Annotated in this window: 56 protein-coding genes and 1 pseudogene (2 of these 57 cut by a window edge); 40 read left to right on the plus strand and 17 right to left on the minus strand. The window is 51.1% G+C overall.

What is annotated here, in order from left to right; genetic code table 11:
- The 7 genes from B3Z23_RS17500 to araC form a co-directional block, all read left to right on the plus strand.
- On the plus strand, positions 1-352 hold the 3' end of the coding sequence (locus B3Z23_RS17500; RefSeq protein WP_294912500.1) for a sugar ABC transporter ATP-binding protein. It extends 1169 nt beyond the left edge of the window; only the last 352 of its 1521 coding nucleotides appear in the window; its start codon lies beyond the left edge, outside the window; it ends in the stop codon at positions 350-352.
- Positions 345-1358 (plus strand): galactofuranose ABC transporter, ATP-binding protein YtfT, encoded by a 1014-nt coding sequence (gene ytfT, locus B3Z23_RS17505; RefSeq protein WP_294912501.1) that lies wholly within the window; start codon positions 345-347, stop codon positions 1356-1358. Before B3Z23_RS17500 ends, ytfT begins: the two co-directional genes overlap by 8 nt.
- A complete protein-coding gene (gene yjfF, locus B3Z23_RS17510) occupies positions 1358-2341 on the plus strand; it encodes a galactofuranose ABC transporter, permease protein YjfF (protein WP_294912502.1) in 984 nt (327 codons plus the stop codon). Before ytfT ends, yjfF begins: the two co-directional genes overlap by 1 nt.
- A 387-nt stretch (positions 2342-2728) precedes the next feature.
- Positions 2729-3712 (plus strand): arabinose ABC transporter substrate-binding protein, encoded by a 984-nt coding sequence (locus tag B3Z23_RS17515; RefSeq protein WP_294912504.1) that lies wholly within the window; start codon positions 2729-2731, stop codon positions 3710-3712.
- A gap of 79 nt (positions 3713-3791) precedes the next feature.
- Positions 3792-5315, plus strand: coding sequence for an L-arabinose ABC transporter ATP-binding protein AraG (gene araG, locus B3Z23_RS17520; protein ID WP_294912506.1), 1524 nt, complete (start codon positions 3792-3794; stop codon positions 5313-5315).
- A 15-nt stretch (positions 5316-5330) separates the two neighbouring features.
- Complete coding sequence (gene araH / locus B3Z23_RS17525; protein ID WP_294912507.1) at positions 5331-6317, plus strand: L-arabinose ABC transporter permease AraH; 987 nt, start codon at positions 5331-5333, stop codon at positions 6315-6317.
- Positions 6318-6384: 67 nt separating this feature from the next.
- Positions 6385-7278, plus strand: coding sequence for an arabinose operon transcriptional regulator AraC (araC, locus tag B3Z23_RS17530; RefSeq protein ID WP_294912601.1), 894 nt, complete (start codon positions 6385-6387; stop codon positions 7276-7278).
- Positions 7279-7314: 36 nt separating this feature from the next.
- On the opposite strand, the gene copC is transcribed toward araC, so the two are convergent.
- The 8 genes from copC to frmR form a co-directional block, all read right to left on the minus strand.
- Positions 7315-7689 carry a copper homeostasis periplasmic binding protein CopC gene (copC, locus tag B3Z23_RS17535; RefSeq protein WP_294912509.1) on the minus strand — a complete coding sequence of 125 codons (375 nt, stop codon included), beginning with the start codon at positions 7687-7689 and terminating at the stop codon, positions 7315-7317.
- Positions 7690-7991: 302 nt separating this feature from the next.
- Positions 7992-8423 (minus strand): DUF2946 domain-containing protein, encoded by a 432-nt coding sequence (locus B3Z23_RS17540; RefSeq protein WP_294912510.1) that lies wholly within the window; start codon positions 8421-8423, stop codon positions 7992-7994.
- A 208-nt stretch (positions 8424-8631) separates the two neighbouring features.
- Positions 8632-9921, minus strand: a complete 1290-nt coding sequence (locus B3Z23_RS17545) for a TonB-dependent receptor (protein WP_294912511.1) — start codon at positions 9919-9921, stop codon at positions 8632-8634.
- A gap of 72 nt (positions 9922-9993) precedes the next feature.
- Entirely contained in the window at positions 9994-11376 is a 1383-nt protein-coding gene (locus B3Z23_RS17550; RefSeq protein WP_294912512.1) for an 8-oxoguanine deaminase, read from the minus strand.
- On the minus strand, positions 11369-12772 hold the full coding sequence (locus B3Z23_RS17555; RefSeq protein ID WP_294912514.1) for a uracil-xanthine permease family protein: 1404 nt from the start codon (positions 12770-12772) through the stop codon (positions 11369-11371). Before B3Z23_RS17555 ends, B3Z23_RS17550 begins: the two co-directional genes overlap by 8 nt.
- Positions 12773-13295: 523 nt before the next feature.
- Positions 13296-13439 carry a cupin domain-containing protein gene (locus tag B3Z23_RS17560; protein WP_294912516.1) on the minus strand — a complete coding sequence of 48 codons (144 nt, stop codon included), beginning with the start codon at positions 13437-13439 and terminating at the stop codon, positions 13296-13298.
- A gap of 118 nt (positions 13440-13557) precedes the next feature.
- On the minus strand, positions 13558-14667 hold the full coding sequence (locus B3Z23_RS17565; protein WP_294912518.1) for an S-(hydroxymethyl)glutathione dehydrogenase/class III alcohol dehydrogenase: 1110 nt from the start codon (positions 14665-14667) through the stop codon (positions 13558-13560).
- 32 nt (positions 14668-14699) lie between these two features.
- Positions 14700-14975 carry a formaldehyde-responsive transcriptional repressor FrmR gene (gene frmR, locus B3Z23_RS17570; RefSeq protein ID WP_294912520.1) on the minus strand — a complete coding sequence of 92 codons (276 nt, stop codon included), beginning with the start codon at positions 14973-14975 and terminating at the stop codon, positions 14700-14702.
- 577 nt (positions 14976-15552) lie between these two features.
- Between frmR and B3Z23_RS17575 the strand changes: the two genes are divergently transcribed.
- Genes B3Z23_RS17575 through B3Z23_RS17595 form a run of 5 tightly spaced genes read left to right on the plus strand, consistent with a single transcriptional unit; the run spans position 15553 to position 19524 of the window.
- Positions 15553-16542 (plus strand): LLM class flavin-dependent oxidoreductase, encoded by a 990-nt coding sequence (locus tag B3Z23_RS17575; RefSeq protein ID WP_294912522.1) that lies wholly within the window; start codon positions 15553-15555, stop codon positions 16540-16542.
- A gap of 14 nt (positions 16543-16556) precedes the next feature.
- Entirely contained in the window at positions 16557-17294 is a 738-nt protein-coding gene (locus tag B3Z23_RS17580) for an amino acid ABC transporter ATP-binding protein (protein ID WP_414716508.1), read from the plus strand.
- Complete coding sequence (locus tag B3Z23_RS17585; RefSeq protein WP_294912525.1) at positions 17251-17970, plus strand: ABC transporter permease subunit; 720 nt, start codon at positions 17251-17253, stop codon at positions 17968-17970. Before B3Z23_RS17580 ends, B3Z23_RS17585 begins: the two co-directional genes overlap by 44 nt.
- 1 nt (position 17971) lies before the next feature.
- On the plus strand, positions 17972-18667 hold the full coding sequence (locus tag B3Z23_RS17590; protein ID WP_294912527.1) for an ABC transporter permease subunit: 696 nt from the start codon (positions 17972-17974) through the stop codon (positions 18665-18667).
- 17 nt (positions 18668-18684) lie between these two features.
- On the plus strand, positions 18685-19524 hold the full coding sequence (locus tag B3Z23_RS17595; protein ID WP_294912529.1) for a transporter substrate-binding domain-containing protein: 840 nt from the start codon (positions 18685-18687) through the stop codon (positions 19522-19524).
- A 47-nt stretch (positions 19525-19571) separates the two neighbouring features.
- Here B3Z23_RS17595 and B3Z23_RS17600 read toward each other — a convergent pair whose 3' ends face one another.
- Both B3Z23_RS17600 and B3Z23_RS17605 read right to left on the minus strand, forming a co-directional pair.
- Positions 19572-19838: a hypothetical protein gene (locus tag B3Z23_RS17600; RefSeq protein ID WP_294912531.1), complete on the minus strand. Its 267-nt coding sequence runs from the start codon at positions 19836-19838 to the stop codon at positions 19572-19574.
- Between the two features lie 248 nt (positions 19839-20086).
- Positions 20087-21265: an aminotransferase class I/II-fold pyridoxal phosphate-dependent enzyme gene (locus tag B3Z23_RS17605; protein ID WP_294912533.1), complete on the minus strand. Its 1179-nt coding sequence runs from the start codon at positions 21263-21265 to the stop codon at positions 20087-20089.
- Positions 21266-21504: 239 nt separating this feature from the next.
- Between B3Z23_RS17605 and B3Z23_RS17610 the strand changes: the two genes are divergently transcribed.
- The 9 genes from B3Z23_RS17610 to B3Z23_RS17650 all read left to right on the plus strand — a co-directional run bounded on the left by B3Z23_RS17610 (position 21505) and on the right by B3Z23_RS17650 (position 30905).
- On the plus strand, positions 21505-22317 hold the full coding sequence (locus B3Z23_RS17610) for a MetQ/NlpA family ABC transporter substrate-binding protein (protein ID WP_294912535.1): 813 nt from the start codon (positions 21505-21507) through the stop codon (positions 22315-22317).
- A gap of 8 nt (positions 22318-22325) precedes the next feature.
- The gene (locus B3Z23_RS17615; RefSeq protein ID WP_294912603.1) at positions 22326-23339 is read left to right on the plus strand and encodes a methionine ABC transporter ATP-binding protein; all 1014 of its coding nucleotides are present in this window, start codon (positions 22326-22328) and stop codon (positions 23337-23339) included.
- Positions 23332-24000, plus strand: a complete 669-nt coding sequence (locus tag B3Z23_RS17620) for a methionine ABC transporter permease (protein WP_294912537.1) — start codon at positions 23332-23334, stop codon at positions 23998-24000. Before B3Z23_RS17615 ends, B3Z23_RS17620 begins: the two co-directional genes overlap by 8 nt.
- A 37-nt stretch (positions 24001-24037) precedes the next feature.
- On the plus strand, positions 24038-26374 hold the full coding sequence (locus tag B3Z23_RS17625; RefSeq protein ID WP_294912539.1) for a molybdopterin-dependent oxidoreductase: 2337 nt from the start codon (positions 24038-24040) through the stop codon (positions 26372-26374).
- 142 nt (positions 26375-26516) lie between these two features.
- The gene (locus tag B3Z23_RS17630) at positions 26517-27533 is read left to right on the plus strand and encodes an isopenicillin N synthase family dioxygenase (protein WP_294912541.1); all 1017 of its coding nucleotides are present in this window, start codon (positions 26517-26519) and stop codon (positions 27531-27533) included.
- 33 nt (positions 27534-27566) lie between these two features.
- The gene (locus tag B3Z23_RS17635) at positions 27567-28364 is read left to right on the plus strand and encodes a MetQ/NlpA family ABC transporter substrate-binding protein (RefSeq protein ID WP_414716510.1); all 798 of its coding nucleotides are present in this window, start codon (positions 27567-27569) and stop codon (positions 28362-28364) included.
- Positions 28361-29149 (plus strand): methionine ABC transporter ATP-binding protein, encoded by a 789-nt coding sequence (locus tag B3Z23_RS17640; protein WP_294912544.1) that lies wholly within the window; start codon positions 28361-28363, stop codon positions 29147-29149. Before B3Z23_RS17635 ends, B3Z23_RS17640 begins: the two co-directional genes overlap by 4 nt.
- Positions 29137-29805, plus strand: a complete 669-nt coding sequence (locus B3Z23_RS17645; RefSeq protein ID WP_294912546.1) for a methionine ABC transporter permease — start codon at positions 29137-29139, stop codon at positions 29803-29805. The genes B3Z23_RS17640 and B3Z23_RS17645 overlap by 13 nt, the downstream gene beginning before the upstream one ends.
- A gap of 17 nt (positions 29806-29822) precedes the next feature.
- Positions 29823-30905 (plus strand): iron-containing alcohol dehydrogenase family protein, encoded by a 1083-nt coding sequence (locus B3Z23_RS17650; protein WP_294912547.1) that lies wholly within the window; start codon positions 29823-29825, stop codon positions 30903-30905.
- A gap of 55 nt (positions 30906-30960) precedes the next feature.
- Here the strand turns inward: B3Z23_RS17650 and B3Z23_RS17655 are convergent, their stop codons facing one another.
- Entirely contained in the window at positions 30961-31872 is a 912-nt protein-coding gene (locus B3Z23_RS17655; protein ID WP_294912549.1) for a LysR family transcriptional regulator, read from the minus strand.
- Positions 31873-31996: 124 nt separating this feature from the next.
- Here B3Z23_RS17655 and B3Z23_RS17660 point away from each other — a divergent pair, with 124 nt between their 5' ends.
- Together B3Z23_RS17660 and B3Z23_RS17665 are read left to right on the plus strand one after the other, a co-directional pair.
- On the plus strand, positions 31997-32770 hold the full coding sequence (locus B3Z23_RS17660; RefSeq protein WP_294912551.1) for an SDR family oxidoreductase: 774 nt from the start codon (positions 31997-31999) through the stop codon (positions 32768-32770).
- A 157-nt stretch (positions 32771-32927) separates the two neighbouring features.
- The gene (locus B3Z23_RS17665; RefSeq protein ID WP_294912553.1) at positions 32928-34115 is read left to right on the plus strand and encodes a low temperature requirement protein A; all 1188 of its coding nucleotides are present in this window, start codon (positions 32928-32930) and stop codon (positions 34113-34115) included.
- Positions 34116-34194: 79 nt separating this feature from the next.
- Here the strand turns inward: B3Z23_RS17665 and B3Z23_RS17670 are convergent, their stop codons facing one another.
- Complete coding sequence (locus tag B3Z23_RS17670) at positions 34195-35565, minus strand: MFS transporter (RefSeq protein WP_294912555.1); 1371 nt, start codon at positions 35563-35565, stop codon at positions 34195-34197.
- Between the two features lie 99 nt (positions 35566-35664).
- Here B3Z23_RS17670 and B3Z23_RS17675 point away from each other — a divergent pair, with 99 nt between their 5' ends.
- From B3Z23_RS17675 to B3Z23_RS17725, 11 genes are all read left to right on the plus strand, one after another.
- On the plus strand, positions 35665-36525 hold the full coding sequence (locus B3Z23_RS17675; RefSeq protein ID WP_294912557.1) for a LysR family transcriptional regulator: 861 nt from the start codon (positions 35665-35667) through the stop codon (positions 36523-36525).
- Between the two features lie 178 nt (positions 36526-36703).
- Positions 36704-37180 carry a cold-shock protein gene (locus B3Z23_RS17680; RefSeq protein WP_294912559.1) on the plus strand — a complete coding sequence of 159 codons (477 nt, stop codon included), beginning with the start codon at positions 36704-36706 and terminating at the stop codon, positions 37178-37180.
- 499 nt (positions 37181-37679) lie between these two features.
- Positions 37680-38390: a GntR family transcriptional regulator gene (locus B3Z23_RS17685; protein WP_294912561.1), complete on the plus strand. Its 711-nt coding sequence runs from the start codon at positions 37680-37682 to the stop codon at positions 38388-38390.
- Positions 38390-39157: an ABC transporter ATP-binding protein gene (locus B3Z23_RS17690; protein WP_294912563.1), complete on the plus strand. Its 768-nt coding sequence runs from the start codon at positions 38390-38392 to the stop codon at positions 39155-39157. Before B3Z23_RS17685 ends, B3Z23_RS17690 begins: the two co-directional genes overlap by 1 nt.
- Before the next feature lies 1 nt (position 39158).
- Complete coding sequence (locus B3Z23_RS17695) at positions 39159-39932, plus strand: ABC transporter permease (RefSeq protein ID WP_294912565.1); 774 nt, start codon at positions 39159-39161, stop codon at positions 39930-39932.
- A 4-nt stretch (positions 39933-39936) separates the two neighbouring features.
- A complete protein-coding gene (locus tag B3Z23_RS17700) occupies positions 39937-40920 on the plus strand; it encodes an ABC transporter substrate-binding protein (RefSeq protein WP_294912567.1) in 984 nt (327 codons plus the stop codon).
- Positions 40921-40933: 13 nt separating this feature from the next.
- Positions 40934-41950 carry a quinone oxidoreductase family protein gene (locus B3Z23_RS17705; protein WP_294912569.1) on the plus strand — a complete coding sequence of 339 codons (1017 nt, stop codon included), beginning with the start codon at positions 40934-40936 and terminating at the stop codon, positions 41948-41950.
- Positions 41951-42009: 59 nt separating this feature from the next.
- Positions 42010-42426 (plus strand): PaaI family thioesterase, encoded by a 417-nt coding sequence (locus B3Z23_RS17710; protein WP_294912570.1) that lies wholly within the window; start codon positions 42010-42012, stop codon positions 42424-42426.
- Positions 42427-42435: 9 nt separating this feature from the next.
- Positions 42436-43221, plus strand: coding sequence for a VOC family protein (locus tag B3Z23_RS17715; protein ID WP_294912572.1), 786 nt, complete (start codon positions 42436-42438; stop codon positions 43219-43221).
- The gene (locus tag B3Z23_RS17720; protein ID WP_294912574.1) at positions 43218-44735 is read left to right on the plus strand and encodes a class I adenylate-forming enzyme family protein; all 1518 of its coding nucleotides are present in this window, start codon (positions 43218-43220) and stop codon (positions 44733-44735) included. The genes B3Z23_RS17715 and B3Z23_RS17720 overlap by 4 nt, the downstream gene beginning before the upstream one ends.
- Before the next feature lie 29 nt (positions 44736-44764).
- The gene (locus B3Z23_RS17725; RefSeq protein WP_294912576.1) at positions 44765-46387 is read left to right on the plus strand and encodes a gamma-glutamyltransferase family protein; all 1623 of its coding nucleotides are present in this window, start codon (positions 44765-44767) and stop codon (positions 46385-46387) included.
- Between the two features lie 124 nt (positions 46388-46511).
- Here B3Z23_RS17725 and B3Z23_RS17730 read toward each other — a convergent pair.
- Positions 46512-47416: pseudogene (locus B3Z23_RS17730) on the minus strand (DMT family transporter).
- Between the two features lie 147 nt (positions 47417-47563).
- Here B3Z23_RS17730 and gcvA point away from each other — a divergent pair.
- The 3 genes from gcvA (at position 47564) to B3Z23_RS17745 (ending at position 51270) form a co-directional block, all read left to right on the plus strand.
- Complete coding sequence (gene gcvA / locus B3Z23_RS17735) at positions 47564-48508, plus strand: transcriptional regulator GcvA (RefSeq protein ID WP_294912577.1); 945 nt, start codon at positions 47564-47566, stop codon at positions 48506-48508.
- A 127-nt stretch (positions 48509-48635) separates the two neighbouring features.
- Positions 48636-50492, plus strand: a complete 1857-nt coding sequence (locus B3Z23_RS17740; protein ID WP_294912579.1) for an FUSC family protein — start codon at positions 48636-48638, stop codon at positions 50490-50492.
- 58 nt (positions 50493-50550) lie between these two features.
- Positions 50551-51270, plus strand: coding sequence for a transporter substrate-binding domain-containing protein (locus B3Z23_RS17745; RefSeq protein WP_294912581.1), 720 nt, complete (start codon positions 50551-50553; stop codon positions 51268-51270).
- 515 nt (positions 51271-51785) lie between these two features.
- Here B3Z23_RS17745 and B3Z23_RS17750 read toward each other — a convergent pair.
- From B3Z23_RS17750 to pxpB, 3 genes are read right to left on the minus strand one after another with little or no spacing between them, the layout of a single operon-like run.
- Positions 51786-52709 carry a dihydrodipicolinate synthase family protein gene (locus B3Z23_RS17750; RefSeq protein ID WP_294912583.1) on the minus strand — a complete coding sequence of 308 codons (924 nt, stop codon included), beginning with the start codon at positions 52707-52709 and terminating at the stop codon, positions 51786-51788.
- Between the two features lie 13 nt (positions 52710-52722).
- A complete protein-coding gene (locus B3Z23_RS17755; RefSeq protein ID WP_294912585.1) occupies positions 52723-53688 on the minus strand; it encodes a biotin-dependent carboxyltransferase family protein in 966 nt (321 codons plus the stop codon).
- The gene (gene pxpB / locus B3Z23_RS17760; RefSeq protein ID WP_294912586.1) at positions 53685-54416 is read right to left on the minus strand and encodes a 5-oxoprolinase subunit PxpB; all 732 of its coding nucleotides are present in this window, start codon (positions 54414-54416) and stop codon (positions 53685-53687) included. Before pxpB ends, B3Z23_RS17755 begins: the two co-directional genes overlap by 4 nt.
- Before the next feature lie 145 nt (positions 54417-54561).
- Here pxpB and B3Z23_RS17765 point away from each other — a divergent pair, with 145 nt between their 5' ends.
- Entirely contained in the window at positions 54562-55341 is a 780-nt protein-coding gene (locus B3Z23_RS17765; RefSeq protein ID WP_294912588.1) for a LamB/YcsF family protein, read from the plus strand.
- 4 nt (positions 55342-55345) lie between these two features.
- On the opposite strand, the gene B3Z23_RS17770 is transcribed toward B3Z23_RS17765, so the two are convergent.
- A complete protein-coding gene (locus B3Z23_RS17770; protein WP_294912589.1) occupies positions 55346-56311 on the minus strand; it encodes a hydroxyacid dehydrogenase in 966 nt (321 codons plus the stop codon).
- Between the two features lie 252 nt (positions 56312-56563).
- Between B3Z23_RS17770 and B3Z23_RS17775 the strand changes: the two genes are divergently transcribed.
- Together B3Z23_RS17775 and B3Z23_RS17780 are read left to right on the plus strand one after the other, a co-directional pair.
- Entirely contained in the window at positions 56564-57346 is a 783-nt protein-coding gene (locus B3Z23_RS17775; RefSeq protein ID WP_294912604.1) for an amino acid ABC transporter ATP-binding protein, read from the plus strand.
- A protein-coding gene (locus tag B3Z23_RS17780) for an amino acid ABC transporter permease (protein WP_294912590.1) crosses the window boundary here: on the plus strand, positions 57343-57671 show its 5' portion. The gene runs 328 nt beyond the window's last position; the window shows 329 of its 657 coding nt (coding positions 1-329); it begins with the start codon at positions 57343-57345; its stop codon lies beyond the right edge, outside the window. The genes B3Z23_RS17775 and B3Z23_RS17780 overlap by 4 nt, the downstream gene beginning before the upstream one ends.

Below are 57671 nucleotides of genomic sequence, written 5' to 3' on the forward strand. Positions count from 1 at the left end.
GATCCGTACCCCGGATGCTGAACAGCCGGTAGAGCTACTGTCCGGGGGTAATCAACAAAAAGTCTTGTTGTCGCGCTGGCTGGTGACCCGCCCGCAGTTTCTTATTCTCGACGAACCAACCCGCGGTATTGATATTGGCGCCCATGCGGAAATCATCCGGCTGATTGAATCGCTGTGTGCCGACGGGCTGGCACTACTGGTGATCTCGTCCGAGCTGGAGGAGTTGGTGGGCTATGCCGACAGAGTGATTATTTTGCGTGATCACCGACAGGTGGCTGAGATCCCACTGGAACGGCTGTCGGTAGGGACGATCATGACCGCGATTGCCGACGGAGGAGGTCAGAATGGCTGAAATTCCTGAAACCGTAGTAGTGGCGGAGAAACATAAACGGCGCTGGCCGCCGGGGATTCCGCAAATTCTCGCCCTGATACTGGTGCTGATTATTGACAGCCTGGTGTCGGATAATTTCTTTTCAGTACAGATTCGTGATGGCCGGTTATTTGGCAGCCCGATCGATATTCTGAACCGGGCCGCTCCGGTCGCTATTCTGTCTCTGGGAATGACGCTGGTGATCGCCACCGGAGGAATCGATCTGTCGGTCGGAGCGGTGATGGCTATCTCCGGGGCAAGCGCCGTCAGCATGATGGTGGCGGGCCACTCACTGCCGGTGGTGGTGGGTGTCGCGTTACTCAGTGGTGTCGTTTGCGGCCTGTGGAATGGCATCCTGGTGGCGGTTCTTAAAATACAACCTTTCGTGGCGACACTGATCCTGATGGTGGCCGGGCGGGGAATTGCTCAGTTGATCACCCAGGGGCAAATCGTCACCTTTGATAATCCATCGCTGGCCTGGCTGGGATCTGGCGCCCTGGCGGGATTACCTGTGCCTGTGTGGATCACTTTATTTATCGCCCTGCTGACAGGGCTGCTGGTGCGTAAAACCGCGCTGGGTTTATTTCTTGAAGCTACAGGGATCAATCTGCGCGCAGCCCGTAATGCCGGGGTGAATGGTGCGGTGATAGTGATTGTCGCTTATGTGATTAGCGGGCTTTGTGCCGCGGTGGCCGGGATTCTGGTCGCCGCAGATATCCGTGCAGCAGATGCGAACAATGCCGGGCTGTGGCTGGAGCTGGATGCCATCCTGGCGGTGGTGATTGGCGGCACGGCACTGGCTGGCGGACGATTTAATCTGTTTCTGTCACTGGTCGGGGCGCTGATTATCCAGGCGATGAACACCGGGATTTTGCTGTCAGGATTCCAGCCGGAACTGAATCAGGTGGTAAAAGCCCTGGTGGTGATGGCGGTGCTGCTGCTGCAGTCTCCGCGGTTTCTGGCGCTGTTTACCCGGAGAGAACGCTGATGATTAAACGCTATTTACCTTTAATGATCACGCTGGTGGTCTTTGTCGCTGGCTATCTGTTTTGTCTGAGCCAGTATCCGGCGTTCGCGACGACCAGAGTGATTTGTAATATCCTGACCGATAATGCGTTTCTCGGGATTATTGCGGTGGGGATGACCTTTGTGATCCTCTCCGGCGGTATCGATCTGTCGGTAGGGGCAGTGATCGCCTTTACCGGGGTGTTTATCGCGCGGATGATCACTCAGTACCATATGGATCCATGGCTGGCATTTGCGATTATTCTGGTGGCTGGCGCGGCCTTCGGAGCAATGATGGGCTGGCTGATTGATGCCCTGAAGATCCCTCCGTTTATCATTACGCTGGCCGGGATGTTTCTGCTGCGTGGTTGTAGTTATTTGATCTCTGAAAACTCAATCCCGATTGACGATCCGCTGTATACCACCTTGTCCTCACTAAGCTGGAAGATTCCGGGAGGTGGGCGCCTCAGCCTGCTGGCGGTGATTATGCTGGTGGTGGTCGCTGGCGGGATCCTGCTGGCTCACCGCAGTCGCTTTGGTAACCAGGTCTACGCCATCGGCGGAAACCTGACCTCTGCCCGGCTGATGGGAGTATCGGTCCGGGCGACCACGCTGAAGGTCTATATGCTGTCAACCACCCTGTCAGTGTTGGCCGGAATTGTCTTCTCAGTATATACCTCTGCCGGCTATGCACTGGCGGGTGTCGGGGTTGAGCTGGATTCGATAGCCTCAGTGGTGATCGGTGGAACCTTACTGTCAGGCGGGGTAGGCACTGTGCTGGGGACTCTGTTTGGCGTACTGATTCAGGGCCTGATCCAGACATGGATTAATTTTGACGGCACGCTGAGCTCCTGGTGGACCAAAATTGCTATCGGAATTCTGTTGTTTGTGTTTATCAGTTTGCAGCGCCTGCTGACTTACTGGTGGAGCCGACAGAAAAATGCGCCGGTCCGTCGGTTAAGCTGATGGCTTATAACACAAGGCTGTTGATGACACCGTGGCAAGGGATTGCCCACTGAACCGGTAAAAAACAGCTATGCATAGCGATTAAGTGTTCTTTCCCTTTCCTCCGGGAATGGCCATAACTTCTGTGAAATATGGCTTTATTCCCTTTTTTATCCGATAAATGACCGAAATTGTGATCGACCTCAAATGTTATATAAAGGTTAATTTAGCTGAATGTATGGATAAATTCACTGTCATTGAGTGATGTGATTTTGCTCTCCCTTTCCTGAAGTAAACAACGATACAACTAACCCTGATTTTACCGGGGGGAGTGACCATTCGGCCAGGCGTAACTGCTGAAGTCCATTGTTCTGCCACCCGACATCGTGACCATTGCCGGAGAGAATGATGCGTAAATATACCCAACTGTTAGCTGCGTTTGGCCTGGCTGCCCTGATGTCCCATTCAGCATTGGCAGATACCCTGAAACTTGGATTTCTGGTCAAGCAACCGGAAGAACCCTGGTTCCAGACCGAATGGGCGTTTGCCGATAAAGCCGGCAAAGATATGGGGTTTAATGTCATAAAGATTGCGGTTCCTGACGGAGAAAAGACGCTGAATGCCATTGACAGCCTGGCGGCCAGCGGTGCCAAAGGCTTTGTTATCTGTACCCCGGATCCTAAACTCGGGGCCGCGATTATTGCTAAAGCCCGCAGTTACGATATGAAAGTGATTGCGGTAGATGACCAGTTTGTGAATGCCAAAGGTCAGCCGATAACGGCTGTCCCGCTGGTGATGATGGCGGCCACCAAAATCGGTGAGCGTCAGGGCCAGGAACTCTATAAAGAGATGCAGAAACGTGGCTGGGATGTGAAAGACACTGCGGTGATGGCGATTACCGCGGATGAACTGGATACTGCCCGACGTCGTACTACCGGCGCTATGGACGCCCTGAAAGCCTCGGGTTTCCCTGCTGCACAGATTTATCAGATTCCCACCAAATCAAATGATATTCCGGGGGCGCTGGATGCCGGTAATTCGTTACTGGTTCAGCACCCACAGGTTAAGCACTGGCTGATTGTTGGTATGAATGACAACACCGTATTGGGGGGTGTCCGGGCGACTGAAGGCCAGGGATTTAAAGCCGCAGATGTGATTGGTATTGGCATTAACGGAGTCGATGCCGTCAGCGAACTTTCCAAAGCGAAAGCCACCGGTTTCTACGGTTCTTTACTGCCGAGCCCGGATATCCACGGCTATAAAAGCAGCCAGATGTTGTTTAACTGGGTGACAAAAGATGAGCAACCGCCTGCATTTACCGAAGTTACCGATGTGGTACTGATTACCCGTGACAACTTTAAGCAGGAACTGAAGAAAAAAGGGCTGATGTAAACCACAGCCACGCTCCGTCGTCAGCAGTGGCGGAGCGTCAAAATTGCCATGTTGTCATTGACTGTGAGCGGGAGCCGTTATGATCAGAACCACCGCGCCTCTGGCGTTTCAGGGGATAGGCAAAAGTTTCCCCGGAGTTAAAGCGTTGCAGGATATCTCCTTCAGTTGTGAGCAGGGGCAGATCCATGCATTGATGGGCGAAAATGGCGCCGGCAAATCGACGTTACTGAAAATCCTCAGCGGCAGTTATACCCCCACCGAAGGAACGTTAATTCTTCAGGGGAAACCGGTGGCATTCAGTAATACCACCGAGGCTTTACAGGCGGGTATTGCCATTATTTATCAGGAATTGCATCTCGTGCCGGAACTGACAGTTGCCGAGAATATTTTCCTGGGTCAATTACCCGGTCAGGGTGGATTGTTAAATAAAAAGCTGTTGCGACAAAAAGCCCAACAGCAACTCAGCGCTCTCGGGATGACTATCGACCCGGAAACTCCGCTTAAATACCTGTCACTCGGCCAGTGGCAGATGGTGGAGATAGCCAAAGCGCTGGCGCGTGATGCGCAGGTGATTGCCTTCGATGAACCGACCAGCTCGTTGTCTGCCCGCGAAACTGAGCACCTGTTTCGTGTGCTCCGTCAACTGCGGGCACAGGGCAAAGTGGTGCTTTATGTCTCGCACCGGATGGAAGAAATTTTTGCCTTAAGTGATGCGGTGACGGTATTTAAAGATGGTCGCTACGTCTGCACTTTCGATGATATGACCCGGCTTAGTCATCAACAACTGGTGCAGGCGATGGTGGGTCGCGAGATTGGTGATATCTATGGTTACCAGCCGCGCCCCCTCGGTGAAACCCGTCTGAGGCTGGATAAATTCCATACCACCGGGGTGAAACAACCGGTTTCACTGCAGGTCCGTGCCGGGGAAATTGTTGGATTATTCGGCCTGGTCGGTGCCGGGCGGACCGAATTACTCAAAGGATTGTTTGGTGCCAGCAAAATACTTTCCGGTGAGGTGTGGCTCGAAGGGGCAAAACTCCGTCTGTCGCAACCCATTGATGCTATTCGTTCCGGCATTCTGCTCTGCCCGGAAGACAGAAAAGCTGACGGTATCATTCCCGTTCACTCGGTCAATGAAAATATCAATATCAGCGCCAGGCGGGAACATTTGTCGGCTGGCTGGCTGGTGGATAACCACTGGGAACTGGAGAACGCCGGGCAGCATATTCGTGGTTTAAAAATCAAGACCCCGACCGGTGAACAACAAATCGCCCGGCTCTCTGGCGGGAATCAGCAGAAAGCCATCCTCGGCCGTTGGTTATCCGAAAGCCATATTAAAGTGATGCTACTGGATGAGCCTACCCGCGGTATCGACGTGGGCGCTAAACATGAAATTTATCAGCTGATCTATCAACTGGCCTCGCAGGGCGTCGCCGTGCTGTTTGCCTCCAGTGACCTGCCGGAGGTGTTAGGACTGGCGGATCGTATTCTCGTGATGCGGGAAGGTGCCATTGCCGGTGAACTTTCTCATGACCAGGCGAGCGAACCTCAGGCGTTGAGCCTGGCGATGCCGGTGACCTCCGGACAACCGGCTGTTGTCTGAAATCAGGAGTTAACTATGACTAATTCAACTTCAACCCCTTCTGCCACTGCACCGCTGGCAGTGTCTTCCGGGCAACGCCTGAACCGGCTATGGAACAATTTTGGCATGTTGGTGGTGTTTGCATTGCTGTTTGTTGTCTGCGCTATTTTTGTCCCGAACTTTGCCACATTCATTAATATGAAAGGCCTGGGACTGGCCATGTCGATGTCAGGTATGGTGGCTTGCGGGATGTTGTTTTGCCTGGCCTCCGGTGATTTTGATCTGTCTGTTGCTTCGGTGATTGCCTGTGCCGGGGTGGTGACCGCAGTGGTGATGAACCTGACTGAAAATATGTGGATTGGCGTGGGAGCCGGTTTATTGCTGGGTTGTCTGACCGGATTGGTCAATGGGTTTGTGATTGCGAGGCTTAAAATTAATGCCCTGATCACGACGCTGGCGACGATGCAGATTGTCCGCGGTCTGGCTTATATCATCTCAGACGGTAAAGCGGTGGGCATTGATGATGATTCGTTTTTTAGCCTGGGATATGCCAACTGGCTGGGGGTGCCGGCACCTATCTGGCTGACGATTTTGACGATGGTCGTCTTTGGATTCCTGCTGAATAAAACCATTTTTGGCAGAAATACGCTGGCGATTGGTGGCAATGAAGAAGCCGCCAGACTGGCCGGGGTACCCGTTGTCCGCACCCGGATTATTATTTTTATCCTTTCCGGGCTGGTATCAGCCGCTGCGGGAATCATTCTGGCATCCCGTATGACCAGCGGCCAGCCGATGACATCGCTGGGCTATGAGCTGGTAGTGATTTCTGCCTGTGTGTTAGGAGGCGTTTCGCTAAAAGGTGGGGTAGGCCGCATTTCTTATGTCGTTGCCGGGGTATTAATATTGGGCACCGTGGAAAATGCCATGAATCTGCTGAATATTTCACCGTTTTCACAGTATGTCGTACGGGGGGCTATTTTGCTCGCGGCAGTTATTTTTGACCGCTATAAACAAAAAAGCTAAGTCTGAAAGTACGTGATTCACCATGCGCCTGGTGAGTTTGCTTATTTAGTCCCGGGGAGAATTTATGATGTTTCATTCGTCATCCGGCAAATTACAGAAAGATCCGCTACTGCCTGGCTATCATTTTAATGCCTGGCTGGTTGCCGGGCTGACGCCCATCACCGCCGGGGGAGCATTGGATTTCTTTATTGACCGCCCGGAAGGGATGAAAGGGTATATTCTTAATCTCACCATCAGCGGAAAGGGACGAGTTTTTGAAGGCGAAGCCGGTTTTGACTGTGAACCCGGTGATATGTTGCTGTTTCAGCCGCAAATGGCTCATTACTATGGCCGGGCGCCGGACAGTGATAACTGGTTTCATCGTTGGGTCTATTTCCGACCCAGAGCCTTCTGGAGTAACTGGTTACAGTGGTCCACCCTGCAATCCGGCGTAGGAAGATTGCGGTTACCGGAGAGTTTGCAGGCTGAGTTCAGTCAGCTGTTTATTAATATTGAACAGGTGCACAATTCAGGAAGGCCCTTTGCCGAAGAAATGTCGATGAATCTGCTGGAAAATCTGTTGCTGAGGGCGGCAGAAGAAGATCCCAGACACCAGCAACAGGTTCGTGATGCCCGAATAGTGGAAGCCTGTCAGTTTATGACACTGCGTCTGGCCAGTGATCTGAAAATTGAGGATATTGCCCGGCATGTCTGTTTATCACCGTCACGGCTGGCTCATCTGTTCCGCGAACAACTGGGAGTCAACCTGCTGCGCTGGCGTGAAGATCAACGGATTATCCGTGCCCGGTTATTACTACAGTCGACCCTGGAACCGGTAGCCACGGTGGCCAGAGAAGTGGGATATGACGATCAGCTCTATTTTTCCAGGGTTTTTCGTAAACGGGTAGGGGTCAGCCCCAGTGATTTTCGTCGCCGCAGCCATGAAGATGAAGCCATGTTATCTGTCGAACCTCCCCGATGAGACTGCCGGTATCTACTGATACCGGCATCACAGGGCTTACTTCACAGTGAAAGTATAGCTGCCTTTGGTCTTATGCCCGTCGACAGACAGTGCATGCCAGTCAACCTGATATTTCCCATGACTCAGCGGCTGAGTCACCGGCACAATCAGGGTACTTTTCGCGGTATCTTCCACGCTGGCTTTACCGGTCGCTACCTGCTTGCCATCGGCCTGTGACAGAGTGATGCCGGTAAAGGCGGCTTCTAAATCCTCAGAAAAATGCAGTGTTAAATGGTCTGGTGAGACCGAAACTTCACTCTGTTGTGCCGGTTCGGCAGAGGTCAGATGAGCATGTGCCAGCGCCTGCTGACTGAGTAACGCACTGCCCAGTAAAGATAACGCTGCAACGATATTTTTGGCTGAAAAAGACATAATCATTCCTTGTGAGTCGCCGGTCATTGACTGACCTGCGTAAATCAAAAATATATTTTCGGGTGACGCGCCTGATGGCGATCGATAATTAATTCCCGAAGACTGAAAACCAGACCTGTGACCATAATGGCAATATTGAATGGTTATTCTGAAAATAGATAAATGTCTGATCCTGATGATGAGAAATAATCACGGAATTAACCGTCTTTTATTTAAGGCGTAATTATTCCTGCGCCAATGCACATATTATTTACCCACGGCAAAATAATCTGCCGTTCATCATCAGAAACAGAACATAAAATTCAGCAGCGGAGGGGAGGACCCCTGGGTTGAAGATCGCCGGTGAATAAACGAACCGGCAGGGCGTAATGTCGCCTGGCAGGTGGGGCCCGACGCAACAGTAAACTGAACCAGCACAGGAAGACCATCATTGCCAGCAGTACCGGCATATGCAGCAGCATCACGCAGTATCCACAGGCAATATCATCCATTCCCGACATCGGGTCAACGGCCGGAGCACTGTGGGGGGCGGCGTGTTTCTCCATGGCTATGTGCGCGGTCACAGACATGCCCGGCATTGCCATCTCAGAAGAAGCAGAGATACTGGCGGTTGGTGTGGCGGAGGAGTTTTGTAATGAACGGGATATTTCCGGGGCAATAAACAACATCAGTATGGCCAGAATAGCAATAACTGCAGGAAGTTTAGTGTGCGATAACCGGATAAGAAATGACAAATGACAATTCCATTGGGTCCCCGTGAATAATAGCGCTAGTGTAATCTTTTTTTTGTCCGGTTGTTAAGTCCGTTGTTATTTTATTTAAAATTAATTTCGCCATTGCTTTTCCGGAGGGCGGCTAAGGGTAATGACAGACGGGAGAGAAAACAGGTATTTTTGGCGGGGTCAGGAAAAACAGCGGGTGCAGGCACCCGCCGTAAATACATCAGAAATCGTATTGCAGAGTGACGCGGTTCTGCCAGAAATCCTTCTTGTACAGTGGAGAAGTCTGCACCCCGAGGAAGTCATTCAGGCTCAGTCCTTTCAGCACGCCGTCAAAGTTCCAGACACCGTAGACCAGATATTCTGACTGACGCAGGCTGCCGGAAGCGGCCGGTGGGGTCAGATCCATCCAGGTGTAACGGGTACCGACGGTCAGATTCTGGTTGTAGTTATAGTTCAGGCTGGTCGACCAGGCGTTGCCATTCCCCAGATCCTGGGTACTGGTGAAGAACGGTTGTGCAAAGTAAGGGCCTGATGAGGCATTATGTGCGTACGGGGTGACCAGCGCGTACTGATAGCTGTTGGCATTATTCGACAGGTAATCATAACCCAGCTTCCAGTTCAGTTGTGGCGTCAGGTTCAGGGATAACTGCCAGCCAATACTCTGGCTGTTCACCGGGCCTGCCAGATCTTTGCCGTTACCGGTGCCCCGAATATATTGCACCCCGAAATCCGGGGTCATGGCGACGTTATTCCAGCTGGCGTGACCTTCGGTATAGAAAATATTGGTGTAGTCGCGATAGCTTTCGTACCAGGCGACGCCGTTCAGATGAGTGCTGCCGGCATCCAGGTGATGACCGGCGCCCAGCGACCACATACCTGCCGTTTTATCGGTCGTGTTATAGGCGGTGTAACGGCCCTGAGTATCGGAGCCCCAGGGTTTGTAGCGGAAAACTTTAGTCGCGCGCAGGAAGTCTTCGCCCTGACCATATTCCATATCCACAGCCTGATAAATGATCGGGGTGATACGCCAGTCATAGTTGCCCAGGAAAGGTAAATCCAGCTGCTGGTTACCGCCGGTTATGCGGAAATCATCCCCTTTCCACTGTAACCAGGCTTCACCGATATTGGTCTGGTTTTCTCCCAGTTCGCTAACGGTCTGGTCCGCACTGCCGTGATCAATACCACGGACAAACAGACCACTGACACCCATGTTAAAACCGTCATAAGGCGCGGTTTCATATTTCAGGAAACCCCCGTAGCTGACGGTATCCTGGTTATAGTGAGAGACAAAATAGGCATTATGTGTGGAATAGTAGAGAGAACGGATACTGCCACTGACCTTGCCTTTGGTGAAAATTTCACTGAAATCGTTGGCCGTTTGCGGATTGCTATCATCGGCGACGGCCTGTGCCATCATCGGTAACAGACAGGCGGCCAGTAATCCGCCACCTATCACTTTTTGCCAGCCGGCACGGCGCAGTGTATTGCTATCATTAGTTATTTTTTTCATCAGTCGTTCCCGTTTATTTGCCACATTACTTTTATGCGGGAGCAGTCAATGCCGCTCCGCTGTATTATAGTGTTATGCCATGATCAGTTGCTTTGCCGCCTGACGGTGACGGGCAATCAATGCATCGGTATCCAGTCCGACAATCCTGCCGTCGGTGACCCGCCATGTACCGCCAATCATCACCCGGTCAGCCTGTTCCGCACCGCACAGCAGTAAAGCTGCCAGTGGGTCATGACTGCCGCTAAACCGCAAATCATCCAGCCGGTACAGGGCAATATCTGCCTGTTTACCGACCGACAACTGTCCGATATCGCTGCGCCCCAGGGCTTTCGCTCCCCCGAGGGTAGCCCAGCGCAGGATCAGTTCCGGGGTGATGTCTCTGGCCCCGTAGCGTAAACGCTGCAGATACAGCGTCTGCCGGGCTTCGTACATCATGTTGGAGGCATCGTTAGAAGCAGAACCATCAACGCCCAGGCTTATCACCGCACCGGCCTGTTCCAGTTCCAGCGTTCTGCAGATACCGGAGGCGAGGCGCATATTAGAGACCGGACAATGGCATATCGCGCAGCCGGCAGCTCCCAGACGTTCAATTTCCTGTTGATTGAAGTGAATACCGTGAGCAAGCCAGGTCCGGTGACTTAACCAGCCCACCGAATCCAGATAATCAACGGTACGCAAACCGAAGCGTTTCAGACAAAACTCTTCTTCATCCAGTGTTTCGGCCAGATGGGTATGTAAACGGACGTCCAGAGCTTCAGCCATTTCTGCGCTGGCGCGCATGATATCAGTGGTGACCGAAAAAGGAGAGCATGGCGCTAAGGCAATTTGAATCTGTGCGCCGTCACCACGCTGATGATAACGTTTAATCAGGCGTTCACTGTCCGCCAGAATATCTTCCGCAGTCTGAACCGTATGCTCCGGAGGCAGGCCACCGGAGGCCTGTCCGAGGCTCATCGAACCCCGGGTCAGCATGGCCCGCATTCCCATACGGCTGACCACTTCAGCTTCAATATCGATGGCATCTTCCATTCCCTGAGGGAACAGATAATGGTGGTCGCTGGTGGTGGTACAACCCGAGAGTAACAACTCTGCCATCGCCACTTCGGTCGCCAGAGCCAGTGCCTCTGGCGTCAGTTTTGCCCAGACCGGATATAACTGTTGCAGCCAGGGAAACAGCGGCTCACTGACCACCGGTCCCCAGGCCCGGGTCAGGGTCTGATAAAAATGATGGTGAGTATTTACTAACCCGGGAAGCACCACGTGTTCACGGGCATCAAACACTTCATCACAGGGTTGCGACGGCTGCTGTCCAGCGGCCAGCACTTCACTGATAGTATTTCCGGTGATCACCAGGCCACCGCTGGCCTGTTGGTCGCTGGCAGTAAAGCAGGCCAGTGGCTGTTTAATCCAAATCCTGCGCCCGGAGGTGCCGGAAACCGGGTGCTGTTCAGACATGCGTTTCTCCTGAAATTGAACTGCTGCTTTCATTTTGAATGTGAGTATTTACTTCGGGTTTATGCTTTGAGCGTGGAAGTACCAGGTTCAGCAGAATCGCAAGGATACCGCCGCTGGTGACCGCGCTTTGTAGCAGGGTGCGGATAAAGGCAGGCAGCTCTTTGATCACATCCGGCTGGGCCTCAATTCCCAGACCGACACCAAAAGAGATGGCAATAATCAGCATGCCGCGGTTATCAATGGTCTCGCGGGTCATAATCCGAATCCCTGCGGCGACGACGTTGCCAAACATTACCAGTGTGGCACCGCCAAGTACCGGAGGTGGCAACTGCTCCAGCACATGGCTGAACATCGGGAACAAGCCGAGAAGCACAAAGATGCCGCCAATCCAGAAGCCCGCATAACGGCTGGCAACCTGCGTCATCTGAATCACGCCGTTGTTCTGGGCAAATGTGGTATTCGGGAAGGAGGAAAAAGCGGCGGCCAGGATACAACTGACACCGTCACCCAGGATCCCGCCCTTGATACGTTTTTCAAATTCAGGGCCTTCAACCGGTTGTTTCGACAGCATACAGTTGGCTGTCAGGTCGCCTACGGCTTCAATTATCGAAATCAGTGAGACCAGGGCGATCGGAATAAACACACTCAGGTTAAACGCCACACCGAAACGGAACGGGACCGGCACGGTCAGTAACTGCCCGCCGGAGGAAAACTGCGGATGGAAAGAACCGGTCAGCCAGGCGGCCACACTACCCACGACAATCCCGGTCACAATTCCGGACAGTCTGAGCCAGGGGGAACGGCTGCAGTTCATCAGCACAATCACAATCAGAGTCAGCGCACCCAGCCCCAGGTTACGCGGAGAACCGAAATCTGCTGCACCGAAACCGCCGCCCCAGTCACTGATGCTGACTTTAATCAGACTGATACCGATCAGCACAATCACGCTGCCGGTCACCAGCGGAGTCAGCAGTCGTGAAAAGGTATGGATAAAGCGGCTGACGATCAGCGGGATAATCGCTGCCACCAGGTTGCAACCGAAGATCATGGCCAGAATCTGCTCCGGAGTTCCGCCCTGGCCTTTGATCATCATCCCGCCGGAAATAATCACTCCCAGAAATGCAAAGCTGGTGCCCTGCAGACAAATCATCCCCGCCCCGATGGAAAAGAAACGTCCGGCCTGCAGGATGGTCCCCAGACCGGAGGCAAATAATGACATGCTAATCAGATAGGGCATGTAGGCATTCAGCCCCAGCGTGGAACCAATGATCAATGGCGGGGTGATAATACCGACGATACTGGCCAGCATGTGCTGAATAGCGGTAAAAATCGCGGGGACGGTCGGTATCTTCTCATTCAGGCCATATAACAGCCCGGTTTCATGGGTTTTATTCATCGGGTTCGCTCCGGGGGAGAAACTAAAGTTTCCTATCCAAAGCAATAATCAGGCCATCCCGGGCCCACTGTGGTGCTGATATCTACCCGTGCTGGCTAAGCTACGACGAATTAAGGAAAATTTTTTACAAACAACCTTTATGAAACAACAGACTCATAATTCCCTGATTTGTCGTTTTTTGGTTCAGGGTGTTTTGTGGGGGCACTAATATGATGCTTTTGCACCGTGATTTAGCGTAAGGGGATGACGATAAAACCGCAGACGACAGACCGGTAAGCGAGTTGCCCGGTACGTAATCTGTTTATAGTTATAGAAATAATGATTTTTATCTGCGTCCTGATAACAGAATAGTGGCGTTTACGCTTACGTGGAGATGAAACTACAGGCTGCATACCTGCAGTAAAATGATCTGAATGTTTCAGGTGCGCAGCCATTCTGCTACCTGAAAGCCTCCGGCTGTGGCGAGCTGAAGACCAGACAAACCGGCCATTACCCGATGTCAGAAGGTGACGGGGGTATTAACCTACAGTACCTGTGCCTCTTCATCTCCGTGGTTGTGATAGCTGTGAGGAATAGGGCTGGGAAAATGGAATGAATCGCCGGCAGACAGCGAATAGCTTTTGTCACCCAGAATCAGTTCAATACTCCCTGTTAGTACATAGCCCATCTCTCACCCTGATATTCAATCAACAAGGGAGTGGATCAGCAGAGTGCAGAGAGACAGGAGAGTCAGCAGGAAAACGCGGGTAATCCAGAAATCCCCCTCCGCAGAGGGGGGAACCACATCAGAAATTAATCACCGTACGGATGGATTTGCCTTCGTGCATCAGATCAAAGGCATCGTTAATTTTATCCAGAGTCATGGTATGAGTGACAAACGGAGCCAGCTCAATTTTACCGTTCATTGAATCTTCTACCATGCCCGGCAGTTGCGAACGGCCTTTGACGCCCCCAAATGCAGTCCCTTTCCAGACACGTCCGGTTACCAGCTGGAACGGACGGGTTGAAATTTCCTGACCCGCACCGGCGACACCGATAATCACCGATTGCCCCCAGCCACGGTGCGCGCTTTCCAGCGCGGCGCGCATAACATTGACATTACCGATACATTCAAAGGTATGGTCAACACCCCATTTAGTCATTTCGACAATCACCTGCTGAATCGGCTTATCGTAGTCATTGGGATTGATAAAGTCGGTGGCACCAAACTGTTTGGCCAGTGCAAATTTTTCCGGGTTGGTATCAATGGCAAAAATACGGCCAGCTTTGGCCTGACGGGCCCCCTGAACGGCAGCCAGACCAATTCCGCCAAGGCCGAAAATCGCCACGGAATCGCCTTCCTGAACTTTAGCCGTGTTATGCACCGCTCCGATACCGGTGGTGACGCCGCAACCCAGCAGGCAGACATGTTCATGGTTGGCTTCAGGGTTAATTTTTGCCAGTGACACTTCAGCCACTACGGTGTATTCACTGAATGTTGAACAGCCCATATAGTGGTACAGCGGCTGACCATTGTAAGAAAAACGTGAGGTTCCGTCTGGCATCACTCCTTTCCCCTGGGTTTCACGCACGGCAACACAGAGGTTAGTTTTACCTGACTTACAGAAATCGCATTCACCACATTCAGCGGTATACAACGGAATAACATGGTCGCCGACGCTGACACTGGTCACACCTTCTCCCAGTTCAACGACCACACCGGCGCCTTCGTGTCCCAGAACGACCGGGAACAATCCTTCCGGATCACTGCCGGACAGAGTAAACGCATCGGTATGGCAGACACCACTGTGGGTAATTTTGATCAGCACTTCCCCTTTTTTAGGCGGAGCAACATCAATTTCAACAATTTCCAGCGGTTTTCCGGGGCCGAAAGCGACCGCAGCACGTGATTTCATAATGGGTATCCTTAATTCATGGTAAAGGGTCGCTATTTCAGATAAGCGCGAACCAGATCGATAGTATCGTTTACCGAGGTATTGAGTTGCCGGCTGTCTGTATCAGAACCGTCAAACGTTTCTCTGATATGACTCTCCAGCACTTCGGCCATCAGGCCATTGACAGCGCCGCGCACCGCAGCAATCTGTTGCAGTATGGCCCGGCATTCTGCACCTTCATCCAGCGCACGTTCCAGAGCATCAATTTGCCCCCGGATACGTCTGACACGGGTCAGAGTCTTCTTTTTTGCTTCAGGAGTTGACGGCATAGGTCATTTTCTCAGTCGGGTGACTCAGTCAATATACTATATGGGAGTATAGTATGTTAAGTCCTGATATCATCGTTTTTTGTGATGACCCTGAATCTCAGGTTACTCAAAATCCCGGGGAAGGCTCTGGTACCGCGCCAGGAATGGATCCCCAGGGTGGTGATAATGCGCGCGCGGACGCTTCGGGAAATACCTGGTGTCACTGGTTGTCATGTCGGACGATTTTGTTGCTAATCAGGAAGAAATGAAGCTGCGATAAACACCACCAAACGAAGCTTTTTCCTTTTTGTTAGTTGGATCAATTTTTATATCTGAAGAACTAGTGTTTAATTGATGGATAATTTTTATTATGAATTAACAATTTCATTTAAATAATTAAACAATTAATACATATCTGATCCCGATGTAAATAAAGAATATCGGAGTAAATAAATCAGCAATAATTAAATATTTTTCTAAAGATAAAAAAAGCATATCGATAGATAAATTGGTTGTATAACGGCGGATTGCGGCTAACTTTTAATGCTGATATTTTTAAAAAAGGAAAATTAATAATGAATTAAATTATGGTTTGGTTATGTCTTTAGTCAGCAAAAAAAAACAGTTAGGTTTTCTCACCCGTCTGCTGGATGATACTTCCGCACAGCAACGCTACCAGATTGCATTAGATCAAATTATTCTCGCGGAAAAGTTGGGATACGATAATGCCTGGATAGCACAACACCATTTTGATCGTGAAGAGGGTGGCTTACCTTCCCCCTTTGTCCTGCTGTCAGCGGCCGGTCAGGTCACCAATAACATCACTCTCGGTACCGCAGTGATTACCCTGTCATTTGAAAACCCGTTGCGGGTGATTGAAGACGCCACCGTTCTGAATTTACTGCATAACCAGCGGCTCGAACTGGGGTTGGGTAGCGGAGCAACGGATGCCACGTTTAAAGGGTTCGGCTTGCAGGCCGCGAATCGTCGAAAAATCTTTGGCGATAACTTTACACGGTTTCAGGAGATATTGCGTAACAAACAGCAACTCTATCCGGCACCAGACAATTTACAGCCGAAAACCTGGCTGGCGACGTTTTCTGAGCAGGGGGCGGCGCAGGCAGGGGCCGCTGGGTTCGGCCTGATGCTATCCCGCACCCAGCCACGGGCCGTTGGAGGAGAGACCTCGTTACTGGCTATTCAGCACCGGATTATTGACAGTTACCTGGCTGCATTGCCGGCAGGAACGGAACCCCGAATTATGGTATCCCGCACTGTCCTGGTGGTCGATGAGCACAGCGAGGGCCAGCAATGGCTGGATGGATTTATCAAAAGGTTCGATGAGAAATATGCCGATCCGGCCAGTCAGGATTACTGTGCTCTGAATGAATTTGCCACCATCAAAGATGCTTATTATGGCACCCCGCAGCAGGTCGGGCGCTTGCTGGCGGAAGACAGTGTGCTGGAGCGTGCGACCCATATCGCCTTCCAGTCGCATACTATTGAACCTGATTACCGGTTGAGCAATCGTTCACTGGAACTGTTGATTGATGTGGTGGCTAAAGATCTTGGCTGGAGAGACGAATAATGTCGCAGAAAACAATTTTTTCTGCCCGTAACCTCTCGAAAAAAATAGGTCATGCAGAGATTCTCAGCCAGGTCTCGCTGGAAGCAACGCGGGGCGAAATTATTACCCTGATTGGTCCGAGTGGTTCCGGGAAAACAACCCTGCTGAGAACCCTGAATTTATTATCTCCCGCTGACAGCGGTACACTGGATATTTCAGGAACGGCTATTGATTTTGGTCGTTATAACAAAAAACAGGAAAGTGATATCAGAAAGAAAACCGGTATGGTTTTTCAAAACTATAATCTTTTTAATAATCTGACAGCTTTGCAAAACGTGACTGAAGGCATTATCTACGGTAAGAAAATAGCGGCGGCTGAGGCAAAAGATATCGCGGTTAAGTATTTAACCGAAGTCGGGCTGGCGGATAAAGCCGGCGAATATCCGCGTAATTTATCCGGGGGTCAGAAGCAGAGGGTAGGCATTGCCAGGGCGCTGGCTTTGCAACCGGAGATTTTGCTACTTGATGAACCCACATCGGCACTTGACCCTGAAAATATTGGTGGCGTTTTACAGCTTATCCGCAAAATTGCAGCTGCGGGGCAGACCATGATTATCTCTACCCATGAATTCTCCTTTGCCGAAAAAATCTCCGGCAAGGTGGTGTTTATGGAGGGTGGGAAAATTATTGAATCTGACACGCCACAAGTGATCTTCCATGCGGCGAATAATGAACGCACCCGCAATTTTGTCGATAAAGTCACACATTACTAATATGAACAGCTTCAGCGACGTTTTTATCAAGTTATTGTCCGGGATGGGGACCACGCTTGAAATCATCCTGTTTTCAGTGCTGACAGGTGCGGTTCTCGGACTGGTATTGCTGGCACTGAGATCCAGTGGTACGGCGGGATGTTGGCTATATGGCCTGTATACCGGAGTGATGAGAGCCTCACCTATTCCCATCGTGATTCTGTTATTTTATTTTGGCGGTAAATTCCTGTTGCAGAAAGCCGGAGCCGATGTCACGGCTATCCGGGACATCTGGTATGCCATCGGGGCAATTGCAGCGATTGCCGGAGCTTATTTTGCCGAAATAATCCGCTCGGGAATTCAGTCAGTTGACAGCGGGCAGGCCGAAGCCATTGCTGCCAGTAATATTCCGCCACTGGCGGGGTTCCTCAGAATCATTTTACCGCAGGCTTGTGTGATCTCAGTGGGAAGCTTTGCCAACCTTTTGATCACCATTGTAAAAATGACTTCAGTCGTGAATCTGGTGGGGATTAATGATGTATTCGGTCTGGCGAAGAGAATTTCGAATGCCAGTTATGGAATGCTGCAAATTCAGTCTTTTATAAGCACGTTACTGATTTACTGGTTGCTTAGTATGATCATTTCTGGTGTGCTTAAAATTCTGGAAAATAAATACCAGATTATTACGGGTAAATAGCATGGATAAGACATTTTTATTCACCTCCACGCCATTTATCCTCAGCGGATTAGGCGAAACGCTGCAAATCATTCTGTTGTCATTGTTATTTTCGCTGATTGCCGGCGGAGTGGTCTGTCTGATTAGCCTGAAGGTAAAACACCGTGCCTTACAGCAGCTGATTTTCCTTTATCTGTCACTGACCCGTTCCATACCGGTCATTGTTCTGATGTACATGATGTTTTACACCCTGCCTTACCTGTTGGTGGCGGTATTTAATTGGGTGGGTATTCACGGAATATCGGCCTGGAAACTGAAACTGCCTCAGAATGTTGCCGCTATTGCTTCACTGGTATTTGTTTATTCAGGTTATTTTTCAGAATTCTTTCGCTCTGCCTGGTACTCAGTGGATAGCGGACAATCGGAAGCCGCCAGGACCGTTAATCTGCCACCGTTCAGCAGTTTCCGGCGAATTATTTTTCCGCAGATGATGGCCGCCAACAGTCCGGCATTCTGTAACGTGGTGATGGATCTGATTAAAGACTCGGCATTAGCTTCCACGATCGGGGTCATTGATGTGGTGGCTAAATCAAATATTGTCTCAGCCCGGACATTTAATTATGTCGAGTCTTACCTGATTGTTTATATCGTCTTTGTCGGCCTGGGATTGTTATTTTCGAAAGTTATCGATCTTATTATTAAAAAAACACTAGTGTAATATTAAAAGGAATACTCATGTCATTTAAAAAATCACTGGCAGGTGCCCTGATAGTTTCCGGGCTGGCATTATCATCGTTTGCATCTCTGGCTCAGGCAGCTGTGCAACAGGTCAATGTCGCGCTGGACAGCAATAACTATCCATTCTCTTATGTGGATGAGAACGGAGCCATTTCCGGCTATGATGGCGAGCTGCTAAAAATTATTCAGAAGAAATTGCCGGAATATAAATTTAGCTACAGCACGGTGTCTCAGGATGCAATTCTGACCGGACTGAAAACCGGGGCTTACGATCTTTCAGCAAACCATTTTTATCTGAATAAAGATCGTGCGAAAAGCTTTGATTATTCGCATCAGCCTACAGGGATCAGCGATTTAAGGCTGATCGTCAGAAAAGACGATAACAGTATTAACTCTCTGGACGATATTGCCACTAAGCATAAAAAACTGAACCCAATTAATGTCAATGATGCCCGTTATACAGTGATTGAACAGTACAACAAGTCACATGCGGCCACCCCGATTACGCTAACACCTTCCGGAGAAGAGTCGGCCCTGGATATGTTCCGTTCGGTAGATTCGGGGGAATATGATGCTGCTATTTATCCTATCGGCGGGTATCTGTCACTGATCAAGAAAGTGCCGTTGAATATCAAAGCATCTGCCAGCGTTGGATTGTTCCCGACGGTGGTGCTGTACAAGAAAGGGGAAGACCCGGCTCTGATCAGCAAGATTGATAATATCCTCACCTCGCTGAAACAAGACGGTACGCTGGCAAAACTGTCTGAGAAGTGGTATCAGGAGAATGTTTATACTTTACCGGGTGCGGATAAAGTCGTCGTGAAAAACGATCTTTAAGTTGCGATAAAGATGTCAGGGCACCGCTGGTGCCCTGATAACCACAATTAACTTTCCTGTTCGCTGTGGTTTACCGAAATTTCCAGATCCTGAATAACGGATTCTGTCTCATCCAGCAATCTCCCTTGCTGATTCAGTAAGGTATTAATCCGCTCTGCCAGTTCTTTATCTTCATATTCACCGGTATCAAAAGCCAGCCAGTGTGCTGATAAAGTTTCGGTATTGGTCTGTGCATAATGGCGTATTTCTTTTAGCTGTGAAATAACATCACGAAGAAAATCAACTTTAGTTTTTGTGTTTTCTGAATCACTCATTATTCACCTCGGTTAATGTGATTTTTCACTATTAAGCCTGGCATAAGTTATATATATCTCCTTAAGAAAATTCTAATAATTATATTTATTGTTTTCCGGGAGGGTTATTTAACGGTAACTGGCTGACGATAAAAGAGTATTTTTTTATAGTGTTACGGGTTGAATTTGAAAATAATTCAGCGATAAAAATTAAGGCATGGCAGGATAATCAGGCTGAATGGCCAATTAACCGGCCATTCAGCACAGGGTCAATGGAATAGTTTTAACGCTGCCATTCTCTTCAGTGCCTCATCGAGTATGCTGTCATCGGTGGTAAGGCTCAGTCGGATAAAGCCTTCTCCGGCCGGGCCAAATGCCTGGCCTGGTGCCACCAGAACCTGAGCTTCGCGCAGTAAATATTCGGCAAATTGCTGGCTCTGGTAGCCTGCCGGAACCGGCAACCACAGAAAGAACGTTCCCTGGTCAGGGGCGACCGGCCAGTGCATGGCATCCAGACTACGGATGACCAGTTCACGGCGGCGATGGTAGGTTTCTGCGAACTGGCTGACGGCCTCCGGGGGCAGTGACAGTGCAGTGATGGCTGCATCCTGTATCGCTCCGAATACCGTGCTGTAACTCTGCGTGTGCAGTTTTTTAAAGGCACTAATTACCGAGGCATTTCCGACCGCAAATCCCAGCCGCCAGCCTGCCATCAGGAAGGTTTTCGACATGGTATAAATTTCCACGCCCCATTCTGCGCCCTCAGGACGAGACATCAGGCTCAGTGGAGCAGGGTGAGGTTGGCTGCCCACTGAGGCATAGGCGAAATCATGCAACAATGGAATATTCTGCTGTCGCACAAAGTCCAGAGCCTCATCAAATAACTGTTCAGTGGCAGTCGCTCCGGTCGGATTATGCGGGTAATTCAGCATCAGCAAACCGGCATGCTGTTGGACCTCTGAGGGTACCTGGCTAAAGTCCGGCAGAAACTGCCGTTCAGCCTGCAACGGAATACCATAAAATCGGGCCTGAGCCTGCGCGGCGGCAGAACGATAGATGGGGTAGCAGGGATCGGTAGATATCAGGTACTCGTCAGGACTCAGAATAGCGCGGGGAATTCCTGAAACGCCGATATGTGCTCCCTGAAATATCGCAATTTCGTTTTCCGGGTCCGGATGATAGCCGTAGCTGGCCTCGCAATAGCGGGCAATGGCCTGGCGTAACTCTGCTTTTCCCCAGAAAGAGGGATAATCATGATTATCTGGCCGGGCGGCGGCCAGCTGCAGGGCTGCGACCACCGCCGGCGGTGTCGGCTGTCGTGGGCTGCCGGATGACAGGTCTATGACGGGTCGCTGCGAAGCATCGGTTTGTGCTGCCATTTTTTCCAGCACACTAAAGATATTGTCTTCTAACTGGCTTATCAGCGGTGACGAGCGAAATACCGGCATAGTTTTCTCATTTTCAGTTCAAACAGACAAACTATCTCACAGCTTACTGCTGCCCGGCAGTAATATCCGCTGAGCGCACAAGCAATAATTAAGATAAAGATAGCGATAAAAGGTAATAACAAATTAACGCTAAACCTTAGCAAATAAAAGCCATAAGCAGAGTCTGGTACTGTCCGAAAGTTTCGGGTAGATATGTGATTTATCAATAGTTACCGGAATTTTTGGGAGATCTTTTTCTTATGCATCGTTCACTGACGAACAGGCTTATTGTTTCTTTGCTGGCCTCTTCGGCCCTTTTCTCTGTGGCTCACGCAGATACAAAGCTTATCAGGGTAGGATTTAACCCCGGGCCTTATAAAGATGAGTTCCGTGAAGGCGTGGCGCCTTATTTAATTAAGAAAGGCTATAAGATTGAATATCTGGATTTCAGCGACGGAATTCAGGTGAATGATGCTGTTGCCCGGGGGAAAATCGAAGCTAATATTATGCAGCATCCGGTGTATCTGAAATCAGTCAATGACCGGCTGGGCATTGATAATGTCGGGATTGTCCAGGTACCCACGCCCCCTATGGGATTGTATGCCGGGAAGCTGAAGACCCTGAACACTCCGGCGCCAGGCACGGTGATTTCGGTGCCTAACCAGGCACCGAATGAGTATCGTGCCGCGCTGGTACTGCAAAGTTTAGGCTGGCTGAAGATAAGCCCGGACAGTGACCCTGCGACTTTCTCGCAGCGTAATATCAGTGAAAATCCCTACAAACTGGTGCTGAAAGAGATGGATAATGCTCAGCAGGTACGGGCATTACCGGATGTCGATTACGGGTTAATTCAGGGGAATTTTGCGGTTTCCAGTGGGATTAAACTGGCATCGGCGCTGAAACTCGAAACCCCGGTCAGCCAGTTTATTAACGTGGTGACGGTTGTCGGAAAAAATAAACAGGCACCGTTCGCCAAAGATATTGTCGCCGGATATCATTCTGCCGAATTTAAATCCTATATTCTTTCTCACCATCAGTATGATGGCTATTTGTTGCCTGACTATTTCAAATGAATTCTCCAATCATTACTTTTAACGCCGTCAGTAAAGTCTTTTCCCGTAAAGGCGAAAGTGTGACTGCATTAGATAATATTGATCTGACCATTCAGCGCGGTGAGATTTTCGGGGTTATTGGTGCCAGCGGGGCAGGCAAAAGTACCCTGTTGCGGCTGATTAATAGCCTGGAAACTGCCGACCGTGGTGAAGTTCTGATTAATGGTGTGTCGTTGCAGGGCCTTTCGGGGCGGGAGCGTAGCCAGGCTAAAAAAGATATCGGTATGATTTTTCAGCACTTTAATCTGCTGAACTCGCGGACGGTATTTCATAATGTGGCTATTCCGCTGATTCTGCAAAGGCGCAGTAAACAGGAGATTCGTGAGCGGGTCAGTGAATTACTGGCATTTGTGAATCTCAGTGACAAGGCACAGAGTTATCCGGATGAACTGTCCGGAGGGCAAAAACAGCGGGTGGGTATTGCCAGAGCTCTGGCTACCAACCCGTCGGTGCTGTTGTGTGACGAAGCGACCTCGGCACTCGACCCGCATACCACGGTTCAGATTTTACTGTTATTACAGGAAATTAACCGCCGCTATGGGATCACGATTGTGCTGATCACTCATGAAATGTCGGTGGTACAAAAAATTTGCCATAAAGTCGCCGTGATGTCCAAAGGGCGAATCGTCGAGCAGGGAAAAGTGCTCGATCTGTTCAGCCAGCCACAGCAGGCGGTGACCGCCGGGCTGGTGGAGACGGTTATTCATGACCGGCTGCCGGAACAGACGCTGGCGGCTATTCGTGAGCAGCCAGGGGGAAGGGCGCTGCGGCTGGAGTTTGTCGGGCAGACGGCACAGCAACCGATTATTAATCAGCTGATCCGTGACTATCCGGTCCAGGTGAATATCCTGTTTGCCAGTATGTCGGAGGTGAGTCAGACCATCCTTGGTTTTATGATTCTGCGGATCAGTGGTCAGGCGGCTGATATTGATTCTGCGGTCGGGTATTTAGTCAATGCAGGGGTGAAAATCAGCGATGTTTGATTTCTTTAATACCGCCGTCACCGGCGATCAATTCCTGGGGGCAGCACAGGATACGTTGCTGATGGTCAGTATTTCTTTGGGGTTTGGTGCGCTGGCGGGAATTCCGCTGGGGATCATTCTGGTGATTTGCCGGCCTGGCGGGATACTGCCCAACAATCTGGTGCATCAGTTACTGAATCCCGTTATCAATATTCTGCGCTCACTGCCGTTTATCATTCTGTTAATTACCATCCTGCCTCTGACCCGCTGGTTGGTAGGCACGACGATTGGGACGGCAGGAGCGATTGTCCCGTTGGTGGTGTTTATCGCCCCCTATATTGCCAGGTTAATTGAGAGCTCTTTGCTGGAGGTGAATGACGGAATACTGGAGTCTGCCGATGCGATGGGCGCCAGTACATTCCAGACCATCTGGCACTTTATGTTACCGGAAGCGGCCGCTTCTTTGGTTCTGGCGCTCACCACGGCGACTATCGGTTTACTTGGGGCCACGGCTATGGCCGGTACCGTTGGCGGAGGGGGGATTGGCGATCTGGCGATTACTTACGGTTATCAGCGCTTTGATGTGTTTGCTACTGTTTCTACGGCGCTGGTACTGATTGTGGTGGTACAGCTGTTACAGACGGTAGGTACCCGGCTGGCACGCCGGATTCGCCGTGATTAAGCGCCTTAACGGTATTGACTGAAATTGCGGGAGCGCGATGAGCCGTCCGAAAAATGCCAGACATTCACTGATTGTGACGCACTGGGGAACCTATCAGGCACAGGTAGAGCAAGGTCGCCTGACTGCGGTTATCCCGTTTGCGGCCGACCGCCAGCCATCACCGATTGGTTATTCGTTGCCGGATAGTGTTCAGGGAAACAGCAGGGTACGACGCCCGGCAGTTCGCCTTGGTTTTTTACAGGGCAATAATAATCCGCAACAGCGTGGCCGGGAACCCTTTGTTGAAGTGAGCTGGGAAGAAGCACTCAGTCTGACCGCCGGTGAATTGCAACGGGTGGCGACAACCCACGGTCATCAGGCGATTTACGGGGGGTCTTACGGCTGGGCCAGCGCCGGCCGTTTTCATCATGCTCAGAGTCAGCTCCACCGTTTTTTCAACTGTTTCGGCGGCTACACCGGCAGTACCAACACCTACAGCATCGCCGCCGGCGAGCGTGTGCTGCCCCACATTCTGGGTGATCTGGACGAACTTCAGCGTCAGCATACTCACTGGCCGGTACTGGCCGAACATTGCCAGTTATTTGTGGCTATTGGCGGACTACCTTCGCGAAACTCTCAGGTAAACGGCGGTGGTGCCAATGATCATGCGCTGGACCACTGGCTGCAAACCCTGCAGAACAATGGTTGCCGGTTTATCAATGTCAGTCCGGTTCGTCATGATCTCACCAGTGGCATTTCCTCTGACTGGCTGGCGATAAAACCGGGGACCGATACCGCATTACTTCTGGCTATCTGCCAGGTTCTGAGCGAAGAGCAGTTAGTTAACGAAGATTTTATTCGGCGCTGCACAGTGGGTTTTGACCGCTTTAATGACTACCTGCAAGGCGTGACTGACGGTCAGATAAAAAATCCGCAATGGGCTGCAGAGATAACAGGGCTGGAAGCTGAGACCATTCGCTCACTGGCCCGTCTGATGGCGGCACGGCGAACGATGGTCAATATGGCCTGGTCTGTACAGCGAGCCAGGCAGGGAGAGCAGGCATTCTGGGCACTGGTTGCCGTGACCTCACTATTAGGGCAAATCGGAACCCCGGGCGGAGGGATCGGTTTTGGCTACGCGTCGACCAATCTGTCGGGGGCGCACCGACGTCGTTTTTCCGGGCCGAGGATGCCGGCCGGTATCAATCCGGTGAAGGCGCGGATTCCGGTTGCACGAATTACCGATATGTTGCTGGCCCCGGGAAAACCGTTTCAGTTTGATGGTCAGACCCTGATCTATCCGGATATCCGTCTTATTTACTGGGCCGGGGGAAACGCCTTTCATCATCAGCAGGATCTTAACCGGTTGATTCGTGGCTGGCGTCGGCCAGAGACGGTGATTGTTCATGAGCAATACTGGACTGCACAGGCAAAATTTGCCGATATTGTTCTGCCAGCGACCACCTCGCTGGAACGGGAAGATATTGGCAGCGCTTCTAATGATGGTTTTATGATAGCCATGCATCCACAGTTGTCGCCACACGCCGAAGCCCGGGATGATTATACTATTTTTAGCCAGCTTGCCGACAAACTGGGATTTAAGGAGCGTTTTACCGAAGGCCGCAATGAACAGCAGTGGCTTGAATACCTGTATCAGCAGTCGCGGCCACGGGCTGCTGCGGAGGGCATTGAATTACCCTGTTACGCCGAATTTCAGCAAGACGGTGTTATCGAATATCCGCGGCCGGTGAAGCCACAGATCTTACTGCAAGACTTCCGTGAAGATCCGCAGGCTGCGCCACTGTCCACCCCGTCGGGGAAAATTGAATTATTCTCCGCGACCGTAGCCGGGTTTGGCTATCCGGAGGCTCCGGGCTATGCCTGCTGGTACGTCCCCGAACAGGCCGCCCGGCAACAGGATCAGCGGCAATGGCCGTTGCATTTACTCTCCAGCCAGCCCCGGACACGGTTACACAGCCAGTATGATCAAGGGTCAGTCAGCCGCAAGACCAAGATTCAGGGCCGTGAACCTCTCTGGATGCATCCCCGGGATGCCGCAACGCGGGGGATCGCTGACCAGTCAGTGGTCAGGGTATTCAATCAACGCGGTTCCCTGCTGGCCGGGGTGCAGTTAAGTGAAGATATATTGCCAGGAGTGATCCAAATGTCGACCGGCGCCTGGTATGATCCGTTGGATCCTCTGGCAGAAGGATCGCTGGATAAGCACGGTAATCCGAATATATTAACGCCGGATACCGGCAGCTCACGACTCGGTCAGGGTTGCAGTGCCCAGACCTGTTTTGTTGAGGTTGAAATATACACCGGACCATTGCCGGAAATAACGGCCTGGCAGCCCCCTGAGTTTATTATTCACGGTACAGAGGCTGGAAAATAAAGCGTTTTTTCTGTGTATCTGGCTGATAAACCAATGAATCGCGATATTCATTTTTTTGCTTAAGCACAGAACTTTATGTTGGTAGTGAATAATAAACTGCAATGGCATGATGAAATTATTCATCAGTCAGGAGCAGATTTTCATGGCAGCAGATAATATAGCGTTACCGGTGATAGATTTCTCCGAATTACAGGGTAGCCCGCAACAACGTGCGGCACTGCTGGAAAAACTGGGGAAAGCCGCCCGCGATATCGGTTTCTTTTATCTGACCGGCCATGGTATTTCTTCTGAATTACTCTCCCATGTTCAGCATATATCAAGGCGTTTCTTTGCGTTGCCGGAAGCCGATAAGCTGAGCGTCAGAATGGCAAACTCACCGCATTTTCGTGGCTATAACCGCGCAGGGGTGGAAATTACCCGCAGCCAGCCGGACTACCGCGAACAGTTTGATATTGGTGCAGAACGACCAGCGATAAATGACCCACAGGCCCCCGTCTGGCAGCGAATGCAGGGGCCCAACCAGTGGCCGGAAACTCTGCCGGAACTGCGCATTGTGCTGACCCGCTGGCAACAGGAGATGACCTCAGTGGCACTGGAGTTATTACGTGCCTTTGCTGAATCGCTGTCTCTGCCTCGTCATGCGTTTGACAGCCTGTATGGTGAATATCCTAACGAACATATCAAGGTCATCCGTTACCCCGGGCGTAGCGACGACCAGTCGCGTCAGGGCGTGGGTGCGCACAAGGATTCAGGGTTCTTAACCCTGTTGTTGCAGGACGAGCAGGGAGGATTACAGGTCGAAGTTTCGCCAGATGTTTGGGTGGATGCGGTACCGGTGCCAGATGCTTTTGTGGTGAATATCGGCGAGTTACTGGAACTGGCGACTAATGGCTATTTACGGGCGACTATCCATCGGGTTATTTCGCCGCAGGCCGGGCATGAACGGTTGTCTGTGGCTTTCTTTCTCGGTGCGCAGCTCGATGCCACAGTGCCATTATACCAGTTACCGGATCATCTGGCGAAATTAGCCAACGGACCGGCCAGTGATCCGTTAAATCCATTGCTGCGTGATGTGGGCTGGAATTATTTAAAAGGCCGCCTGCGTTCCCATCCGCAGGTTGCCGAACGTTTTTACCACGAGTATCTCAATAATAAATAACAATTCATTCGGAAAATAAGGAACAGTGAGATGATGAAATCAGCATATTATGGTCTGGCAGGGCTGGCGTTAATTATTTCCCAGGCGGTACATGCCGCGCCATTAAGGGTGGCTGCTGATCCCGTACCTCATTCAGAAATACTGGAATATGTTCAGAAAATAGATCCGAAATTAGATCTGAAAATTATCCAGATGAATGGTGGTGTGAATCCGAATGCATTATTAGCTTCCGGCGATGTCGATGCTAACTATTTTCAGCATCTGCCCTATCTGAAAGATCAGGAAAAAGAGCTGGGTAAGACCTTTAGCGTCGTGGCCTCGGTGCATATCGAGCCATTAGGCATCTATTCTCATAAAGTGAAATCGCTGGCCGATCTGCCGCAGGGCGCCAGTATCGCGGTACCGAATAATTCCACCAACCTGAGTCGTGCGCTCTATTTACTCCAGGACAAAGGGGTGATTAAGCTTAAATCTGTCGGCGATGCAACCTCTGTGCTGGTGACCCCGAAAGACATCGTGGATAACCCTAAAAAGATTAAAATTATCGAAATTGAATCACCGCAGATCCCGCGTTCTCTGGATGATGTCGATGCCGCGATTATTAACGGCAATTATGCACTGGAAGCCGGGCTGGTTCCGGCCAAAGATGCACTGGGACTGGAATCAGCCAAAAATAACCCTTATGCCAACCTGTTGGTGACCCGGCCTGAGCTTAAAAATGATCCACGGATCATTGAACTGGCAAAAGATCTGGAATCTCAGCAGGTCGCTGACTTCATTCGTAAGAAGTATAACGGGTCGGTGATCCCTGTCAGGGATGCCGGGCAATGATTCGGCTGGAACAGGTCAGCAAACTCTATCCCGGAGCAGTTGAACCCGCGATCCGCGATGTGACACTGACCATAGAGCAGGGGACCATTTTTGGCATCCTCGGACACAGTGGGGCGGGGAAAAGTACGTTGCTGCGCTGCCTGAACCGCCTGGAACAACCCACTTCGGGGCGGGTGTTGATTGATGGTCAGGATATTGCGCAGTTACCGGTCAGTGGTCTGCGTCAGCAACGACAGCAGATGGGGATGATTTTTCAGCATTTTAATCTGCTGCATTCACGCACTGTCAGCAGGAACATCGATCTGGCGCTGGAGATTGCCGGGGTGGCCAAACCATTGCGCCGGCAACGGGTGACAGAGTTATTACAACTGGTCGGGCTGGAAGCCTTTGCGGATGCCTGGCCGGGGCGCCTGTCTGGCGGACAGAAGCAGCGGGTCGGTATTGCCCGCGCACTGGCGGCCAATCCCCGTTATTTGCTGTGCGATGAAGCCACCAGTGCGCTGGATCAGGAAACCACCTGTTCGGTGCTGGATTTGCTGGCCGATATTCAGCAAAAGCTGAAGATAACGGTGGTGCTGATCACCCATGAAATGATGGTAGTTAAACGTATCTGCCATGGTGCGGCATTGCTGGAAAAAGGCCAACTGGTGGAGAGCGGGACGCTGCAACAAATTATGGCCCGCCCTGACGGCGAACTCCGGCAACTATTGTTGCAGGATGGCGATACCGATCGTGCGTTCAGGGCGAAATATCTGAAGGAGGCAGCTCAGAGATGCGTAGCGTAGACTGGGGACAGTTTCGGGATCTGATGATCAGCGGAACCACGGACACTCTGTATATGGTGTTGTTATCAGCAGTCTTTACGCTGCTGATTGGCCTGCCGGTGGGTGTGTTACTTTTCCTGACCCGTAAGGGCGGCTTATTGCCAAATCCACTGATTTCTCACCTGTTGAACTGGGTGGTAAACATTGGCCGGGCATTACCCTTTGTGATCATGTTGATCGCGGTGATCCCTTTCACTCGTCTGATTGTCGGGACCACTCTGGGCAGTACAGCTGCCGTGGTACCTATTACTCTCGGGGCATTTCCGTTCTTTTCACGGATTGTGGAAAGTGCACTCAATGAAGTGGATTACGGTCGTATTGAAGCGGTGCAGTCACTGGGCGGTAATCTCTGGTATATCGTCAGCCGGGTGTTGCTGCCGGAAGCGTTACCTGCGCTGGTGTCCGGGGTTACGTTAACTATCGTTATGCTGATTGGTTTCTCTGCCATGGCCGGTGTAGTGGGCGGTGGCGGGTTGGGAGATTTGGCCATTCGTTATGGTTATCAGCGTTTTGATAACACGCTGATGGCAGGAACAGTGATTATGCTGCTGTTTCTGGTACTGGCGATTCAGAAAACCGGCGATATTGTCGTCCGTTCGCTGGCTCATCGTCGTTAACTTCCTAAGGAATTCAGATGTTTAGCGTGAAATCTCCGCAAAATTATTTGCAAGGACCAGGTCTGTTGGGCCGGGCTGGTGAACTGATTCGCCCGCTGGCCAGCCATCTGCGGATACTGACTTCTCCCCGGGCCTGGCAGGCGGTCAACCCGCAACTGATTCATAGCCTGGAACAGGCAGGAATTCGTTGGGAGAGTGAATATTTGCAGGGCGAATGTACCGCGCAGGCGGTGGCGGGTTTCCGTGACAATGTTCAGCAGCAGGGAGCCGAAGGCATTCTGGCGGTTGGCGGTGGCCGTGTGCTGGATACCGCCAAAGCGGCGAATGAAGCCTTAGGCGATCGTCGGCTGATTACCGTACCCACTCTGGCCGCGACCTGTGCTGCCTGGTCACCATTAGCGATTATCTATAATTCGCAGGGCGGGCATCTGAGCAGCAACGAACTGTCACAGATGCCGGCGTTGATTCTGGTGGACAGTGCCATCATTGCGGCGTCGGACCCGCGTTATCTGCGATCCGGTATCGTTGATGCACTGGCGAAATGGTATGAGTTTGAACCTTTTCAGCGGAAAAATCCTCATCTGCTGGCGCTGGATTTAAAAGTAGCGGCAGCCCGGCAGGCCACTGACATTTTTCTGCGTCAGGGAGATGCGGCCGTTGTCGCTAATCAGTCACAGCAGGTGACCGCAGATCTTGAGAAGGTGATCGAAGCGAATATTGCCCTGGCCGGGCTGGCAAACAGTGTTCGTGGCTCACTGGCGACTCCCGGAGTAGCCCATGTGATTCATGATACGCTGACCCATCAGCCGGAGCTTCATGACTGGCTGCACGGGGAAAAGGTTGGCTTTAGTCTGCTACTTCAGTCATTACTGGACAACGGGCTGCAACAGCCGGATCCGCAGTTGCTCAGCCTGTTACGACAGTTTGGTACACCACTGCGCCTGCCGGGATTGCTGGGCGACAGGGCGGCCAGACTGTATCAGATTGCCCATCAGATTCGTTTCCCGGCTGACAGCCTGAATGATTTGCCGTTCGCCGTCACGCCCGTAACTCTGTTGCAGGCCTTACAGCTGACCGAAACTACGGACTTTTCTGCCTGAATTCGCGGGGTGAATGAGACAATCACCGGCAATCAGTTTTACTCACCCGAGGCCGTTATGGGCGGGTGAGTCGCATTTTTTCCCGCAATAAGGGTTCCAGCCAGTCGATAAACAGCTGCAGTGGTCGTGACAGATGGCGACGATGTGGGTAGATGATATTGACCGGCAGTGGGGGTGGCAGGTAATCCGGTAGCACCTGATGCAAGGTGCCGGCAGCGAGCAGTTCTGCGACATCATATTCCGGAATCTGAATCATCCCCATCCCTGCGACGCAGCCGGTTATCCAGGCTTCTGCATTATTCACACTCAGCATGGCATTCACCTGTGCTGAAAAAGTTTCACCCCCTGAGATCCATTGCCAGTTTTCCCGACGACCGGAGGTGGGAGAAGCATAACCGACCACGTAGTGATTCTGTAGTTGGTCCGGGGCCGTAGGTTTACCATAGCGTTCCAGGTAACCTTCTGAGGCCACATTAATCAGCTTCAGCATTCCGGTAGGGCGGGCAATCAACCCGGAGTCGCTGAGCCTGCCAACCCGTACCGCACAGTCGATAGCCTCTTCCGTCAGATTGACACTGCGATCGGTCACCCCGAGTTCGAGGGTGATTAGCGGATAGCGGGCAAAGAAATCTGGCAGCGCGGGGATAATTATCTGGTTACCGACTCTTCCCGGTACATCAACCCTAAGTTTACCGGTCACCCTGCCGTCCTGCTGACGAAACAGGTTCTCGGTTTCTTCCATATCCTGTAGCAACTGCTGACTGCGTGCATACAGGGTTTCTCCGTCAGAAGTCAGAGAAACGTGGCGGGTGGTACGGTGGAACAGCCGGGTTCCGAGCCGGCTCTCCAGCTCACGGATGGCTGCCGAGACGGTAGAGGCTGGCCGGTCAAGGGTTTCCGCCGTGCGGATAAAGCTGCCAATCTCTGCGACACGGATGAATATACGAAACTGTTCAATGGAATCCATAAGCACTTATTAATCGTATTTTCTGCATAGTGAATACAAATCATCCACCTTTATACAATAAAAATCTGTACTAATCTGCTTATCAGCGGGATCGCCGCATTATCTTTCACTCAGAGGGCTGGTTATGTCAGAACATACACTTAAAGGTAAAGTCGTGATTATCGCAGGAGGGGCAAAAAACCTCGGGGGGCTGATTGCCCGTGATTTTGCGCAACAGGGCGCGGCGGCCGTTGCCGTACATTACAACAGTGCGGCGACCCGACAGCAGGCCGACGATACCGTGGCAGAGATTATTGCTGCCGGTGCCAAAGCAGCGGCATTTCAGGCGGACCTCAGTTCAGCGGCGGCGATGGAGAAATTGTTTGCCGATGTAGTGGCACAGTTTGGTCGCCCGGATATTGCCATTAATACGGTCGGCAAGGTACTGAAAAAGCCGATGGCTGATATCAGTGAAACAGAATTTGACGAGATGAGTACGGTGAATGCCAAGACCGCTTTCTTTTTTCTTAAAGAAGCCGGTAAACACCTGAACGATAATGGCCGGATCTGTACGCTGGTCACTTCACTGCTGGGCGCCTATACCCCGTATTATGCCGCCTATGCGGGTATGAAAGCCCCGGTGGAACATTTCACCCGTGCTGCATCGAAAGAGCTGGGCGAACGTGGGATTTCGGTAACGGCCATCGGGCCGGGGCCGATGGATACTCCGTTCTTCTACCCTGCTGAAGGGGCGGATGCGGTGGCTTATCACAAAACCGCCGCAGCTCTGTCACCGTTTAGTAAAACCGGCCTGACCGATATCAACGATATTGTGCCGTGGGTACGTTTTCTGGTCACCGAAGGCTGGTGGATGACCGGACAAACCATCCTGGTCAATGGTGGCTATACTACAAAATAACTGCCGTACCCTGTTGCCTAAAGTTTCCGGCAGCACCCGGGCAGGATCATTACCCGGTGCTTTTGGTCTGATAACGGAAGGTGCCGGGTTGGTTGCATTTAAAAGCGGGCGGCAGCCGACGAGCAGGAAGCCCCAACCGACGATAAAGAGACGATGTATGGCTGATAATAATCTGGCATCGACGTTATTACGCCAGCGTGATGGCCACCATGCGCGGGTGACATGGGAGGAGCTATTTTTTGACCTGGTGTATGTGTTTGCGGTGACGCAACTCAGCCACAGTTTATTGCATGACCTGAGCGTTTCAGGGGTACTGCACACCTTAATCCTCTGGTTCGCTGTCTGGCTGGGCTGGCAATATACCTGCTGGGTAACCAACTGGTTTAGTCCGGAAACCCCGGCCATTCGCGGACTGTTATTTTTTGTGATGGCGGCCGCACTGGTGATGTCTGCCGCGATACCCGAAGCATTCACTGAGCGGGCGTGGATTTTTGCCCTGGCTTATGTGGTGATACAGGCCGGACGTACCCTGGTGATAGTGATAGTGCTGGGTCGTGAACATGCGCTGAGTCCTAATTACCGACGGATGCTGGCATGGCTGCTGGTTTCGGCGGTATTCTGGTTTGGCGGGGCGCTGGCCGGGGGAGATCTGCGCACCCTGTTGTGGGTGATTGCGGTGTTATGTGAATACCTGTCACCGATGAGCGGTTTTGCCTTCCCGGGGATGGGGCGATCTTCCACCCGTGACTGGACGATTGAGGGTGGACACCTGACGGAACGCTGTCAGTTATTTGTGATTGTCGCTCTGGGAGAAACCTTACTGGCGACCGGAGGCTCACTGTCGGCAGAATCTCACTGGAGTTTCTCTGAGATTTCCGCGATGGCAGCGACTTTCCTGTCGGTACTGGCGGTGTGGTGGCTTTATTTCGGAACCTCCGGCAAAGAGGCGACACTGGCGATCAGCCGCTCTGATGATCAGGGCAGGATGGGGGCCCGGTTCCACTATCTGCATGTCATCCTGATAGGCGGCATCATCGTGATGGCGGTCGGGAATGACCTGACCATGGAATCTCCGGAACAAGCCACCGGACTGTTACACAGCCTGGTGTTGTGTGCAGGTCCGGTGATCTTTCTGGCAGGCAGTGCGTTTTATAAAAAAACCGTTTACGGAGAAATTCCTGCGCCCCATCTGGCGGGGGCAGTCGTGCTCTGTCTTATCCCATGGATCATTGCGTCGCTAAGACTGGAATGCGCCAGTTGGGTGACTACCGTGGTGTTACTGCTTACCGCGTTGGCTGAAGGGCGGGTTCATCGTCATCGTCAGGGACTGAGTGGCGGGGAATAACAACACGGGGTGGAATGTCAGGTTGTCAGAGGTACCGCCACTACGCTGACAACACCGTCGCATGCCCCCTGTCCGCAGGTCAGGCCGGAAGGTGTCGTTTTTTTCGGTCCTTATGTCGGTGTTTAAGCCATAATCCGCTGATTCCGGCAGCGAACAACAGCAGTCCGGCTGAAATCGCCAGGGCAGTATGCATTCCGTGAGTGAACTGTATTGGGTTGTGGCTGTTAATCAGTGTGCCAAACAGCGCCACCCCAAATACCCCGCCAGCCTGCCGTGCCGCATTCAGCAGCCCGCCCGCAATACCCGTCTGCCCCGGAGCCACAGAGTCCAGCGCTGCGCTGGTGATTGCCGGAATCGCCAGGGCAATCCCGCTACCGGCCAGTAGCATCGCCAGAGGCGTTGTCAGAGGGCCAGCGCCGATCAGCCACCCGTAGCCGCCGGCAGAGATCAGTAACCCGTACACAGCCAGTCGTTTTACCCCGACCTTCGGCATGATTCTTCCTGCCAGGATATTCATGACCACCAGGATTGCCATCATCGGCAAAAATGCACTTCCGGCTTGTGGCGGAGAGTAGTGCAGTACCGTCTGGAAATAGAGACTCAGCACAAAGATCATGCCGTAAAATGCCAGGTTAGCGATAAAACCGACCAGGGTACTGGTGCGTAAAGTGACCTGGCGGAGCAGGCTGAGTGGCAGCATCGGGTCAGGATGGCGGCGTTCGACGACGATAAACAGCGCCGCGCAGACCACGGAAACGGTCAGTGAGCTGAGTACACTGTGGCTGGCCCAACCATTATGCCCCGCAGTAATCAGCCCGTAAGCCAGTGAACCTGCCGTGATGATTACTGTCAACTGACCGGCAATATCCGGATGCTTACCAGGCCGTGGCACGGAAGGCGGAGCATAGCGGGCGACGATGAGCAGCCCGATAATCCCGGCAGGGACGTTTAACAGAAATACCGATGGCCAGCCCTGCCATGTCACCAGCCAGCCTCCGGCGACGGGGCCAGCGGCCAGGGCAATCCCTCCGGCGGCTCCCCACCAGCCGATGGCTTTTCCGCGCTCGGCATCATCCCGGAACAAAATGTGGATCAGCGACAGTGAGGCCGGGACCAGCAAGGCAGCACCGGCTCCCTGGATGACCCGTGAAGCAATTAATGTTCCGGCAGTCTGGGACAGCCCGCAGCACAATGACCCGAAAGTAAACAGGGCAAACCCGGCAAGAAACACCGGTTTACAACCAAACCTGTCCCCCAAAACGCCGGCGGTCAGTAACAGCGCGGAGAAGGTCAGGGAATAACTATTAATGATCCACTGTATGCCACGCATATCGGTGTGCAGACTGAGGCGTATTGCGGCGATAGCCACATTCACCACACTGGTGTCCAGCAGGACAATCGCGAAGGCCAGGCAGGTGGCAATCTGTGTGATTCGGGTACGATAATTCATGACGGCATCACTCCTTTCTTCAGAGGATGCAGCATAGAGAATTGTGAGCTGTGCGTTAATTCCCTATAGTTACACAACACTCCGGGGAAAAATGCACAGATGCTAAACTGGGAAGATTTGCGTTATTTGCTGGCTGTAGCCGAAGCCGGTAGTTTGTCGGGGGCTGCCCGCCTCTTAGCGGTTGATCATGCCACCGTCAGTCGGCGGCTTAACAGCCTGGAAATAAGCCTTAACAGTACGCTGGTTCGGCGTTCCACCCGCAGCTGTTCTGTGACCCCGTTTGGACAGCAGATTATTGGTATGGCCAGACGGATGGAAGAGGCGGCATTTGCCATTGAACGGAGTGCCCTTGCTGAACAGGAACAGGTAGCGGGCAAGGTCACCCTCAGTGCGCCCCCGGTGCTGGCGACTCATCTGCTGGCGGGCAACCTGCAACTTTTCCGGCAGCGCTATCCTCAGATTCAACTCAGCATTGTCAGCCAGGCGGCACGGATCTCCCTGAGTCGCCGGGAAGCCGATATCGCTCTGCGGCTGGCTCGCCCTGTAGACGATAACGATGTGGCTCGTAAACTGGGAGTCATGCCGTTTTCACTCTACACACACAGGGATTACCCACAGAAAAACCAGCCTGCTGACTGGGCATTTATTGGCTACGATAACCAGTATGCCGCTATGCCACATGCGAAATGGATTGTAGCCGCAGCGAACGGGCGACCGCTTAGCTGTGCCGTCAGTGATATTACCAGCCAGTTGATGGCAGCGAAAAGTGGTGCCGGAGTGGCGTCTCTGCCACAATTTATCGGTGATGCCGAATCTGATCTACAACGTCTGCCATTCAGCGGTGAACTGTTCGCGCCGGAGATTTGGCTGGTGGTCCATGCCGATTTACGGGGTTCCCCGTTATTGCGCAGAGTGCTGGATTTTATCAGCGAAGTGGTGACTGCTAAAGGGCTGACCTGACAGCCGATAAATCATCTCGATTTTTCTTCTGGCCGGGTGAATGGGGAGTGAATCAGATGAACAACTGCAAAATTATCACCCAGTCAGGTGCCAAAAACATAGTCTGTGCGGGCATTGTATTCTACACTGCGCGCTGCAAAAATTGAGCAGATAAACGAGTTAACAGGCGGTAACAGCGATGAACGGAACAATCACAACCTGGTTTAAAGATAAAGGTTTTGGATTTATCAAAGATGAAAACGGCGACAACCGCTATTTTCATGTGATTAAAGTCGCCCACCCTGAGCTGATAAAGAAAGATGCGGCGGTCACTTTTGAACCCGGTACTAACAACAAAGGGCTTTCTGCGTTCTCGGTTAAAGTCATTCCGGACAGCAAGTATATTTTTATTGCCGGTGAGCGGCTGAAACTGACCGCGATAAAATCCTTTGTGGTTTACAGCGAAGAAGTGCCCGCAGATGCCGGGATTGATAAAGAAAACACCGTACTGTCAGTCGGCGCGCTGATGAACAGTATCCGGCCAAAATCTGAAGTGGCCCCCGGGGCCATGCGATCACTGAAAAAACTGGCGATTACCACTTTCCAGGGCTCGACGTCGATTTTCACCGAAGATGAAATTGATATCGATGCCACGGTGAAAATGCTGAAGATCTGATCACCCGGGTTACGTTTCTGCCGTAATACATGGAGACCTTGTCCAGTATTGCGGTCTGAAACTTAATTCTTTCACTGAATTTTCTGATTCAGTCGTTTCTGCCTTGCATCTTCAACAGATGCAATTTCAAAGGCTGAAACGGTATTACAGCGTCTGTTGTTTTCTCAGTAGACTGCAATACCTCACAGGGATCCAGATATTCTCTTCTGATGACACAGATGCACTTATCTACATTTCAAACTCATATTCCTCCCGCAAGTTTCCGGAAAAATCATGAAGTGATGATATCTGCATCAGAGCATTTCTGCGCGCCCGGAAATGTGTAGATAGCAAACTGAGGTCACAATCCACGTATTGAGCTGCCCAGATGGCTCGGTTCCCTGCTAAACAAAGCTTTTTTTCTTATTTCTTCCCACTCCGTAAACTCCTTAGACTGGCCTTATTAAGCACCTTATAACGCTCCTGTGAGCATCTCACAGAGTGGCTGAGAGAGTCTTTTATGCTGCCATCCCGTCCAACACCAACATTATCACTAGCTGACGCGGCTTATAACCAAATCCGCCATGACATCCTGAGCTGTCGTCTGATGCCCGGGGCGATGATTACTGAGTCTGAATTGATGGATAGCTATCAGATCGGTAAAAGCAGCTGCCGTGTTGCACTGGCCCGACTTTGCCATGAGTATCTGGTGGTTTCACGTCCCCGTAAAGGCTACTACATTGCACCGATCACCGTGCAGGATGTTGAAGAGATTTTTACGCTGCGTACTCAACTTGAGCCTTTAGCTGCCCGGCTGGCGGTAGGGCGGGTTGATATTGAATTGCTGCGTGAGTTGGAAGCGGCCTGTCGTGTAGAACTTATTGCACCTTTACCGGAACAAATTGATGTCTTTATGAATGCTAATAAACGCTTTCATCTGGCGATTGCTCAGGCATCGGGTAACACGCATCTGATCCGCACGCTATCTGGATTGATGGATGAAATGTCCAGGTTAGTGGCATTGGGTTTTAACGTGCAAAAGACTAAACCAGAAATCAAAAATGACCATAACGCAATGATTCAGGCTTTCACAGACAGAGATGCAAAACGGGTTGAACTGATTGCACGCCGCCATATTGAAACATTTCAGGCTATGACGTTGGAAAAAGTCTACGCGACTCTTAGCAAAGGGGATGTTTTGCTGCCGATTCTCGAAAGGAGGCCCTTCTGATGAGTGAGGTTTTGCTTGATGACTACGTTCCGGATGATGCAGTGATACGGCTCTCCGGCATCGGGAAGCATTTTGGCAATCTGCAAGTGCTCAACGATATTTCTCTTTCGGTTTCTCAGGGAGAAACTGTGGCATTACTGGGAGCTTCCGGATGTGGCAAAAGTACCCTGCTGAATATTATCTCGGGATTAATGGTGCCGGAGCGTGGTGAGATTATGCTCCAGGGCCAGCCGCTCAGTGAATTTAACCGCTGGTATAAGCTGGGGTATTTGTTCCAGGAAGACCGCTTATTGCCCTGGCGTACAGTACGGCAGAATGTCAATTTCGGACTGGAAACCAGCCGGTTAAGCAAGGATGAAAGACATTCACGTGTTGCTGAAGTGCTGAAGTTAGTCGGCCTGCAGACATTTGCTGATGCCTGGCCGCATCAGCTTTCGGGAGGAATGCGCAGTCGTGTGGCTCTGGCTCGAAGTCTGGTGGCTGAACCGGAAATTCTGCTGATGGATGAACCGTTTTCAAAACTCGATCCGCAAATACGCAGTGCAATGCACGATGAATTGCTGCGCATCCGCAAACTGAAAAACATGACGATTGTTATTGTTACGCATGATGTTGAGGAGGCAGTAGTGCTGGCCGATCGCGTAATTATTCTCAAACCTCACCCGGGACGGATCCATCAGATTGTTCCTGTCAGTTTGCCCAGACCACGTGTCCCGACGGCAAAAAATGTGACCGAACAAGTCCGTTTACTGCGACTGGAGGTCTGAAATGCATCGGTATAATCAATGGTTTTCGCTGCTGGTTCAGCGCCTTATGTTACTGGGTATTTTTATTGTTGTGTGGTGGGTTGCCTCACGACATATGCCTTCGTTTGTCTTTCCTGGACCGATAAGTACCTGGTATGCAGTGAAAATGCTCTGGCACAGTGCGAGTTTTTCCCATGATGTCGGTATTACTTTTTCCCGGGTACTGTCAGGCTTTCTGCTGGCAACAGTGATCGGAACACCGCTTGGTCTGGCTCTGGGGGCAAGCCGACGTTTAGCGCAGTTTTTTGAGCCGTTACTGGCGGTATTTAACTCTGTTTCTTCAGCGATATGGGCAATATTTGCGATTATCTGGTTCGGAATTTCGGATCTCACGACTGTATTTGTGGTGCTTATGACTGCACTGCCACTAATACTCACCAATGTCTGGCAGGGAGCGAAAACCGTCGAGCCACAATATGTTGAACTCGCGCGCAGCTTCCGGATGAGCAGAATGCAGACTCTGCAAAAAATCTACCTGCCGACTATTTTGCCTTACTTCTTTTCAGGGGCCAGGCTGGCGTTTGGCTTTGGCTGGCGGGTCTCGCTGGTGGCTGAAAGTCTGGGGGCCTCGGATGGCATTGGCTATCGCCTGCGCCAGGCTGGAGATTTGGTACAAACGGATCAGGTCTTCGGCTGGACGTTGTTATTAATCACACTGATGCTGCTGCTGGAAGGCGGCCTGATAAAACCCATGGAACGCTATTTGTTCCGCTGGAAAAACCTTAACCAGAGATAATCCCATGAGAAAAATATTAATGGCGGTCGCGCTGGCTGCCGGGGCTTTCTTTGCCCTGAATTCGGCTTCCGCCGCAGAGAAGGTACGTATTGGCTACTGGACCAGTGGTGTCAGTCTTGGATACGGCACTGTCCTGGAAAGTAAAAACTTTTTAGCAAAACACGGGATTGATGCGCAGTTTGTTCATTTTCCGGGAGTCAATGGACCACTGAGCGCACTGGCTTCAGGCTCGATTGACCTGGCTTTCGGGGCACCACTGGCCGGGGTATTTAGTGCCTCTTCCGAAGGTGTTCCGGTTAAAATTTTTGCCGCGACACAACCTGCTGATGTGCAGTTTGTGGTGCCAGCCGATTCACCTATCACCCGTTTGTCCGAACTAAAAGGCAGGAAAATCGGTATGTCCCCTGCAGGGTCATCTGTGGCGGTGATCGCAGGGACAATTTTGCAGGAAAGTGCAGGTATCGGACCACAGGACTTCTCCCTGGTTGGGGGGAATGAGTCTCGCCTCGCGCAGTTTTTGGCGCAAAAACAGATCGATGCCGCAGCGCTCCGTTCAGTCACGATTAGTCAACTAACGGGTTTACATGTCAGATCTCTCGGTACTTTTGCTGATGAGTGGAAGGCTCTGACCCATTCTGATGCCGTACCCTATATCGGTGTCGGTGCAGTCAACAGCAAACTGGCTGAACAGCATCCTCAGACAGTTGCTAATGTGATTGCAGCACTCCGCGATACTCTGGAGTGGGGTCATTCACATCCCGAAGAGGTCGTTGAGTTACTGCAAAAGCAGGCAAATTTGCCGTTACATGATGCACAGGTGTATGTCAGTCACTGGGATAGCATGAACCGTATCACCTTTGAACCCGCGGATATCCGCACCTTGAAGCGTCAGCATAGCGTATTTGTCAGCAGCGGTGCAATCAAAGGTCAGCTCGACAATTCGCTGTTTGATACCGCTCCGTATCAGTCTGCTAAATCAATTAAATAATCAGGAGATTTCTGTGAGCAGAATAATGAAAGCGCTGGTGCTGAATCAGCATGGTCAACTGGATCAACTGCAGGTCATTACCGATAAGCCCCGTCCTGAACCTGCCAGAGGGCATGTGGTGATTCGTGTCGGGGCCTCCTCGTTTAATTATCACGATGTTTTTACCGTAAAAGGTATGCCCGGGATAAAAGTGCCTTTCCCTGTGGTCATTGGGCTGGATCTGGCCGGAACCATTGTCGCGATTGCTGACGATGTGACGGGGTGGAGCATCGGTGATCGGGTGTTAGTTAATCCTCTTAAACCCGGCGTAGGTCTGATGGGAGAAATGACCGATGGGGGGATGGCGGAGTATGCACATGTTGATACAACACAGCTGATTGCCCTGCCGGATTCGGTCAGCACTGCACAGGCGGCAGCACTTCCGGTCGCTTATGGAACCGCGCATCGTATGTTGGTGACGCACAATACTGTGAAAAAAGGCGATAAGGTCCTGATTTTGGGGGCCAGCGGGGGGGTAGGTACAGCCTGTGTCATTCTGGCAAAACAACTAGGGGCTGAAGTGATTGCCTGTGCCGGCAGTGAACAGAAAGCCGCGGCGCTGAAAGCTCTGGGGGCAGATCATGTGGTGAATTATCACGAGACCGATTTTTCTAAATGGGCTATCGCGCACTATGGCAAACCCCAGCGTCGCAGTTTTGAGGGAGGAGTCGATGTGGTGATTAATTTTACCGGGGGGGATACCTGGCGACCTTCACTCAAATGCCTGAAACGTGGCGGAACTTTACTGGTCTGTGGCGCGACAGCCGGTTATGACCCACAGGAAGATTTGCGCTATGTCTGGAGTTTTGAGCTGAATATTAAAGGCTCTAACAGTTTCTATCAGGATGATTTGCAAGCGCTGGTTACGATGGTTGCCGATGGGCAGATAGACCCACTGATTGACCGTATATTACCCATTGAAGAGGCTGCTGAAGGTCTGCGCCTGATTCAGGATCGGGAAGTGTTGGGCAAAGTTATTGTGACGCCGTAGCGGCATGCTCTTGTCTCCCGGTGGGGGAACCCCGTTTAACCTTGCAAAGGAAGTTGATCATGAGCGGAATTTCTTTAACGACGGCAGCAGAAATACAGGAAAAATTACTCAAAGGGCCTTTTCACCAGTGGCTGGGGCTTGAAGTTATCTCTGTCACTGAGGGTGAAATAACCCTTAAAGCACATTTTCGTGATGAATGGGTGGTGAATCCGGCAGGTGGTTATATCCACGGTGGCATTCTGGCCGCATTAGTCGATTTAACTGCCGACTGGGCACTGTTTGCCTGGACAGGTAAAGGTGTCCCTACGCTGGATTTACGTGTCGATTATCACCGGCCGGCAAAAGGCGATTTAATTGCTGAAGGGAAAGTGATTAAGTCTGGAAAACAATTCTCCAGTGCAGAGGCCAGAATTTTTGACAGTGAAGGACGTCTGGTCGCCAGTGGCCGTGGCCTCTATTCCACGGCAACGGTTTAAGGAGCAAATGTGGAACATGCACTGGACCACCTGGTAATCAACAGTCATTTCGATATTGAAGCACTCGCAGAGGTCTTTCAGGAACTGGGATTCAGGCTGACACCACGTGGTTATCATTCTCTTGGGTCATTGAATCATCTGATGATGTTTGACAGCCACTATCTGGAGATTATCGGTTTACCGGGCGAAGGGAAACTTCGTCAGGAAATTCTCAATAGTCCGCAAGGCATCGATGGCCTGGTTTTTTCCAGCCAGGATGCTGCGGTGACCCGGCAGTTTCTGGAAGAAGCTGGATTCAGCCTGCAACCTTTACAGCATTTCTCGCGTGAAGTGGTTGACGGAACGGTGTCCGGGACTGCGCGTTTCACTACCCTCAGGCTGCAGGGGGATGAATTTAGTGCCGGTCGCGTGTACTTTTGCCAGCACCATACCCCGGAATGGGTCTGGCGCCCGGGGTGGCCCGGGCATGCCAACGGGGTGACCGGCATTTGTGCCTTAAGTGTGGTGACGAAAGATCCGCAGGCTGAAAAACGTCATTATCAGCGGCTGGGGAAAATTAAGGGAGATTTTGAACTGAGGTTTATCACCCGGTCAGACGCTCTGGCTTCATACACCAATTTGCTGCATCTTCCGGCGGAACGAGAGAATTTTTTTTCGGTGATCCATCTCCGCGGTGGTGATCCTGATTTGCTTACCCGTGCCGCCGCGCGTCTGTCTTTACCTTTTACCCGCTCGCCGGGATGCGTGCGTATTGCATTGCCTGTCGCGGCTACATTACTTGAGTTTCTATCATGAGCATTATAAGCAATCTTGGCGATCTGATTGATCTTAGCAAAGGCGGTGATGTACCGGCGTTTATTACGCCGGAAGATGAGAATCATCAATCTGAAATTACGTTCCGGCAGCTGACCTGCAGGGCTGATGCTGTGGGACGGGGATTGTTATCGCAGGGGATAGTTTCCGGTCAGCGGGTGGCAATAATCGGGAGGAATTCCATTGATTTTATTGTCAGTCTGCTGGGCATTTTGCGATGTGGTGCGGTTGCGGTCCCGGTGAACTATAAATTTCCGGTTGAGACTATTGATAAAATACTGACGGACAGTGATGCAAAGATACTTTTAGGTGACCGTGATCAGCTGGAAAGAACGGCTTATCCGTTACCCAGGATATATTTCAATGATCAGACGGAACAGGGAATAGAGCAGTTCCTGGAGCCGGGGGAGTTACCGGTCTGGCAACCTGAAGCTGATAGCCTTGCCTTGCTGCTCTATACCTCCGGTTCGACGGGAATGCCTAAAGGGGTACGCCTGACCCATGCGAGTCATCTTTGGGTACTGGAAACCCGTTTACAAAACCGTGAGCTGGAAGGCGAACGGATACTCATTGCAGCCCCGCTTTATCATATGAACGCACTGGCACTTTCTCTGCTGACACTGGCCAGTCATGTGACCACTGTGCTGTTGCCTCAGTTTACTGCACCGGACTATATTCGGGCGATAGACCGCTATCAATGTAGCTGGCTGACGGCCGTTCCGCCGATGGTTGCGATGATGTTACAGCACCCGGAGTTACTGGCGAATAGCAATCTGAGCAGTGTACGTGCTATCCGTATGGGGTCTGCACCAGTCAATCAGAGCCTTTATCAGCAAATCAGGCAACTTCTCCCGGGAGCGAAGATTATCAATGCTTACGGCACAACAGAAGGCGGTCCGGTGGTTTTTGGTCCGCATCCGCAAGGACTGGCCGCGCCGCTGGAATCTCCGGGATATCCGCATGCTGCAGTGTCTGTCCGTCTGAGGGATGAGGCAGGTAATATAGACAGTGATCGGGGAATGCTAGAACTGAAAAGCCCGGGACTGATGCAGGGATATCATCAGCGTCCGGATCTTAAATCTCCTTTCACTGATGACGGGTACTACGTTACAGGGGATATTTTTTCCCGCGACAACCAGGGTTTTTACGTATTTGTCGGACGTCGGGACGATATGTTTGTCAGTGGCGCTGAAAACATCTACCCCAGTGAGGTGGAGCAATTACTGGAACGACACCCGGCCGTACAGCAGGCTTGTGTGGTGGCGGTGGCTGATAAAATTAAAGGGACAAAACCGGTGGCCTGGGTGAAGTTACATAAGGGCTGTGAGCTAAGCGAACACCAGCTTAAAGCCTTTAGTCTTGAACATGGTCCGGCCTATCTGCATCCGCGGCATATCTGGTTCGTTGAAACATTCATGTTGGCCAGTACCAATAAAATTGACCGTAATGCCCTGGCCCTCGAGGCAGCAAAGCGGATAGTAAAAGTATCTGTCTAAAGGGTTCTCGTAAAATTCAGGAGTGAGTGATGACATTTGACTGGAGCAATCCTTATCCAACCCTCAGAGCCCCGGTGTTTTCCAGAAATGTAGTTGCAACATCCCATCCGTTGGCTGCACATGCAGGTAACCGTGTATTGCTTGAAGGGGGAAATGCGGTTGATGCCGCGATTGCCACCGCAGCAACCTTAACTGTCGTTGAGCCGGTATCAAACGGGCTGGGGAGTGATGCTTTTGTCATGGTTTGGGACGGAAAAGAACTACATGGACTGAATGCTTCCGGTAGCGCGCCTGCATACTGGAATCTTGAATTTTTTCGTCAAAAATACGGCGAGAACGGGCGCGGTCATGCCCTGACGCCAGAAAGAGGCTGGGATTCTGTGACGGTGCCTGGCGCAATTGCCGGATGGACAGCTCTGCATGAGCGTTTTGGTCAGTTACCGTTTGAGCATCTGATGCAAACTGCGATTGATATTGCCTTACGGGGTGTCACGATTGCACCGATTGTTTCACGCAAATGGCAGGCAGCTGTGCCGGTGCTGGCCGGACAACCCGGGTTTGCGGAGGCTTTTATGCCAGGGGGGCGAGCTCCGCAAGTGGGTGAAAAGTTTGTATTTAAGGATGCGGCAAAGACCTTACGGATTCTCGCGAAGCAGGGAGGGCGGGCATTTTATGAAGGAGAGATTGCAGAAAAAATTGTTCAGTGGTCAAAGGCCACCGGCGGGCAGCTGACATTAAAAGATCTACAGACTTGTCAGGCTGAATGGGTTACACCTGTGAGTAAACGTTATCGGGGCTTCGATGTGCATGAAATTCCACCAAATGGTCAGGGTATCGCAGCGTTGATTGCGTTAGGTCTTCTGGAACAGTTCGATGTGGATTCATTACCACGGGACGGTGTGCTTTCACAGCATTTGCAGATAGAAGCGATGAAACTGGCCTTTGCTGATGTTTATCGCTATGTCGCCGACCCCGCCAGCATGGAGGTGACACCGGAGCAAATGCTGGATGATGCCTATCTTGCCAGTCGGGCGAAACTCATCAGCCTTGATCAGGCTGCGTTGCCCCAGCCTGGAATGCCTGCGACCGGGGGAACAGTTTATCTGACGACGGCGGATGAGAAAGGCATGATGGTGTCATTTATTCAGTCAAATTACATGGGATTTGGATCGGGTATTGTTGTGCCGGGTTACGGTGTCAGCTTGCAAAATCGTGGTGCCGGATTCTCCACTGATCCCTGTTCGGCCAATGTATTGGCTGCCGGTAAGCGACCTTTCCATACCATTATTCCGGCGTTCCTGACGAAAAACGGCCAGGCACAGATGAGTTTTGGTGTGATGGGAGGCGATATGCAACCGCAAGGGCATGTACAGACTCTGGTAAGAATGCTCGACTACCATCAGCAACCTCAGGCTGCCTGTGATGCACCACGCTGGAAGGTTAATTATGATTACTCTCTGGATACAGAATCCACTTTCAGTCAGACCGTCAGAGAGCAACTGAAGCAAAAAGGGCATTTGCTAAAATCGGTGAATGATCCTTACATGGATTTTGGATCCGGCCAGTTCATCTGGCGATTATCTGAAGACCCCCTCCACGGGTATGTTGCTGCCAGCGACAGTCGTCGTGATGGGCAGGCTATCGGTTTTTAGGACAGGACAGGACAGGCAGCGATTGGCTGCCTTTTTACAGCAATGCGGGGTGATATTAAATTTTTTGCCCGTTTTCTTCGGAGCTTTTGTTTTGTTGCCACGGGCTGAATTCCGGTAACGGGTATTATTGACTGCCAATCCGCACTACTGGTAACGACTGACTGACAACCATCCATACCGCAAGACAAATAATGACGGCTCCCGGAAAAAAGCCCCGGTTTATGGTTTCGCCCAGGATCAGGTATCCCCACAGTACGGCAAATGGCGGGATTAAGAAGGTTACCGTTAATGAACGTAACGGGCCGATATCGGTAATCAGCCGAAAATAGAGAATATAAGCCAGAGCAGTACAAAGCAAACCAACGGCTACCACGCTGAACCAGGCCCCAGTGTCTGACCAGTTGGCAGCGGCATCAATGTTGAGACTGCCGGCGAAAAAGGGCAACAGAATCAGCGACGCCCCAAGCTGGCTGCCGAAGGCCACTAGTTTCGGGTCCGGACTACCTTTTGCAGTGATCCAGCGGCGGGTCAGGAAGCCTGCTAATCCGTAGCATCCGGTCGCCACCAGGCAGGCAATAATACCCGCGAGGGTTCCGCTGGCCGTCTGAATTTCTCCGGCACGGATAATCATCAGGATACCGACAACACCTAGGATGACACCTGCCCACTTACGCCGATTCAGAGGTTCGTTAAACAGTAATAATCCGATTACAGCACCCATCAATGGAGTGGTGGCATTCAGTATTGCGGAATACCCGTGGGAAGCCATCTTGCGGCCAGGCAATACATCAGAAACGGGATCCCTGAGTTAATTGCTCCGAGCAATAGTGCGGCGAGTAATTTACCCCGGAAGTTAAATGACGATTTACTGAGCAGCAGTATTACCGTCAGACCTGCCAGCCCAAATAGCACCCGCAAAAAAGCGGTATTAATGGCACCGAACTGAGGTACCGCGATCCGCATAAACAGAAAACTGGCTCCCCACAATGCGGCCAACAGGAATAAGCGGCAATAATCAGTAATACGCATAGCAGCACCTCGTTATGTCATATAAATAGCCGAGACTCTGATACAGAGTGGAGCCGGTACTGCACTTTATCGTCTGAGTGGTGACGGCGACAAACCAGAATTTCTTTTATGATTAAGTTTTTCTAATTCATTATCGGTGAGTGAATAATGAAACTACCTCCTATGAATGCATTGGTGTGTTTTGAAGCGGCTGCGCGACATCTGAGTATCACTAAAGCTGCCGAAGAGTTATTTGTGACGGCCAGCGCGGTCAGCCAGCAGGTGACAAAACTGGAAGCGATCACCGGCGTTCGCTTGTTTATTCGTAGTCCACGACGGCTGGAACTGACCACGGAAGGACGTGTGTATTTGCGTGCCATCCGTCCGGCATTTTTACAGATAGAAGAGGCCACCCAACGTTTGACCAAAGAGTCCGGGCAGCAACGAATCAGTCTTAGCTGTACCAGTGGATTTGCGGTTCAGTGGTTACTGCCGCGTCTGCCGAAATTTGAAGCGGCAAATCCGGGGGTGGAAATAGTGATTAATACCACTCACCGCAAGGTCGATTTGCTCTCTGAAGGTTTTGATTTTGCGGTCCGTCATGGCATCGGAAATTATCCGGGGTTGGTCAGTGAATGCCTGATTCATGATCCGTTATGGCCGGTATGTAGCCCGCAACTGCTCTCTTCACAGGATTTACTGATCAGTCCTGAGCAACTTACCGGTTATCCGTTGTTGCATGATGAACACCGGGCCGACTGGGCCCTGTGGTTTGAAGCCTGTGGTCTTGGCAGAGATCAGGCTGAACGTGGGCCGGTATTTATCGACTCTAACGGGGTAATTGAGGCTGCTAAAGCGAGTAAAGGCATCGCTCTGGTCCGCCGAACGTTGATCGCTGAGGAACTGAGTGCCGGGACACTGATTTGCCCGTTACTCAGGCCGGTTGATTCTCCACTGGCTTATTTCCTGGTCTGTGATGAGTCAGCACTGTTACTGCCGGTCAATCGCCGTTTTCGCGACTGGATCTCTACGCGCGCCGCAGCAGACAGAGCACTGTGTAATGCCGTTCCTTTCCCGGAGGATGCTCTGGAACAGGCCCGGGATAAATTCTGAGAAAATGGTGACAATCGACTGGCGGATACGTCAGCCAGGCAAATACAACAATCGGACACGGGTGACAAAACTGCGTAATCCACTACAGTGATAGTTGATTACCAGAAGAAGAGGGTTGTCCGGAATAATGTCCAAAATCAGTACGTTTCCGTTATCTACACTACTATCACCCGTCGTACGCCAACGTTTACCTTTCGCGGTACGTGTCGGTGTCTGCTGTGGTTTACCGGTAATGATTGGCTATTTTGCGGGGAATATTCACCTGGGGTTACTGGCCACTTTGGGGTCGTTCACGGCACTCTATGGCAGTGATCGCCCGTATATCAACCGTGGCTGGTATCTGGCCGTGGTGGCTCTGCTACTGGCGGTGGTAGTGATGCTGGGGATGTTACCCGGGAATTCGCCCTGGGCCGCGGTAATGGTCGTGTCAGCGATTTCGACCATCGCTACTTTCGTGTGCAATGCTACCCGTGTAGGGGCTCCCGGGGCTTATATGTTTGCTCTGGCCTGTGCCAGCGGTACCGGAATATCGGCCGTGTCGTCAAATCCCTGGCAAAGTGGTTTATGGGTGCTGTTAGGTGGGGGGATATCCTGGGGCGTTCACATGTCAGGTGCCCTGTTTCACCGTTACAAACCGGAGCAAACTGCAGTGGCCGGGGCCGCAAATGCCGTCAGTCAGTTTGCTGCCTGTCGGGATGTTCAGCGGCGTATACAGTTGAGACTGGATGCCTCTCAGAAGATAGACAATGCCTGGATGGCATTGCTAAACCGGCAGTCCGGTAAGACCAGACAAACTCCCTGTATTCAGTATTTAATATCTCTGACTCAGCAACTTAGCCCGATTATCGCCAGGGCTGAAATGACTGCTGTTGCAGACAAAACCGGTGATGATGTTTTGGCACAACAGGCAAAACAGATTGCTCAGTCTGCGACGACAGCTTCCAAAACATGCCCGCAGATGGATACCCCGGTAGTATTGCCTGAGGCTCAGTCTGGCTTGCGTTTTTGTCAGGAGAATCTGTTCCTTTGGTCTGTTCCCTTCCAGATGGCATTACGTGTCTGTCTGGCAACACTGGTTGCCGGGGCAGCAGGAGCCTGGCTCGGGCTAAATCATGCTTACTGGATAATGGCAGCCGTGGTGGTGGTGCTTAATCAGCCTTATGGCTGGCCCGGTACTACCCGGCGTGCAATTTATCGGGTGGTCGGCACTCTGGCAGGAATTTTGCTGGCCTGGGGAGTTCTGTCACTACATCCTGAGGGATTATGGATAGCCCTGGCTGTTGGGGTATTGCAATTTATTATCCAGATATTTGTGGTGGTCCAGTATGCGATAGCCGCCATTTTTATTACAACGTTTAGTATGTTGATAACGCTCGGTGGGGGTGGCTTGCAGCAACTCAACGAGCTGCTGGGTGCCAGGGCACTGGATACGGTCATCGGTTGTGGTGTAGCGATTGCAGTCTTTATGCTGATGCTGCCGTGTACTGCTCTTTACCAGGTTTTTGCTGAAATGCGCGCGACACTGATGGCCGCTCAGCGTTTAGCCGAAAGTCTGTCGCAGGAAAACCACTTAACCTCATCGGTGCTTAGTCGCAGGATTAGCTTGCGGCGCCGGTTGCTTTCACTGCAGCAGACCGCCGATGACGATGTTGATGCCGCGAAATTACGTCATCCCAAAATAGAGCCGCTGGTAAAGGCGGTAAGTGTCAGCAAAACGCTGTCATGGAAGTTATTAGCTGCCGCCAGCTATACCACTGATCAACACACGCCAGATGACTATGGAGCTCCGTTAAATGAGGCTCAGTACCAGCAAATTTCCTGTCGTATTGAGGATCTGCTGCAGTCTGAAAATCCAAAGAAAAGGTTGGATAGTCACGCGGATTACGGTTTTTTACAGCAAGAGCTTGATAACCTCGAACAGGCGTATCGGCAGCTTCAACCCTGGCGACGGTGGGGGGATAAGGGCGCACGGCCTGTGGTTTAACTGATGTATTCTTTAAAACTTTCTTCCACCGGGCAGGTGCCCGCAGGGGGCCATAGCAATGACAGAAAAATCGATAATCGATGAACTGGCGCCAAAAGGTCGCCTGCGGGTGGCCATTAATTACGGAAACCCTGTGCTGGCACAGCAGGGCGATGCCGGGCAGCCGAAGGGTATTTCGGTAAAGCTTGCCATTGAACTGGCGCAGGAACTGGGCCTGTCTGTTGAATGGGTAGCATTTGATGCTGCCGGCCGGGTCTTTGCCACTGTGGATGATGATTGCTGGGACATTGCCTTTCTGGCTATCGATCCGCTGCGTTCAGAAAAAATAGCCTTCAGCCAGCCCTATGTCACCATTTCAGGGACTTATCTGGTGCCAGCCGGTTCAGATTTTAAGCAGGTGGCCGATCTGGACCAGCAGGGAGTGACCATTTCTATCGAACGTGGCGCTGCCTATGATTTGTTTCTTAGCCGCCAGTTGCAGCATGCGAAAATAAACAGGGTTGATACTGCGTCGTTAGCGATTGAGGCATTTATGGCTCACGAGGCAGATGCAGTGGCGGGATTACGCTATCAGCTACAGGCTTATGCGCAGCAAAATAGTGACTTTCGGTTAACGTTAGATGATTTTACCCATATCCATCAGGCGATGGCGGTCCCCCGACAGCGTGTTGCGGCGGCAGGGTATGTCAGTGATTTTATCCTGCGTAAAAAACAGAGCGGATTTGTGAAGGCAGCACTGGTCGCCAACGGGCAGCCAGAGGTGCTGGCGGCGGAATAAACCAGCTTGTATCTCCGGGGCTGTCTCTGAAAGGGGAGTTGGCGGTATTATCCTGCACTGAATACTCCCAGCGGTAAGTGCCGGGTCACTGCTAAAAAACTTAAAATATGGTCTGTGTGTCAAAGAAGCCTGTATTTTAAGTTTATCCTTTGAACGTACGGCTAACATGCAGTTAAACGCGGTATCTGCCGGGCAAATTAAACCGAGCAATCCTGAACCAGTGCCGGAAGCCCGAGGTTGCCTGATCTGCCCCAGCGGCATAGCGCCGCATCATTCGTGCAGAACCCTTAAAAATCATGAGGGGCTTCTTTGAGGCAGGGTAGTGGGTGCGGGGACTGGGGCTTATAGATTAGGGGATATTTCCCCCTGGTATATCTGCGATTTTACTATGAGGGAGTTAAGAGTTCGGACCACTCAACATACTCAAAAGTAACAAAACGGGCAGCGGTCGGCTTTTATTCAGAGGTAGCTTCCTTACCCCGAAGGCACTGCAGTATATCCTGAGAGCTCTGTGGTTATAATTTGGCCAGCTTCGTGGTTTGTCTGGTAATCAGGTACTCTATCTCACTAATCATTGTACTGTTGAGTGCAGGACCGGGCCGCCTAAGGGCAGCATGAGCTATCACTCCACGCCGTGCCAGAATATGTTTTCTGATAGCCAGCCCCAGACCGGGTTGTTGCTCATAACGCATCAATGGCAGATAAATGTCAAAAAGATCCTGTGCCAGTTCACGTCTGCCTTGCTTAATCAGGTCCACCACTTTTACCATCATTTCCGGATAGCCAAATCCTGTCATTGCCCCATCTGCTCCCCGCACCATCTCTTCAGGTAAAAACATGCCAGCGTTGCCACAGAGAATAGAAACCCGGGGGGTGCCATGGGCTTCTGCGGCACGTATATCACTGATTTTTTCCAGACCGGGCCAGTCTTCATGTTTCAGCATCACGATACTTTTATGTGTGTTGAATAGCCTGATAAGCACCGATGAAGAAATCTGAACCCCTGTAGCCAGAGGAAAATCCTGCAATGCGACGGGGATATTTGGCCCAAGTGTTTCAATGACATTGTCAAAGTACTGAATAATTTGCTCATCAGTTCTTAGCGTGGATGGAGGCGCAACCATCACTCCTGCCGCGCCTGCATCCATAACCCGTGCTGATAATTCTCCAACAGCTGCAAGTCCCGGAGCAGAGACGCCAACAATGACCGGCTTACCTGACGCTCTTTTCAATGTCTGAAGGGTAACGCTGACAGATTCCTGTAATGTTAGTTTTGGTGCCTCGCCCATCATTCCCAGGATGGTCAGCCCATTAGCTCCCTGTTCAAAATAAAAATCAGTCAGTCTGTCTGTACTGCTTTCATCTATAGTTCCATTGGGTAAAAACGGTGTGACAGTAATGATATAAACACCATTTTCCTGGTTATTTATCAGAGGCATGTGAATGTCCTTCTTAATCAGCATCGGGCAATAACTGCCGGCTGATTGCCTCGCAGGTATTGCTTAACATTGTTTGGCGACCGCGCCAGATCTCTTCTGCTTTTTCTACAGAAATAGCCTCGAACTGAATAGCATCACCAGGTTTCAACTGCCCAAGCCGGGCAAGATCAGCACGGATTACTGTGGCTATCTTTGGATATCCGCCGGTTGTTTGACGGTCATTCATAGCAATGATAGGCAGACCATCTCCCGGAATCTGGATACTGCCATGTGCGATGGCATCCGAAATGATGTTAAAGCCCAGAGTATGCATAAGCGGAGTACCTTTCAGGCGATAGCCCATGCGGTCACATTCTGTTGACAGCGTATAATTCTGTGACAGGAAATGCCTGCGGGCCGAATCATCGAAATAATTATCCTGCGGACCCCATATGATGCGGAAAGGGCGTTTCTCCATCTGGGGGTAAATTCGGTCCGCACGTCGTCCGTGTGGGACTTGCGGTGCTTTCTGCGGAAGGGGCAGGTGATCATTCTTTTGTAGCGGGCTGCCAGCGAAACCTCCTAACCTTGCTCTGATCAATGTAGAGACACTACCAAGCTGAGGTTTGACGGAAAAACCATCCGCGACCGCAAGATACCCCCGAACTCCGGTACGCAATCGTTGTATAGTAAGTACATCTCCCGGCAACATTTGATGGGACTGATAAATAGCGCAGGGAACATCATTCAGCATCACCAGGGCATCACCGGTGACAGCAATAACACAGGGAGAATTACCGTGGAGTTTTAGTTTGGGTCCGGTAAGAGTGAATTCTATCGCTCCCGAATTGGTGGGATTGCCCACCAGAGCATTGGCAAGCGAGAAACTTAATTCGTCCATGGTACCGGAAGGGGGGACACCGCGGTCTTCATAACCGAAACGACCTTTATCCTGTAACGTTGACATAACTCCGGGGGAAATGACCTCGAAATATTTCATAATACCAGGCTCCATTCAGGAAAATAGTTGTTATCTGAAAGTAATAACTGGTAGTCATATTTACTTACCGGGACAAAACGAATTTCCTCCCCTGCATTAAATAAAAAAGGCTGCTCACGTTGAGGATCAAAGCTTTTGACGGGAGTTTGTGCCAGCAAATGCCAGCCGCTCGGGGCTGCAACCGACCCTATAGCTGACTGAATGCCGCCGATACTGATACTACCTGCCGGGACTTCCAGGCGGGGAGAATTGCGCCGTGGTATATGCAATCGTGCGTCCAGTCCCCCCAGGTAGGCAAAGCCTGGCATAAAACCAATCATATATATCCGGTAGGGCTGTGCACTATGAATCTCAATTAACTCATTCACAGAAAGTCCTAACATGTCCGCTGAAGCTGAAAGATCGATACCGTGCTCGCCGCCATAACAGGCAGGGATTAACCAGCATTTGCGCGGATGGTTTAGCCGGATATCTGTGTTGAGCAGCTCTTCGAGTATTTGTACCAGCATCTTTTGCCGGATGAGTACCGAATCATAAGTGACAGTTAGCGAACGGTAGGTGGGAATACAGCCAATGACTCCCGGAATATCCTGTTGCCGAATAATAGCCGCGAGCGAAGTGACATGCTGATTAATACGTTCATCAATTTTTTCACCAAAATCGATATTAACAGCCTGATCGGCAATTTTCTGAATCACCCAGCTCAGTGGATTATCGACATCATTCACGTTTTTACCTGATATAGTTTTTCGCTATTTGCATAATGGAATACTTTTGGCATACCATTAAAAACTTGTCAATAAAAGCTGTCAGATTAAATACTTATCTGATGGTAAATTACATTAATAATCAGTTACCTGGAGTAAGTCTGGAATGTTGATTGACCTGAACTGTGACATGGGCGAAAGTTTTGGGGCATGGACGATGGGAGCAGATGACTCAATGCTTTCGATAGTCACCTCTGCGAATATCGCCTGCGGTTTTCATGCCGGTGACCCGGATGTGATGTTCACAACATTACAAAATGCCCGCGAGAAAAATGTTGCGGTAGGCGCCCATCCGGGGTTCCAGGATCTGGCAGGCTTTGGGCGCAGACCAATTCTGGGATATACGCCTCAGCAGATCCGTAATATGGTGATTTACCAGATTGGTGCACTCAAGGCTCTGGCCGAAAGTCAGGGGGCTAAGTTGCAACATGTAAAAACGCATGGTGCGTTTGGTAATATAGCGGCAGAAAATAGTGAGTGGGCAAAGGCTGTCGCTGAGTCCATTTATCAGATAGATAAAGATCTGATTATGGTGGTGATGCCCGGAATGTGCACCGAGGATGCTGCGTTAAAGCGAGGTCTTCGGGTCATAAGAGAAATCTATGCAGACCGGGCGTATGCTGAAAATGGCAGTTTGCTCTCAAGAAAATTACCCGGGGCTGTGTTACATGACCCTGTTGTAGCGAGCCAGCGAATTCTTAAAATGCTCGAAAAATCAGCCATCATCACCGAAAACGGTACCTGTATCCCGGTAGAAATCGAGTCGATATGTGTGCATGGAGATACATTTGGCGCGGTAGAAATGGCCCGCGCCGTAAGGGGATTACTCGAAGAACAGGGCGTCCGTTTTGCCCCGATGGCTCAGATACTGGCCGCAAAGCATTAAAAAATTACTGACGCCTGACCGCCCAGACTGCCGGATTAATCAGGGAATCCGGTTTCTGATTATTTAATACGGCGAGGATTCCCTGTGCGACACCCATGGCCATATTACGCATTGCACTTTCCGAAGAAGCCGCGGTATGAGGGGTTAGTATCAGATTGGGGGAGGTGAGCAAGGGAGAGTCCGGAGTCAGGGGCTCATGCTCGAAAACATCCAATCCTGCGCCAGCTAATTTCCCTGTGATCAATGCATCTGCCAGAGCTGCTTCGTCGATAAGCGAGCCGCGACTGGTATTTATCAGGCAAGCTCCGGGTTTCATCAGTGCCAGCCGCTGCCGGTCGATCAAATGATAAGTTTCCGCTGTGGCAGGTGCATTCAGAGACAGGTAGTCACTTTCACTAAGCAGGTCTGCCAGGTCATTTGCTTTAGCACATCCGTAATGAGCAATAATTTCGGTGGACTGTCGGGTATGTACCAGCACCTTCATCCCCAGAGCTACAGCCATCTTAGCAAGATGCTGACCTATTGAACCAAAACCGATAATTCCGAGTGTACGACCATAAATCTCCTGAAACCCACCGGTATATTTGATTTCCATATATTTATTTTCACGTACTGCACGATCGCACACTGTCAGACGTTTAGATAAATCAAACAACAAAGCCAGGGCATGTTCTGCAACTGAACGGCTATTCAAACCCGGAGTATTGAGTACCACGATACCTTTTCTGGTCGCTGCTTCTAAATCAATTCCATCGGTTCCGACACCATGCACCGCAATGACTCTCAGATTCGGGAAGTGCTCCATCATCGTGCATGTGAATTTTCCGGTACGGAAAATAGCCGAGACAACCTTATCATGATGAACAATGCTATCGAATGATTCAGACGTCGATATTTCTAGTTTATTTTCTTCTAAGATGTTGATTCCATGATTGTTTATGGGGTGTGGTATCCAGCATGTTCGTTTCATTTTGTGATCCTGATGATGTTTTTTATTCTTGGCATTCTCTTTGCATTTACTTGGAATGCCAAGAAAAAACTTTCTGAATGATGAGAAATTTTCAACGTTGATATGCCCACTATTGCCTTCATCCCTGGAGTCAGTAACGGGAGTTAGTGGCGGTGGTGAAGTGACGCCATCTGAGGTGCCAGGCAGACGAACATAAGTTGTTACCGCTTTCGAATAAACAGGAGCACCCGTATGACCGAGGCTATAAAACCTCTGCTGAAAATCCGCGAGCTAAACAAAAGTTTTGGCGATCTTCATGTGCTGAAAAATGTGGCGCTTGAGATCCATCAAGGTGAAGTTGTTTCGATCATTGGCGCAAGCGGTTCAGGTAAAAGCACGTTTTTACGTTGCCTGAACGTGATGGAAATGCCACAGAGCGGTTTTATGGATTTTGGAGATTTTTCATTTGATTTTAGGGAAGGTGCCCGGGATCAGCCTGATCAGCAACAATTGCAATTGCTACGTCAGCAGATAGGGATGGTATTCCAGAATTACCACCTGTGGCCACATATGACAGTTCTTGAGAACGTTATTGAGGCACCAATGCGGGTCAAAAACACGACGCGTCAGGAAGCGGTAAAGGATGCTGAGGAATTACTTAATCGCGTAGGGATGTTCGAAAAAAGATTCCAGTACCCTGCCAGATTATCAGGCGGTCAGCAGCAGCGTGTTGCTATCGCAAGAGCTTTGGCCATGAAGCCCAAAATGATGCTTTTCGATGAGGCAACTTCTGCACTCGATCCTGAGTTGGTTGGTGAAGTGTTGGAGCTGATTGCATCACTGGCTGCCGACGGAATGACCATGTTGCTGGTCACCCATGAAATTGCTTTTGCGAGAGAAGTTTCATCGCGGGTACTTTTTTTCGATCAGGGAGTTATGGCGGTTGATGGCCCACCGGAAAGAGTGCTGGTCGAACCCGAAAGCCCGCGTTTACGTCAGTTTTTGAGACGTATTTTACACAATGAATTTAATGCTATTAAAGGAAGTGAAGCATGATGCAGCTCTATCAGGATTTACAGGATTATGGCAGCGGATTTCTCACTTCTGCTGTGATTGTGCTGGGAATTACCGTGCTTACCATCCTCTTAAGCTGGGTATTTGGTTTACTTGCTGCACTGGCTAAACGATCACAGGTGACATTACTGAGAAAAATTGCTGAATTTTATATCTGGTTTATGCGCGGTACGCCGGCATTAATTCAGGTTTTTATTATCTACTTTGGTTTACCCCAGTTTGGGCTAAGTTTTTCGCCTTTTTTTGCCGGAGTATTTGCACTGGCATTGAATGGTGGGGGCTATGTTGCTGAAATTATTCGCACAGG

The sequence above is a fragment of the Tatumella sp. UBA2305 genome, assembly GCF_002345795.1.
GTDB lineage: Bacteria > Pseudomonadota > Gammaproteobacteria > Enterobacterales > Enterobacteriaceae > Tatumella > Tatumella morbirosei.

Bases quoted from the DNA above. Each gene is read 5' to 3' on its own strand.
- ytfT (WP_294912501.1), top strand. From the start codon at position 345: ATGGCTGAAATTCCTGAAACCGTAGTAGTGGCGGAGAAACATAAACGG.
- yjfF (WP_294912502.1), top strand. From the start codon at position 1,358: ATGATTAAACGCTATTTACCTTTAATGATCACGCTGGTGGTCTTTGTC.
- B3Z23_RS17515 (WP_294912504.1), top strand. From the start codon at position 2,729: ATGCGTAAATATACCCAACTGTTAGCTGCGTTTGGCCTGGCTGCCCTG.
- araG (WP_294912506.1), top strand. From the start codon at position 3,792: ATGATCAGAACCACCGCGCCTCTGGCGTTTCAGGGGATAGGCAAAAGT.
- araH (WP_294912507.1), top strand. From the start codon at position 5,331: ATGACTAATTCAACTTCAACCCCTTCTGCCACTGCACCGCTGGCAGTG.
- araC (WP_294912601.1), top strand. From the start codon at position 6,385: ATGTTTCATTCGTCATCCGGCAAATTACAGAAAGATCCGCTACTGCCT.
- copC (WP_294912509.1), bottom strand. From the start codon at position 7,689: ATGTCTTTTTCAGCCAAAAATATCGTTGCAGCGTTATCTTTACTGGGC.
- B3Z23_RS17545 (WP_294912511.1), bottom strand. From the start codon at position 9,921: ATGAAAAAAATAACTAATGATAGCAATACACTGCGCCGTGCCGGCTGG.
- B3Z23_RS17550 (WP_294912512.1), bottom strand. From the start codon at position 11,376: ATGTCTGAACAGCACCCGGTTTCCGGCACCTCCGGGCGCAGGATTTGG.
- B3Z23_RS17555 (WP_294912514.1), bottom strand. From the start codon at position 12,772: ATGAATAAAACCCATGAAACCGGGCTGTTATATGGCCTGAATGAGAAG.
- B3Z23_RS17560 (WP_294912516.1), bottom strand. From the start codon at position 13,439: ATGGGCTATGTACTAACAGGGAGTATTGAACTGATTCTGGGTGACAAA.
- B3Z23_RS17565 (WP_294912518.1), bottom strand. From the start codon at position 14,667: ATGAAATCACGTGCTGCGGTCGCTTTCGGCCCCGGAAAACCGCTGGAA.
- frmR (WP_294912520.1), bottom strand. From the start codon at position 14,975: ATGCCGTCAACTCCTGAAGCAAAAAAGAAGACTCTGACCCGTGTCAGA.
- B3Z23_RS17575 (WP_294912522.1), top strand. From the start codon at position 15,553: ATGTCTTTAGTCAGCAAAAAAAAACAGTTAGGTTTTCTCACCCGTCTG.
- B3Z23_RS17585 (WP_294912525.1), top strand. From the start codon at position 17,251: ATGAACGCACCCGCAATTTTGTCGATAAAGTCACACATTACTAATATG.
- B3Z23_RS17590 (WP_294912527.1), top strand. From the start codon at position 17,972: ATGGATAAGACATTTTTATTCACCTCCACGCCATTTATCCTCAGCGGA.
- B3Z23_RS17595 (WP_294912529.1), top strand. From the start codon at position 18,685: ATGTCATTTAAAAAATCACTGGCAGGTGCCCTGATAGTTTCCGGGCTG.
- B3Z23_RS17600 (WP_294912531.1), bottom strand. From the start codon at position 19,838: ATGAGTGATTCAGAAAACACAAAAACTAAAGTTGATTTTCTTCGTGAT.
- B3Z23_RS17605 (WP_294912533.1), bottom strand. From the start codon at position 21,265: ATGCCGGTATTTCGCTCGTCACCGCTGATAAGCCAGTTAGAAGACAAT.
- B3Z23_RS17610 (WP_294912535.1), top strand. From the start codon at position 21,505: ATGCATCGTTCACTGACGAACAGGCTTATTGTTTCTTTGCTGGCCTCT.
- B3Z23_RS17620 (WP_294912537.1), top strand. From the start codon at position 23,332: ATGTTTGATTTCTTTAATACCGCCGTCACCGGCGATCAATTCCTGGGG.
- B3Z23_RS17625 (WP_294912539.1), top strand. From the start codon at position 24,038: ATGAGCCGTCCGAAAAATGCCAGACATTCACTGATTGTGACGCACTGG.
- B3Z23_RS17630 (WP_294912541.1), top strand. From the start codon at position 26,517: ATGGCAGCAGATAATATAGCGTTACCGGTGATAGATTTCTCCGAATTA.
- B3Z23_RS17635 (WP_414716510.1), top strand. From the start codon at position 27,567: ATGAAATCAGCATATTATGGTCTGGCAGGGCTGGCGTTAATTATTTCC.
- B3Z23_RS17640 (WP_294912544.1), top strand. From the start codon at position 28,361: ATGATTCGGCTGGAACAGGTCAGCAAACTCTATCCCGGAGCAGTTGAA.
- B3Z23_RS17645 (WP_294912546.1), top strand. From the start codon at position 29,137: ATGCGTAGCGTAGACTGGGGACAGTTTCGGGATCTGATGATCAGCGGA.
- B3Z23_RS17650 (WP_294912547.1), top strand. From the start codon at position 29,823: ATGTTTAGCGTGAAATCTCCGCAAAATTATTTGCAAGGACCAGGTCTG.
- B3Z23_RS17655 (WP_294912549.1), bottom strand. From the start codon at position 31,872: ATGGATTCCATTGAACAGTTTCGTATATTCATCCGTGTCGCAGAGATT.
- B3Z23_RS17660 (WP_294912551.1), top strand. From the start codon at position 31,997: ATGTCAGAACATACACTTAAAGGTAAAGTCGTGATTATCGCAGGAGGG.
- B3Z23_RS17665 (WP_294912553.1), top strand. From the start codon at position 32,928: ATGGCTGATAATAATCTGGCATCGACGTTATTACGCCAGCGTGATGGC.
- B3Z23_RS17670 (WP_294912555.1), bottom strand. From the start codon at position 35,565: ATGAATTATCGTACCCGAATCACACAGATTGCCACCTGCCTGGCCTTC.
- B3Z23_RS17675 (WP_294912557.1), top strand. From the start codon at position 35,665: ATGCTAAACTGGGAAGATTTGCGTTATTTGCTGGCTGTAGCCGAAGCC.
- B3Z23_RS17680 (WP_294912559.1), top strand. From the start codon at position 36,704: ATGAACGGAACAATCACAACCTGGTTTAAAGATAAAGGTTTTGGATTT.
- B3Z23_RS17685 (WP_294912561.1), top strand. From the start codon at position 37,680: ATGCTGCCATCCCGTCCAACACCAACATTATCACTAGCTGACGCGGCT.
- B3Z23_RS17690 (WP_294912563.1), top strand. From the start codon at position 38,390: ATGAGTGAGGTTTTGCTTGATGACTACGTTCCGGATGATGCAGTGATA.
- B3Z23_RS17695 (WP_294912565.1), top strand. From the start codon at position 39,159: ATGCATCGGTATAATCAATGGTTTTCGCTGCTGGTTCAGCGCCTTATG.
- B3Z23_RS17700 (WP_294912567.1), top strand. From the start codon at position 39,937: ATGAGAAAAATATTAATGGCGGTCGCGCTGGCTGCCGGGGCTTTCTTT.
- B3Z23_RS17710 (WP_294912570.1), top strand. From the start codon at position 42,010: ATGAGCGGAATTTCTTTAACGACGGCAGCAGAAATACAGGAAAAATTA.
- B3Z23_RS17720 (WP_294912574.1), top strand. From the start codon at position 43,218: ATGAGCATTATAAGCAATCTTGGCGATCTGATTGATCTTAGCAAAGGC.
- B3Z23_RS17725 (WP_294912576.1), top strand. From the start codon at position 44,765: ATGACATTTGACTGGAGCAATCCTTATCCAACCCTCAGAGCCCCGGTG.
- gcvA (WP_294912577.1), top strand. From the start codon at position 47,564: ATGAAACTACCTCCTATGAATGCATTGGTGTGTTTTGAAGCGGCTGCG.
- B3Z23_RS17740 (WP_294912579.1), top strand. From the start codon at position 48,636: ATGTCCAAAATCAGTACGTTTCCGTTATCTACACTACTATCACCCGTC.
- B3Z23_RS17745 (WP_294912581.1), top strand. From the start codon at position 50,551: ATGACAGAAAAATCGATAATCGATGAACTGGCGCCAAAAGGTCGCCTG.
- B3Z23_RS17750 (WP_294912583.1), bottom strand. From the start codon at position 52,709: ATGCCTCTGATAAATAACCAGGAAAATGGTGTTTATATCATTACTGTC.
- B3Z23_RS17755 (WP_294912585.1), bottom strand. From the start codon at position 53,688: ATGAAATATTTCGAGGTCATTTCCCCCGGAGTTATGTCAACGTTACAG.
- B3Z23_RS17765 (WP_294912588.1), top strand. From the start codon at position 54,562: ATGTTGATTGACCTGAACTGTGACATGGGCGAAAGTTTTGGGGCATGG.
- B3Z23_RS17770 (WP_294912589.1), bottom strand. From the start codon at position 56,311: ATGAAACGAACATGCTGGATACCACACCCCATAAACAATCATGGAATC.